54 protein-coding genes, 1 other RNA gene and 1 pseudogene (1 of these 56 running past the window's edge) are annotated in these 57,671 nt (G+C 45.9%); 31 read left to right on the top strand and 25 right to left on the bottom strand.

Features of this window, described 5'->3' with window-relative positions:
• From JGK22_RS16105 to JGK22_RS16060, 10 genes are all read right to left on the bottom strand, one after another.
• On the bottom strand, positions 1-756 hold the beginning of the coding sequence (locus JGK22_RS16105; RefSeq protein WP_293217915.1) for a ShlB/FhaC/HecB family hemolysin secretion/activation protein. Its footprint begins 1,251 nt before the window's first position; 756 of the gene's 2,007 nt are visible here — the first part of the coding sequence; it begins with the start codon at positions 754-756; its stop codon lies off the left edge, out of view.
• A gap of 633 nt (positions 757-1,389) precedes the next feature.
• Positions 1,390-2,394, bottom strand: a complete 1,005-nt coding sequence (locus JGK22_RS16100) for a protochlorophyllide reductase (protein WP_293179196.1) — start codon at positions 2,392-2,394, stop codon at positions 1,390-1,392.
• A gap of 502 nt (positions 2,395-2,896) precedes the next feature.
• A complete protein-coding gene (locus JGK22_RS16095; protein WP_293313189.1) occupies positions 2,897-4,567 on the bottom strand; it encodes an ATP-binding protein in 1,671 nt (556 codons plus the stop codon).
• A gap of 39 nt (positions 4,568-4,606) precedes the next feature.
• Positions 4,607-5,065, bottom strand: a complete 459-nt coding sequence (locus JGK22_RS16090) for a response regulator (protein WP_293179202.1) — start codon at positions 5,063-5,065, stop codon at positions 4,607-4,609.
• A gap of 23 nt (positions 5,066-5,088) precedes the next feature.
• Positions 5,089-7,365 carry an ATP-binding protein gene (locus JGK22_RS16085; RefSeq protein ID WP_293313188.1) on the bottom strand — a complete coding sequence of 759 codons (2,277 nt, stop codon included), beginning with the start codon at positions 7,363-7,365 and terminating at the stop codon, positions 5,089-5,091.
• A 163-nt stretch (positions 7,366-7,528) separates the two neighbouring features.
• A complete protein-coding gene (locus JGK22_RS16080; RefSeq protein ID WP_293217921.1) occupies positions 7,529-8,647 on the bottom strand; it encodes an alkene reductase in 1,119 nt (372 codons plus the stop codon).
• 231 nt (positions 8,648-8,878) lie between these two features.
• On the bottom strand, positions 8,879-9,442 hold the full coding sequence (locus JGK22_RS16075) for a Uma2 family endonuclease (RefSeq protein ID WP_293217924.1): 564 nt from the start codon (positions 9,440-9,442) through the stop codon (positions 8,879-8,881).
• A 76-nt stretch (positions 9,443-9,518) separates the two neighbouring features.
• Positions 9,519-11,639, bottom strand: a complete 2,121-nt coding sequence (locus JGK22_RS16070; RefSeq protein WP_293313186.1) for a pseudouridine synthase — start codon at positions 11,637-11,639, stop codon at positions 9,519-9,521.
• Positions 11,640-12,628: 989 nt separating this feature from the next.
• Positions 12,629-13,561: a hypothetical protein gene (locus tag JGK22_RS16065; protein WP_293313184.1), complete on the bottom strand. Its 933-nt coding sequence runs from the start codon at positions 13,559-13,561 to the stop codon at positions 12,629-12,631.
• Between the two features lie 79 nt (positions 13,562-13,640).
• Positions 13,641-14,528, bottom strand: coding sequence for a hypothetical protein (locus JGK22_RS16060; RefSeq protein ID WP_293313182.1), 888 nt, complete (start codon positions 14,526-14,528; stop codon positions 13,641-13,643).
• A gap of 624 nt (positions 14,529-15,152) precedes the next feature.
• Between JGK22_RS16060 and JGK22_RS16055 the strand changes: the two genes are divergently transcribed.
• From JGK22_RS16055 to JGK22_RS16030, 6 genes are all read left to right on the top strand, one after another.
• Positions 15,153-16,835 (top strand): tetratricopeptide repeat protein, encoded by a 1,683-nt coding sequence (locus JGK22_RS16055; RefSeq protein WP_293313180.1) that lies wholly within the window; start codon positions 15,153-15,155, stop codon positions 16,833-16,835.
• A 184-nt stretch (positions 16,836-17,019) separates the two neighbouring features.
• Positions 17,020-18,102: a transposase gene (locus JGK22_RS16050; RefSeq protein WP_293205975.1), complete on the top strand. Its 1,083-nt coding sequence runs from the start codon at positions 17,020-17,022 to the stop codon at positions 18,100-18,102.
• Positions 18,103-18,118: 16 nt separating this feature from the next.
• Entirely contained in the window at positions 18,119-18,271 is a 153-nt protein-coding gene (locus JGK22_RS16045; protein ID WP_293190639.1) for a hypothetical protein, read from the top strand.
• Between the two features lie 115 nt (positions 18,272-18,386).
• The gene (locus JGK22_RS16040; RefSeq protein WP_293179228.1) at positions 18,387-18,611 is read left to right on the top strand and encodes a hypothetical protein; all 225 of its coding nucleotides are present in this window, start codon (positions 18,387-18,389) and stop codon (positions 18,609-18,611) included.
• A gap of 457 nt (positions 18,612-19,068) precedes the next feature.
• Complete coding sequence (locus JGK22_RS16035; RefSeq protein WP_293179231.1) at positions 19,069-19,380, top strand: RNA-binding protein; 312 nt, start codon at positions 19,069-19,071, stop codon at positions 19,378-19,380.
• A 406-nt stretch (positions 19,381-19,786) separates the two neighbouring features.
• Entirely contained in the window at positions 19,787-20,398 is a 612-nt protein-coding gene (locus JGK22_RS16030) for a hypothetical protein (protein WP_293179234.1), read from the top strand.
• A gap of 303 nt (positions 20,399-20,701) precedes the next feature.
• On the opposite strand, the gene egtD is transcribed toward JGK22_RS16030, so the two are convergent.
• From egtD to JGK22_RS16010, 4 genes are all read right to left on the bottom strand, one after another.
• Positions 20,702-21,745 carry an L-histidine N(alpha)-methyltransferase gene (egtD, locus tag JGK22_RS16025; RefSeq protein WP_293179237.1) on the bottom strand — a complete coding sequence of 348 codons (1,044 nt, stop codon included), beginning with the start codon at positions 21,743-21,745 and terminating at the stop codon, positions 20,702-20,704.
• Between the two features lie 346 nt (positions 21,746-22,091).
• Complete coding sequence (locus tag JGK22_RS16020) at positions 22,092-23,483, bottom strand: SUMF1/EgtB/PvdO family nonheme iron enzyme (protein ID WP_293190641.1); 1,392 nt, start codon at positions 23,481-23,483, stop codon at positions 22,092-22,094.
• A complete protein-coding gene (gene egtC, locus JGK22_RS16015) occupies positions 23,455-24,243 on the bottom strand; it encodes an ergothioneine biosynthesis protein EgtC (RefSeq protein ID WP_293179243.1) in 789 nt (262 codons plus the stop codon). The genes JGK22_RS16020 and egtC overlap by 29 nt, the downstream gene beginning before the upstream one ends.
• A 34-nt stretch (positions 24,244-24,277) precedes the next feature.
• Positions 24,278-24,418 (bottom strand): hypothetical protein, encoded by a 141-nt coding sequence (locus tag JGK22_RS16010; protein WP_293150157.1) that lies wholly within the window; start codon positions 24,416-24,418, stop codon positions 24,278-24,280.
• A gap of 14 nt (positions 24,419-24,432) precedes the next feature.
• Here JGK22_RS16010 and JGK22_RS16005 point away from each other — a divergent pair, with 14 nt between their 5' ends.
• The 3 genes from JGK22_RS16005 to JGK22_RS15995 all read left to right on the top strand — a co-directional run bounded on the left by JGK22_RS16005 (position 24,433) and on the right by JGK22_RS15995 (position 25,234).
• Positions 24,433-24,651, top strand: coding sequence for a hypothetical protein (locus JGK22_RS16005; RefSeq protein ID WP_293150155.1), 219 nt, complete (start codon positions 24,433-24,435; stop codon positions 24,649-24,651).
• Positions 24,652-24,803: 152 nt separating this feature from the next.
• The gene (locus JGK22_RS16000) at positions 24,804-24,950 is read left to right on the top strand and encodes a hypothetical protein (RefSeq protein ID WP_293203114.1); all 147 of its coding nucleotides are present in this window, start codon (positions 24,804-24,806) and stop codon (positions 24,948-24,950) included.
• Complete coding sequence (locus JGK22_RS15995) at positions 24,947-25,234, top strand: RNA-binding protein (protein WP_293179249.1); 288 nt, start codon at positions 24,947-24,949, stop codon at positions 25,232-25,234. Before JGK22_RS16000 ends, JGK22_RS15995 begins: the two co-directional genes overlap by 4 nt.
• A 118-nt stretch (positions 25,235-25,352) precedes the next feature.
• Here the strand turns inward: JGK22_RS15995 and JGK22_RS15990 are convergent, their stop codons facing one another.
• Entirely contained in the window at positions 25,353-25,799 is a 447-nt protein-coding gene (locus JGK22_RS15990; protein WP_293190643.1) for a hypothetical protein, read from the bottom strand.
• 672 nt (positions 25,800-26,471) lie between these two features.
• Entirely contained in the window at positions 26,472-28,916 is a 2,445-nt protein-coding gene (locus JGK22_RS15985) for a putative PEP-binding protein (protein ID WP_293313177.1), read from the bottom strand.
• A 73-nt stretch (positions 28,917-28,989) separates the two neighbouring features.
• Between JGK22_RS15985 and JGK22_RS15980 the strand changes: the two genes are divergently transcribed.
• Positions 28,990-29,676, top strand: coding sequence for a ComF family protein (locus JGK22_RS15980; protein WP_293205979.1), 687 nt, complete (start codon positions 28,990-28,992; stop codon positions 29,674-29,676).
• A gap of 342 nt (positions 29,677-30,018) precedes the next feature.
• The gene (locus tag JGK22_RS15975; protein ID WP_293179259.1) at positions 30,019-30,948 is read left to right on the top strand and encodes a sterol desaturase family protein; all 930 of its coding nucleotides are present in this window, start codon (positions 30,019-30,021) and stop codon (positions 30,946-30,948) included.
• Positions 30,949-31,610: 662 nt separating this feature from the next.
• Here the strand turns inward: JGK22_RS15975 and JGK22_RS15970 are convergent.
• Positions 31,611-32,264: a 2'-5' RNA ligase family protein gene (locus JGK22_RS15970; RefSeq protein WP_325315694.1), complete on the bottom strand. Its 654-nt coding sequence runs from the start codon at positions 32,262-32,264 to the stop codon at positions 31,611-31,613.
• A gap of 29 nt (positions 32,265-32,293) precedes the next feature.
• Here JGK22_RS15970 and JGK22_RS15965 point away from each other — a divergent pair, with 29 nt between their 5' ends.
• From JGK22_RS15965 to JGK22_RS15935, 7 genes are all read left to right on the top strand, one after another.
• Positions 32,294-32,560, top strand: coding sequence for a YciI family protein (locus JGK22_RS15965; protein WP_293179261.1), 267 nt, complete (start codon positions 32,294-32,296; stop codon positions 32,558-32,560).
• 23 nt (positions 32,561-32,583) lie between these two features.
• An RNA gene (gene ffs, locus JGK22_RS15960) (signal recognition particle sRNA small type) lies at positions 32,584-32,680 on the top strand.
• A 23-nt stretch (positions 32,681-32,703) separates the two neighbouring features.
• A complete protein-coding gene (locus JGK22_RS15955) occupies positions 32,704-33,087 on the top strand; it encodes a hypothetical protein (RefSeq protein WP_293179263.1) in 384 nt (127 codons plus the stop codon).
• Positions 33,088-33,349: 262 nt separating this feature from the next.
• A complete protein-coding gene (locus JGK22_RS15950) occupies positions 33,350-34,495 on the top strand; it encodes a transposase (RefSeq protein WP_293190646.1) in 1,146 nt (381 codons plus the stop codon).
• A 79-nt stretch (positions 34,496-34,574) separates the two neighbouring features.
• Positions 34,575-35,018 carry a hypothetical protein gene (locus JGK22_RS15945; protein ID WP_293179265.1) on the top strand — a complete coding sequence of 148 codons (444 nt, stop codon included), beginning with the start codon at positions 34,575-34,577 and terminating at the stop codon, positions 35,016-35,018.
• Positions 35,019-35,042: 24 nt separating this feature from the next.
• Positions 35,043-35,612 (top strand): Uma2 family endonuclease, encoded by a 570-nt coding sequence (locus JGK22_RS15940; protein ID WP_293179267.1) that lies wholly within the window; start codon positions 35,043-35,045, stop codon positions 35,610-35,612.
• Positions 35,613-35,708: 96 nt separating this feature from the next.
• On the top strand, positions 35,709-37,076 hold the full coding sequence (locus JGK22_RS15935) for a DNA phosphorothioation system restriction enzyme (RefSeq protein ID WP_293270293.1): 1,368 nt from the start codon (positions 35,709-35,711) through the stop codon (positions 37,074-37,076).
• 23 nt (positions 37,077-37,099) lie between these two features.
• On the opposite strand, the gene JGK22_RS15930 is transcribed toward JGK22_RS15935, so the two are convergent.
• Positions 37,100-37,591: a hypothetical protein gene (locus tag JGK22_RS15930; RefSeq protein ID WP_293313175.1), complete on the bottom strand. Its 492-nt coding sequence runs from the start codon at positions 37,589-37,591 to the stop codon at positions 37,100-37,102.
• Between JGK22_RS15930 and JGK22_RS15925 the strand changes: the two genes are divergently transcribed.
• The 7 genes from JGK22_RS15925 to JGK22_RS15895 all read left to right on the top strand — a co-directional run bounded on the left by JGK22_RS15925 (position 37,542) and on the right by JGK22_RS15895 (position 42,688).
• Positions 37,542-37,787, top strand: coding sequence for a hypothetical protein (locus JGK22_RS15925; RefSeq protein ID WP_293179270.1), 246 nt, complete (start codon positions 37,542-37,544; stop codon positions 37,785-37,787). The two genes, JGK22_RS15930 and JGK22_RS15925, sit on opposite strands and share 50 nt — an antisense overlap.
• Positions 37,784-39,850: an AAA family ATPase gene (locus JGK22_RS15920; protein WP_293190647.1), complete on the top strand. Its 2,067-nt coding sequence runs from the start codon at positions 37,784-37,786 to the stop codon at positions 39,848-39,850. Before JGK22_RS15925 ends, JGK22_RS15920 begins: the two co-directional genes overlap by 4 nt.
• The gene (locus JGK22_RS15915) at positions 39,840-40,496 is read left to right on the top strand and encodes a Uma2 family endonuclease (RefSeq protein ID WP_293210154.1); all 657 of its coding nucleotides are present in this window, start codon (positions 39,840-39,842) and stop codon (positions 40,494-40,496) included. The genes JGK22_RS15920 and JGK22_RS15915 overlap by 11 nt, the downstream gene beginning before the upstream one ends.
• Positions 40,497-40,508: 12 nt before the next feature.
• Positions 40,509-40,829 carry a nucleoside triphosphate pyrophosphohydrolase gene (locus JGK22_RS15910; protein ID WP_293205986.1) on the top strand — a complete coding sequence of 107 codons (321 nt, stop codon included), beginning with the start codon at positions 40,509-40,511 and terminating at the stop codon, positions 40,827-40,829.
• A gap of 80 nt (positions 40,830-40,909) precedes the next feature.
• Positions 40,910-41,380, top strand: coding sequence for a DNA phosphorothioation-associated protein 4 (locus tag JGK22_RS15905; protein WP_293179324.1), 471 nt, complete (start codon positions 40,910-40,912; stop codon positions 41,378-41,380).
• Between the two features lie 14 nt (positions 41,381-41,394).
• Complete coding sequence (locus JGK22_RS15900) at positions 41,395-42,408, top strand: endonuclease/exonuclease/phosphatase family protein (RefSeq protein ID WP_293179282.1); 1,014 nt, start codon at positions 41,395-41,397, stop codon at positions 42,406-42,408.
• 139 nt (positions 42,409-42,547) lie between these two features.
• On the top strand, positions 42,548-42,688 hold the full coding sequence (locus tag JGK22_RS15895; RefSeq protein ID WP_293179285.1) for a hypothetical protein: 141 nt from the start codon (positions 42,548-42,550) through the stop codon (positions 42,686-42,688).
• Between the two features lie 102 nt (positions 42,689-42,790).
• On the opposite strand, the gene JGK22_RS15890 is transcribed toward JGK22_RS15895, so the two are convergent.
• The 3 genes from JGK22_RS15890 to JGK22_RS15880 all read right to left on the bottom strand — a co-directional run bounded on the left by JGK22_RS15890 (position 42,791) and on the right by JGK22_RS15880 (position 45,126).
• Positions 42,791-43,183, bottom strand: coding sequence for a type II toxin-antitoxin system VapC family toxin (locus JGK22_RS15890; RefSeq protein WP_293313173.1), 393 nt, complete (start codon positions 43,181-43,183; stop codon positions 42,791-42,793).
• A complete protein-coding gene (locus JGK22_RS15885) occupies positions 43,184-43,435 on the bottom strand; it encodes a DUF2281 domain-containing protein (RefSeq protein ID WP_293190650.1) in 252 nt (83 codons plus the stop codon).
• 98 nt (positions 43,436-43,533) lie between these two features.
• Entirely contained in the window at positions 43,534-45,126 is a 1,593-nt protein-coding gene (locus JGK22_RS15880; RefSeq protein ID WP_293190651.1) for a DGQHR domain-containing protein, read from the bottom strand.
• A 225-nt stretch (positions 45,127-45,351) separates the two neighbouring features.
• Here JGK22_RS15880 and dndB point away from each other — a divergent pair.
• Positions 45,352-46,440 (top strand): annotated as a pseudogene (gene dndB / locus JGK22_RS15875) (DNA sulfur modification protein DndB).
• A gap of 27 nt (positions 46,441-46,467) precedes the next feature.
• On the opposite strand, the gene JGK22_RS15870 reads toward dndB, so the two are convergent.
• On the bottom strand, positions 46,468-47,646 hold the full coding sequence (locus JGK22_RS15870) for a DNA sulfur modification protein DndB (protein ID WP_293179297.1): 1,179 nt from the start codon (positions 47,644-47,646) through the stop codon (positions 46,468-46,470).
• A 181-nt stretch (positions 47,647-47,827) separates the two neighbouring features.
• Between JGK22_RS15870 and dndC the strand changes: the two genes are divergently transcribed.
• The 4 genes from dndC to JGK22_RS15850 all read left to right on the top strand — a co-directional run bounded on the left by dndC (position 47,828) and on the right by JGK22_RS15850 (position 52,724).
• Entirely contained in the window at positions 47,828-49,495 is a 1,668-nt protein-coding gene (gene dndC / locus JGK22_RS15865) for a DNA phosphorothioation system sulfurtransferase DndC (RefSeq protein WP_293313171.1), read from the top strand.
• A 122-nt stretch (positions 49,496-49,617) separates the two neighbouring features.
• The gene (gene dndD / locus JGK22_RS15860; RefSeq protein WP_293313169.1) at positions 49,618-51,615 is read left to right on the top strand and encodes a DNA sulfur modification protein DndD; all 1,998 of its coding nucleotides are present in this window, start codon (positions 49,618-49,620) and stop codon (positions 51,613-51,615) included.
• 287 nt (positions 51,616-51,902) lie between these two features.
• Positions 51,903-52,304, top strand: coding sequence for a DNA sulfur modification protein DndE (gene dndE / locus JGK22_RS15855; RefSeq protein ID WP_293313167.1), 402 nt, complete (start codon positions 51,903-51,905; stop codon positions 52,302-52,304).
• 165 nt (positions 52,305-52,469) lie between these two features.
• The gene (locus JGK22_RS15850) at positions 52,470-52,724 is read left to right on the top strand and encodes a hypothetical protein (RefSeq protein ID WP_293313165.1); all 255 of its coding nucleotides are present in this window, start codon (positions 52,470-52,472) and stop codon (positions 52,722-52,724) included.
• Between the two features lie 206 nt (positions 52,725-52,930).
• On the opposite strand, the gene thiD is transcribed toward JGK22_RS15850, so the two are convergent.
• Complete coding sequence (gene thiD, locus JGK22_RS15845) at positions 52,931-53,755, bottom strand: bifunctional hydroxymethylpyrimidine kinase/phosphomethylpyrimidine kinase (RefSeq protein ID WP_293313191.1); 825 nt, start codon at positions 53,753-53,755, stop codon at positions 52,931-52,933.
• A 151-nt stretch (positions 53,756-53,906) separates the two neighbouring features.
• Here thiD and JGK22_RS15840 point away from each other — a divergent pair, with 151 nt between their 5' ends.
• Positions 53,907-54,686: an MBL fold metallo-hydrolase gene (locus tag JGK22_RS15840; protein WP_293313163.1), complete on the top strand. Its 780-nt coding sequence runs from the start codon at positions 53,907-53,909 to the stop codon at positions 54,684-54,686.
• A 128-nt stretch (positions 54,687-54,814) separates the two neighbouring features.
• On the opposite strand, the gene ftsZ is transcribed toward JGK22_RS15840, so the two are convergent.
• Positions 54,815-56,086 (bottom strand): cell division protein FtsZ, encoded by a 1,272-nt coding sequence (gene ftsZ / locus JGK22_RS15835; protein ID WP_293179312.1) that lies wholly within the window; start codon positions 56,084-56,086, stop codon positions 54,815-54,817.
• A 382-nt stretch (positions 56,087-56,468) separates the two neighbouring features.
• A complete protein-coding gene (locus JGK22_RS15830; RefSeq protein ID WP_293179315.1) occupies positions 56,469-57,368 on the bottom strand; it encodes an FtsQ-type POTRA domain-containing protein in 900 nt (299 codons plus the stop codon).
• Between the last annotated feature and the right edge of the window lie 303 nt (positions 57,369-57,671).

Below are 57,671 nucleotides of genomic sequence, written 5' to 3'. Positions count from 1 at the left end.
GCCTTCGACAATCCGAATTTTCACCACACCTCCTTCTCTGGGAAATGTTTGGTTGGCGGGAATTACAGCGCCGGAATTGATGTATCCTGCTGCTACGTATTTTTGAGTCACTGCCCCTTCTGCTGCGATCAGTTCGGCAAAGGTGATGTCGCGCCCCGCAAACTGTTGCGTAACTGCTGCGAGTTCGCGATCGCTAAAAGCTGTGTTTCCCTCAAATTCAAACCGCAAAACCCGAATTGTACCCGGAATCCCCGGTCTGGAATCGCCGGGAACTGGTGTTGGGGGAGTTGGTTGGAGGGGAGACGGCGGCGGCGGTTGCGGGGCTATTGGTGCAGGCAATTCCGGCTCTCTGGGTTGAATTGGGTTGGGCAGTTGGCTCAGTTGCGAATCTCGATCGATACCTATATTTTCTTTTAGCTTTTGATCTCGGTTAGAAAGCTGAGTTTCTCGATCGTTCGTGGCGAATGTGCGATCGACAGAATTGGCAGCTTCTGGCTGTAAATCGGGAGTTTCCGCAGGTAGAATTGGTGCCAAAGTCGATCGATCGGACTCAGTGGCCGGCAAGTCTTCCCGGGTGTCAAGATTCGTGTCGTTGGTTCGTAAAGGTCGATCGGCTCCGCTGCGGACTGTTGCCAAATCCTCAACATTTGAAGTCAAAATTTCAACGTTGCTCGCGGATGTTTTCGTCGGTTTTCCCAACCAAACTAAGCCAAAGATTCCAGCAATTAAAAATAATTTTTGCGATCTACAGTTCATATGATATAATTATTATTTCGCTAGATTGGGTGAAAATATTTTAAGGAACCAGCGCACCCTAAACTAACAATTAATCTTAACCGAAAAAAAGGCAACACCGGGCACTGCCAAGAATTTCCCAACGGCTAAAAACCAAAAGGTCGATCGACCTTTTGGTTCCTCCGCCAAAACTTACGCAGCAACCGGATGCAGATCCGCAAAAATATCTTTGACAGTTGACAGTTGACAGTTGACAGTTGACAGTTGACAGCATACAGGTTGACAGTTGACTTGACGAAAGGAGGGAGACCTCTACCGGAAAGGAAGAGGAGTCGAGCAATCAATCGTCTTTTTTTAATTTCTCCCTACAAGGCTTGGGGATTTAAACCAATTTTTCCTGGTAAGGAATGAGAATTAAATAACTTAGGAGCGCGAATTAAATAACTTAGAATTTTAATTATTGTGGGATGGGCGTCCCGCCCGTCCTTTAAAGACGGGCGGGACGCCCATCCCACAAACTACAGGTTTGTAGTGAGGACTTTAGTCCGCAAGAAGAAGGACTGAAGTTCTCACTACAAACCTGTGTGCGTCAAGGTTCGTAGTGAGGACTTTAGTCCGCAAGAAGAAGGACTAAAGTCCTCACTACAAACCTAATTATGCAGGGCGGCTCGCACTAGCAGCACCCATGGGAGCTCCGTCAGTCAATCCCACCAACTTAGCGCTCAACTCCCACATCCGCTCACCTTTCTCATCATCGCGCGCCTGCGGAGAAACCTTCTGCACAAAAGACTTACCATCTTTTTTCTGACGATTTCCCCAACTCCAATAAGCCCCAGATTGCTTGTATTCTGGATCTGCAACCACCATTGCCAGCCTTTCGCCCGCCAACTCCTGCGACACATAACCGCCGGTGATATTCTTCTGAAACAGCGGGAAAAGTTTCTGAAATAAAGGATAGTGATTGCGGAAAAGTGGCGTATCCGCCACGCATCCCGGATACAGCGAAGTGAAATTAATCCCCGTCGATTCGTGAAAGCGGCGGTGCAATTCCCGCATCGTCAGCACGTTGCAAACTTTGCTATCTTTGTAAGCCTTGACAGGTTCAAACTGCTTCCCATCTACCATCGAAACCGGATCTTGGAAACCCGCTTCAAAACCCTCAAACTTGCCCAAATCAGGACGCGGCGGAATCTTTCCACCCAACTCGTCTGGATTGTGAGTCACAGTTCCCAAAATCACGATTCTCGCATCTTGATAATAGGAAGGTTTCATGCTATCCATCATCAGATTGCACAGCAGGAAATGACCGAGGTGATTGGTAGTCATCGTCAACTCGTAACCTTCAGGGCTCCGCAGCGGTTCCTTAATCAAAGGCAGATAGATAGCTGCGTTGCACACCAAAGCGTCTAGAGGCCTGCCGCTTGATTTGAATTCCCGAGCAAATCGGCGCACGCTTTCCAAATCGCCCAAGTCAATGTGCATAATCGTGAAACTACCTTGAGGTATGCCCAACTCTTGAGCGGCGTCTCCGGCTTTTCGCACGTCGCGACAGGCCATGACTACGTGCCATCCTTTGTCTGCAAGGGCTTTGGCGCCGTACAAGCCGACGCCGGAGGATGCGCCGGTGATGATAACCGTTGACTTGTGATTTTGTGCCATTTTCTTAAAAATGCTTGGCTATTGATTATTTTGGGGCATCTCAAAAGCTGAGCTAGCAGCTCGGATGTTTTCAGATGCCCTCAGGTTAATAGGATAGGCCCAAACGTTGTGAATCTCAACTTTCTAGGTTGCCGATCGATACTTCGCACATTTTCGGAGATTCGGGAGATAAGTTCGTAGTGCCGACTTCAGTCGGGAGATAAGTTCGTAGTGCCGACTTCAGTCGGGAGATAAGTTCGTAGTGCCGACTTCAGTCGGGAGATAAGTTCGTAGTACCGACTTCAGTCGGAATCGGAGTGCATTTTGCGGACTTAAGTCCGCACTACGAACCGTTTTTGCGGACTTAAGTCCGCACTGCGAACATGATATATATGAGGGAAGAACTTGAACGCATTGAAAGGTAAAGGTAGTCGGAAATGGTCTTGTTAAAAGTATTAGGTATGGCTATGTTTGAGAAATAAGTTATCAAGATATGCTCAATTTATGGCTGATGTTTCCATAGCTATTTCCTCAGTAAATCCGCGATCGCCCCAACCAATAGATTTGGCTCGACTGGCTTGGAAATGTGCCTCTGAAAGCCTGCTGCCAGAGCTTGTTGGTGGTTGATTTCTCCAGCATAGGCAGTCAATGCGATCGCCGGGATCAGCCCCCCCCGCTCCGGTGATAGAGAACGCACATATCCGATCAAACTGTAGCCATCGACTTCTGGCATTCCAATATCGCTCACCAAAACATCCGGCACAAACGACTCTAGGGCTACCATAAATTCAGCCGCAGATGCAACTGTCATCACCTCCGCTCCAGCCATAACCAGGAATGCGCCGATTACTTCCCGGCTGTCTGCCTCGTCATCAATTGCCAACACTCGGATGCCTCTGAGATCCTGTTCTGCTTCTAATAACTTGTCCGGATTTTCCCCTGTTTTGACGTTCAGCAGCGGCAGGCTGACTCTAAAAGTGGCTCCTTTTCCTTCCCCAAAACTGTCAGCTTTGATTGTTCCGCCGTGGGCTTCTACCAGTTGATAAACGATCGCCAGTCCCAACCCTAGCCCCCCGTGTTTGCGAGTAACAGAAGCATCTTCTTGACGGAAAGACTCAAAGATGTAGGGCAAAAAGTCTCGATTGATGCCTTTACCCGTATCTGTTACCACAATCTGCGCTTGGTTGTCTGCTAACTCTAATCGAACGTCTATTCGTCCACCCTTGGGAGTGAACTTGACAGCGTTGGAAAGCAAATTCCAGACAATTTGCTGGAGGCGAACCGCATCCCCAGACACTTGCCCGATATTGGATAGCACGTGATGAATCAGAATTGACTTGGCGGTGGCGGCAGTCTGCACTGTTTCGATCGCAGATTCAATGGTAGACAACAAATTGACAGCAGTCACATTCAAACTCAGTTTGCCGCGCAGCACGCGAGCCATATCGAGCAAGTCGTCAATTAATTGAGCCTGTGCCAGGGCATTCCGTTCGATCGTCGCTAACGCTGCTACAGTTTTGGTTTCATTCAGCCTGCCAGTTTGCAGCAACTTCGTCCAGCCTAAGATCGGGTTGAGGGGCGATCGCAACTCGTGAGAAAGCACCGCCAGAAACTCGTCTTTGATGCGGTTAACTCTTTCCGATTCGGCCAGGGCAGCTTGTTTTAATTGCAGAATGCGATCGCGTTCGATTTCCGCTTGTTTGCGATCGGTGATATCCCGCGAAGTCGATAAGATTTGTACAACTTGGCCTGCCACATCCCGGATCGGTGCTAACACGACATCCCACCATTTTGGCGTGCCTTTGGCGGTGGCACAAAAGCCCTGAAATCTAGCCACTTCTCCTGCCTTCGCCGCCGCGATCGCAGCTTCCACCTCTTCCCGAGCTTCATCTTGCCAAAAACAGAGCCATTCCGCGTTCAAATAGGGGGTGAGATCGTCGATCTCCAACAGGCACATCCCTCCTGTATTTATGTATAAAAGTCGTGCATCCAGATCCAGCACTTTGATGCAGTCGCTGCTGCTGTCTAACACCCGTTTTCTAAACTCTTCACTGTGACGCAGTGCTTCCTCGGTGTGCTTGCGATCGGTGATATCCAAATCTACGCCCGACATCCGCATCGCTTGCCCGATCGCATTATAAAACACTTTCCCCAGGCTCAGCGCCCACCTGATTCTGCCGTTGGGATAGATCACGGTTATCCTCCACAATCAAAACAGTGCGCTCAACTTGACTCATAATTGGTCTTCCTCCGGAGACTGAACAGGGAGCATCGTGATTTCAAACCAGTAGCTCAACAACGTCTGAATACTTCGCTTCAACAGCTTAAAATCCATAGGTTTGATGATATAGCTGTTCGCTCCTTGTTCGTAGCAGGCTGCGATGTCTTTGGGATTGTTAGATGTGGTGAAAACAACCACCGGAATCTTTTTCAAATTACGATCCTGTTTTATTTTATATAGTACCTCTCGCCCATCCGTTCCCGGTAAGTTGAGGTCTAGCACAATCAGTCCCGGACGCGGAGCAGTGTTAGGATTGGTGTAGGGTTCGGTGCGGTAGAGAAACGCCAGGGCCCGATCGCCATTAGTGCAGCGATAGACGGGGATTTGCGAAAAAGATGGGTGTAGGTAACGTTGGAACGCTTCAAAGTCTTCGTCGCTGTCTTCAACGATCAGCAAGGGAGGGAGTTGCATAGCACGCATCGCTGAATATCCGGTCATGGTTTGACCGCCGCTGATAATGTGAAGTAAAACGTGCTGCCCTCACCGGGCGTCGATTCTACCCAAATTTTTCCCCCGTGTCGATCGACAATTTTTTGGACGATCGTCAAACCTGCCCCTGTACCGCCACCATATTCGTCTTGTGCGTGGAGTCGCTTGAATATCTGAAAAACTCGCTCCAAATGCTTTTGGGGGATGCCAATGCCGTTATCTCGCACATAAAAGGTATATAAACTCGGGTCTTTACTGCTCGCGGATTCTGATTCGATCAAACCAATTTCCACCCATTTCTCGGTTTTATTATTATATTTAATCGCGTTACTAATCAGGTTGGTGAATAACTCGCTGATTTGAGTGCGATCGCAGGCAACTGTCGGCAACGATTGAGTGCGAAACTCGATCGCTTGCGGAGGCCCGCCGATCTTTAAAATGTCGATCGACTGTCGCACTAAATCGTTGAGATTTGTCGGTTGGCGCGAAAGTTCGCTGCGTCCCAGCCTGGAATAGTGTAGCAGAGAGTTAATCAGATCTTCCATGCGTTGGGTTAGGCGCACCAGCGTTTGCAATTTAGCGATGCCATCCTCGTGCAACACCTCCCCGTAATCTTCTATCAAGAAATTGGAATAGTTATGAATGCCGCGCAGCGGTTCTTTGAGATCGTGGGATGCGACGTAAGCGAAGGCATCTAGTTCAGTGTTACTGCGTTCCAATTCTAGATTAATCTTTGCCATTTCATCTGCCTGACTGAGGATAATCCCGACGATCAGGCTGCACAGTTCGGTGGCGACTTCGATCTCGCAGGACTTCCAAGGTAACGAGCAGCCCTGCACCGTTTGTTGCCAGAGTTCAAAGGATTTGCGAGGAGACAACCGCATCTCGCGATCGATTGTGACTTCGACAGGTTTGTTCGGGTTGCCGCCCCAGTTGACTGTTTGAATCACTTCTGGACGGAACCAGAGTATATAATTTTTGTTGACTTTGGAAATTTCTAATGCTAACAGTCCACTCGCAACGCTCTTAAATGACTCTGCGGTTGGATAAATTTCAGATAGCGATCGGGTTTGAAACAGGTTGTGTTGAATTTGGCTTTTAATCCATTCCCGCAGGGCAGGAATTTCAGCTTCTGGCGGCGTTTCACCAATACAAATAACTTGTTCTCCCGCGCAAACCGCCACTCCCGTCGCACCCACCAGATCTAGCAGGTTCGAGTTGAGTTGAACTAATCCATCCCAGAAGCTTTTTGACTGAGATAGCGATTCTACAAACTTGCTTTGGAGCGACTTCAATGTCATTTTGTAGTCTAAGTCTTCACGATCTTGTTTGTTTGCAAGTTCGATCGACATTACCTGCCCCACAAACTCGCACATGGTTCGCACGCTATAGGGCACATAGTTCGGCGTCGAATGATGGCAAGCAATCAGCCCCCATAGTTTTTGGTCTTGGATCAGTGAAATAGACATGGAGGCTGATACACCCATATTCTTGAGGTATTCCAAGTGTACGGGAGACACGCTCCGCAGCACCGATAAACTCAAATCCGTCGGGCGCGAGTCTAAGGGATTGTGCGCTGGCACTAACGCCACAGGCTCATAGGAGGAGTCGGGAATTAACCGCAGCCAGTTGAGGGTATAAAGCTGTCTCGCTTGCTGGGGAATGTCGCTGGGCGGATAGTGCAAGCCCAGATAAGGCGTTAGCGTTTCTACCCGATCTTCTGCAATCACCCGTCCGGATCCTGCGGCATCAAATTGATATACCATAACGCGATCGAATCCAGTGATTTTTCGCACTTCTTTAACTACAACCTCGCACATCTCCAGCAAGGTTGGAGCCTTTTGAATTTTAGTAATCGTTCCTTTTAATCGCTGGTAAAAATGGAAAAAGTCTGTTTTTTGTCTTTTCTTTTTTGGTTCCAATTCTAAAAAGATTATGGTATTGCAGCGATGAACAATGCCATCAAAATGAAGTAATTTTGTTTTAGATTTCAGAGAAATATCTAACGGATTCACATACTCAAAGTCTTCGCTTAAGCACTGCCGAATTGCATTAATCTGCTGGGGAGCGAGTAAGTTTAATAGCGGTTTGCCCAACAGATCTTGGGGCTGTTGACCTAGCAAAGCCAACGCGTTATTGCTGACCTGGACAATCTTCAAGTCAGGTTCCTGCAAAACCAACAGCACCCCGTGGGGCTGAATCAGCCCTGGAATTTGAATCGGTTCGCGATCGCAGTTGGTTAAATCGACAGTTTGGGTGAAATCAACAACTTCATCTATCATAAATCGTGCGGAGAACTCCGGCTAGAAATGATTTCTATTTCTCTTTATTAAAACACTTTTCTCGCAGCCGGAAACGACGCACATTACACATTGGGTGGAGGAAACAGCCCGGACGTTCACTCCGCCCAAAAATTCTCTTACAGTCAGCTTTTTGCTCAACAGTCTAAGAAATAGCTGCTGATTCCTGATAAGTAGGAAAGTCAATATAACCTTCAGGCCCAAAAGAATACCAGACGCCGACGACCGCAGGCGGATTGAGCGGCCAACCGCCAGCAAAACGCTCTACTAAATCCGGATTGCTGATAAAATCCCGACCAAAAGCAATTAAATCCGCAACTTTGTTGCTCAAAGCTGTTTGGGCTAGTTCTTGATTGTATCCGCAGTTACCAATCAGCGGCTGGGAAAATACATCGCGAAACTCTCCTATCATCATCGGCGTTCCCAATTCGTGAAAGCCAAAAGCTAAACCATCCACAAGGTGAAGGTAAGCTAAACCGTAGACATTTAACTGACCTGCAATATACAGAAAAGTTTCGCGATAATCGGGAGAACCCATATCATTGTAAACACCGTTGGGAGAAAGTCGAACTCCAACTCGGTTGGCAGGGAATACTGTCAGAATTGCCTCCACAATTTCCTTGAGAAAACGGTAGCGATTTTCAACTGTACCGCCATAGGAATCTGTGCGTTGATTAGTTTTGGATTGAAGGAAAGTGTCAATTAAATATCCGTTAGCACCGTGAATTTCTACACCGTCAAAACCCGCCATTTTTGCCCGTTCTGCGGCCTGGCGATAATCTTCCACAACGATCGAGATTTCATCTGTTTCTAGAGCGCGGGGAGTTTCGTAGGGTTGTTTGCCCGCAGGGGTATGAATGCCTTCTCCATTGATTTTGATGGCAGATGGTGCAACTGGCAATTGATTGTTTTCCTGAAAACTGCTGTGAGAAGCCCGCCCGCAGTGCCAAAGCTGCATGAAAATTGGTGTTTCGCGGGCATGAACCCCATTTACAACTTGTTTCCAAGCTTCGGCTTGCTCGTCTGAATAAATACCGGGCGTATTCAGCCAACCGTTAGCTTGAGAAGAAATCACCGTAGCTTCTGTCAGGATCAAACCAGCACTGGCCCGCTGAGCGTAATACTCGGCCATCCAAGCGTTGGGCATCCGCGTTTCACCGGCTCTCGATCGCGTCATGGGTGCCATGACTACCCGGTTTTTTAAGGATAAATCTCCCAATTTGAAGGGACTCAGGAGGATTGAAGATGTTGTTTGAGTTGTCATAATCTCGATCTGTCCTTTACTGAATAATGTGAGCAATCGGAGTTCGATCGCTTTTCAAGATAACTTAAACAGGACTTGCCAACAAATATCAATGGGCGTATTTATTGCTAAGGTACGCAGTGATACACCCTACGGATATAGCCTGCGTGTATCACTGCGTACTATCAACCGCCGGCGGCAGACGAGGGCTTTAATATCAAATATCTTGGTGAACTATTGCGAAACTTTTAGTTAATCCAGCAGCCAGCTAAATAAACCTTTAACTGTCAGATTGAATTCTCTGACAAATTCTGGCACTGGTAACAGTAGATCCGGTTCGTCAAAAAATGCTGTTGGTCGATCGCGCAAATAAACAAATACACATTGCTCGGAGGGGTCAATCAGCCAGCCCATTTGCGTTCCGCGAGCCAAGCAATGTAGAATATTTTTAGTTACCTTTGTTTGGCTTTGGTCGGGCGAAAGAATTTCTATCGCCCAATCTGGAGCAATTGAGAAAACATTAGCCACTGCACCATTTTCCTGACGAGGAATCCTGTTCCACAAGAATATCGAAACATCGGGTATAATCGATCGCCCACCAAAAGTGCAACGGAGTTCACAGAAAGCTCGTGCAATCTTTTTTGACCTCACAACCGAGTTAATTGCGGGGGACAATTCAGTCTGAAGTGCACTGTGTTCTCCTTGCGGCATTGGTTTTTGGACGATCCGTCCATTAATGTATTCGCTGGCGGGTTCCGTCTCCGGCCGCTTCAGAAACTCTTCTAGGGTAAGGATTTTAGTGGGAGTCTGTACCATTTTAAGGTTTCCTGAACAGAGGCTTTGTTGAGATTCCTACACTTGATTATCCTACAGATATCGATCGCCCGCGCGATCAAAATGGCGTCGCCACCTGTAAGCTGAGCCTTGAACCCAACTGCGGATGCTCAAAGGAGAGTTCCCGCGCGTGCAAGTGCAGTCGGTTCGCAGGGGCGCGACATCCGTAAAGTCGATCGCCCAAAATCGGTATTCCCAACCCTCGAACATCCGCTGCATGAACCCTCAATTGATGCGTGCGCCCCGTCAGCGGCAAAAACTCGACGCGAGTACAATTTCCCTCCTTCGCCATTACCTGAAACCTAGTAATGCTGGGTTTTCCGCACTCCAAATTAACTTGCTGAACCAGGGAATTTTTCGGGTCTTTTTTTACCGGGAGTGCGATCGTCCCCGCCTCTATGTTGACAGTCCCCGAAAGCACTGCTTCATAAACTTTGTGAACCCGCCGTTTCTCAAATTGCAGGCTTAGTTGACTGCTGGTTTCTTTGTCCCGCGCCAGCAACAAAATCCCAGATGTTGCTAAATCTAACCGATGCACCGCCGTCAGTTCTAACCCGTCCTGTAACAAGTTTTGCAAGCGACTCAAAACGCTATCTTGATTTTCCAGATAACGACCTGGAACTGACAGCAAGCCTGAGGGTTTGTTGACTGCAATTAACCATTTGTCTTCATAAACAATTGGCAGCATTTCCTGGGGATTGGTGACTGGCAAGATGCTCGTTCCAGCAAATTTTTTGAGATTTGTGGGATGGGCATCTTGCGCGCCCCAAGAGCGATCGGTAACGGGCAAGATGCCCGTTCCACCATGATTGTTTTGATGAGTTGTGGGGAGTAGGGGTTGGGCATCTGGCGCGCCCCAAGAGCGATCGGTAACGGGCAAGATGCCCGTTCCACCATGATTGTTTTGATGAGTTGTGGGGAGTAGGGGTTGGGCATCTAGCCCGCCCCAAGAGCGATCGGTAACGGGCAAGATGCCCGTTCCACCATGATTGTTTTGATGAGTTGTGGGGTGGGCTTCTAGCCCGCCCCTAAAAGTCTGGCTTGTCGGGCGGGCTTCGATGCCACCATTAAAAGACTGATTTACACTTTTTTTTAATGGAGCTTTTGAGAGACTTTTGCTATTAGCTGGCTCTGAAAAAGCTGGGTAAGCTTTCGGCCCCGAAACAATTGGATTTTGTGGCAATCCTGACAGCAAAAAACCCATCAACGGCTGACACCGATCGCTACAAGCACCATAAAACTCTCCCGGAACTTTGTCACCCGATGGCGGCCCCCACCAAAACTCAGCCATTGCTAGCGGTTTCAGATTGTTTGCTGCCGCGCAGTGCAGCAATTTTGGCGCGCAGCAGTCGCCGGTGCCAGTCGGAATAGAATTAGTTGGCATCAATTCCTGGATCGATCGCGATTTTCCCAAAAAATTCACCAGAGTGTAAGCTGCGTGCATCTCGGCCTGAAGTTGGCGGGAAAGTTCTTTTCGCCCTTGTTTGAGCACCCGCATCCGCTCATTGGCAGCTTCAACGATCTTTTTTAGAGGCTGCAATATTGCATCCCGCTGCCGTTTTAATTGCCTGCATTCAATTCCCTCCAAACGGCTTTCTTGATTTAGTTTTTCCAGGGCTATTAAGAGTGTGTCTCCTGCGAGAGTTTGACTGCTTAGCTGACGTTGTTCGTCTCGCTGCTGCTTGCAATTGCGGTGCCGCGCATTCAAAACTTGCAATTGCAATTCAAATTCGCTCAATAAGGCTGCATATTCCTGTCGCTGCGGGAGTTGATTCAGTGCAATCAGTTCCTGTTTCATCGCCTCCAATTGGGCCAGCGTGCGCGCTTCTGTCAAAGCAACTCGCGATCGCCCCGGAATCGGTGGCACCCACCCGTCAACAACGCTAGAACCGTTCAGCAACCCAGAAAATGCTTTGAGAATTCGCTGTTCCCCCCAAGGCATTTCCACCAGCAAGATGCCGTACATCTTCCCCTCGCGATCGTAGGAATCGTCAGCAGCAAGGTACTGCATCAAACCCCTGGCGATTTCTTCAGACATTCGAGTACGTGGCAATCTCAGCAGATCCGCACTTTTAGGGCAATGCCCTTCGTACCAATAACTGGGGCTAGAGTCGATCGACCCTCCCTCTTCGTCGATCGACCTTTCCGTGAAATCTAAAAGCGGGTGTAGAGTTAGCATATTAAATTTGATTTAAAATCTCGATCGCGACATATTGGTTTGTATCCTAACCCTAGGCTGGGAAATACAGTTATACCATTTTTTTAAAGTTATGACAGACTTTGGCAAACAGGGAAATTTTATGATAAATAGTAATGTCTTGTCGTCCTCGATCTCTGTCGAATCTTTAGATAATTGATATTATCCTGAATTAGATTTGCTGGGAGGGACAGACTTTCTAACATCGATTGCGAAGCTAGATTGTTAAGGCTGATACCTAGAATGAGGAAGATAATTGAAGCTAGATTGTTGAGGTTAAATAATCTTCCGCCGAAGTAGGGGCAATTCATGAATTGCCCCTACTCTAAATTTCAGGAATTGCTATCGCGAGTGAATCATACCTAAATTAAGCAACAGCAAACATTTATACTAACAGTGATGTTCTGGTTCGTTGTGATATTATCATTTACCGCTGTGGAGGAGTATTCATAGACCCAGGCGGTAAATTCATGATTTTGAGCAAGATGTTCGCCCACTCCTCATCCGTCGAGACCCTAAAGAAGTCACCTCCGGTGGTGTTTGCTATGCCCTCAAGGTCAGACGTATCAACACCACTAGGGCCAGTGAATATTATAAATATTTGCACTTGTGCACCAGTCGTCGGGTCAGGAGTGATGGGGTCGTTGGATGGCACAAATGGGAAAGGGGGATTAGCGTTGGGATCACCTGGGTTACTTCGTTGTTGTGTACTGCCGCCGAACAAAAAGTCATTACCGTCACTAGACTGAAGAAGCTTGGGGGATGACTCTCCGATCGGGATGTCGTTCAACGTACCGTAGGTGCTTTTAATCGCGAGTACGTTGATCGCTAACGAGGCGATAAATATTATGGCGATCGTCTTGTACGATCGAATTCTTAAATTGAGTGGCATCATGAAACTGCCTCTTGGGCGGTACTAAAACCCGTGAACATCGTCTTTTGAGAAAAAGTCCAAGCCATAATTTTTTTCCTTAACGAAGAAGGTTGTTAACCCGGTATCGATCGAGGGTGAATATGTCTTTGAGATCGAGCACGCTTTCGTAGCGGATCTCAGTCGTTTCTGACGTGAAAAATTGGTCAACGAGGGTCTTGGTAAGATCGATATATCCGATCCCTCCCTGCGTAACGGCGGAGTTAAGAGCGCCGGCCACCATCCCGGAAAAAGGACCGCGTGTGCTTTGCCACGCATTGCGAAACAGCCAAAAGATTTCTGGTGGCAAGCGTTTTGAAATACTGGCTAAGCCAACAGACTCGGCTTCTGGAGACGGTACAAGCAGCACAGAGTCCGTGTAATCTTCTATAAATTGCTTGAAGATTGGCTCATCAATCGGAAGCAGAGGATTGGTGGGCGAAGCGCGTATGCCCGACATCAGTGCCTGATCGAACAGAAACTGTCGTTCGTTCCATAGGAACACCGCACGCACAACGAGCCTGGGCGAACGGCCAAACGTGAGTTTTACCCAAGGACTATCCAAATGCCTGGTACCATTAGATTGCGTGCCCTCTAAGTTGAACGGTACTACGATTGGCGCAGTCGTGAATGTGATCCGCCGAGGGTATTTGACCAGCGGACGGTTAACGAAAAAAAGCTTGACTTCTGGAGAACTTTTCAAATCCCCGTGGCACTGGGATATTTCGTCAATCTTGGCAGAGACGTGTTTGGAAAGGGTAGTTACATAGTTCTTGAAATATGACTCCTGCAAAGTGTCAACGGACGTGCCAAAAATCTTCCTCCCTGTTTTGTTGATAATCTGAGTTTCGTCGATAATCTGAATTGAAGTTTGCACTTTTGGGCAGCTCTGCTGAGAGTACGTGCTTTCGATCGCGAGTACGTTGATTAGTAACGATGCAATAAATATTATGGCGATCGTCTTATGAGATCGAATTTTTAAATTGAGTGGCATAATGAAACTGCCTCTTCGGCGGTACTAAAACCCGTGAACGTCGTCTTTTGAGAAAAAGTCCAAACCATAATTTTTTTCCTTAACGAAGAAGGTCGTTAACCCGGTATTGATCGAGGGTGAATATGTCTTTGAGATCGAGAACGCTTTCGTAGCGGATCTCAGTCGTTTCTGACGCGAAAAATTGGTCAATCAGAGCCTTGTTAAGATCGGTATATCCGATCGCTCCCCGCGAAACGGCGGATTTCAGAGCGGGGTCCAGCCACGTGTAGAAAGGACCGCGTTGTCCCGACGCATAGCGAAACAGCCAAAGGATGTCTGGTGGCAAACGCTTTGAAATACTGGCTTCGGCGGCAGGCAGGGCTTCTGGAGACGGTGCAAGCAGCACAGAGTCCTTGTAATCTTGTATAAATTGCCTGAAGATGCCGTTATCAATCGGAAGCAGAGAATTGGTGGGCGAGGCACGTATGCCCGACATCAGTGCTTGATCGAACAGAAACTGTCGTTCGTTCCACAGGAACACCGCACGCACAATGAGCGTGGGCGAACGGCTGAACGTGAGTTTTACCCAAGGACTATCCAAATGCCTGGCATCATTAGATTCTGTACGCTCTAAATTGAACGGTGCTAAGGGCGCAGTCTTGACGAGCCGACGGTAAACGAAAAAAAGCTTGACTTCTGGAGAACTTTTCAAATCTCCGTGGCACTGCGATATTTCGTCAATCTTGGCAGAGATATGTTTGGAAATGGTCGTTACATAGTTCTTGAAATGTGACTCCTGCAAAGTGTCAACGGAGGAGGTGCCAGAAATCTGTCTCCCGCCCGTTTCGTCGATAATCTGAATTGAAGTTTGCACTTTTGGGCAGATCTGCTGAGAGTACGTGCTTTCGATCGCGAGTACGTTGATTAGTAACGATGCAATAAATATTATGGCGATCTTGTGAGATCGAATTTTTAAATTGAGTGGCATAATGAAACCCTTCCCTCAACTTTCTTGTCCAAATCAACGTCTGATACAAATTAATTTTGATGTTTGCCAAACCAACTCCTTTTAGCTCTTTGGAAAAAAAGTGTTGCAATGAAATGAATTGATTGATTTTTATTGCCTAATATTTAGCAGCTACTATTTATTGCCATCCTGAGCAACTCGATATAAAGAACAACATACCTCTTAATTAAACGATGTATGGCCGTTACAATAAAAGTTAACACACTGCCTTTTTGAGGACAGACTCTATTAACTCAGATCTCGCACCGCAGAGATTTGAAGGATTCTGGGAAAATTAATATCGTTTACGAATACACGTTTCCGACACTCGTAGTGGAGAGATCAAAATTTTAGACTCTGGTTCAAGCTCCCAGATTCATCTGTGGAGTCAATCGAACATCGAAAATCGACTGACCGTATTTTACAGCGGTATACGCAAAGTGGGAGCGGTGCATAATTTTATACATTACAGTTAAGTAAATATAATTTGTGGTAATAGACCTGATATGCTAAATTTGTCTCAAAATAGCAGCGAGTTAAGAAAAGCATAAGTTAATATATAAGACCGCAATCTTGTCAACCCACTAAATTTTATATGTAAGGCGTATGCCAGATATCTCGACTTCTACCACAGAAAACTCCTCAAATCCCGAGTCCGGCCTCCTGCCCCCGATTTTAAGAATTTTTGCAGCATTTCCAGATTACGATCGGGGCAACAGACACTACGCATCGGGAAGGTACGAAGCGGCAATCATTTGCTACGGAAAAGCGGTGCAAATTAAGCCGGATTGGGCCCGCGCGTGGCTGAATCTGGGCAAAGCTTACAAGCAACTGCACTCCTGGGCTGAAACGGTGGCCTGTTGCGATCGAGCGATCGCCATTAATCCCGAAGAATATTGGGCCTGGATGCTGCGCGGGACAGCACTGTTAAGTTTGCAAAATCACCCCGAGGCGATCGCGACTTTTGACAAAGCAATTGAAATCAATCCCGAAAAGCACGAAGCTTGGTATCAGCAGGGCAGAGTTTTAGAAGAATTGCAGGAGTGGGACAAAGCAGCAACCTGTTACAAAAAAGCAACCCAACTTCATCCAAATTTGCCCGCGATGTGGTGCAGGCAAGGCAGCGTGTTGCTGCAAGCCTCGCGCTACGCTGAGGCTGTGGCGGCCTACGAGCGCGCTCTCAAACTCGTCCCGACTAATTGGGAAGCTTGGCTGAACCGAGGTTTGGCTCTGATGAAGGCGGAACGCTACGCTGAAGCTGTAACTTCTTACGATCGCGCCATTCAACTGCAACCACAAAACACTTTGGCTTGGTTCAATCGGGGCATTGCTTCGGCAAAATTGCACAAATATGGAGAAGCAGTCACAGCTTACGATCGCGTCTTGCAACTCCAACCCAACGACTCCGAAGCTTGGCTGTACAAAGGCATGGCCCTGAGACACCAGTGGCGGGATGGCGCAATTGCTTGTTTCGATCGGGCAATTCAAATGAATCCCGCTTATCCCGAAGCATGGATCGGGCGCGGTCAAACACTGTCAGAATCAAGAGATTATGAAGGTGCGATCGATGCTTTCGATCGAGCGATTCAAATTAATCCGAATTTCCCCGAAGCTTGGCTGGGCAGAGGTATGGCCCTAGCAGAATTGGAACGCTACAAAGATGCGATTATCGCTTACAGCAATGCCCTCCAAATTGAAGGAAATTTTCTAGAAGCTTGGAATTTGCGAGGCGAAGCCCTAGAAAAATTGGAGCAATACGAAGAAGCGATCGCCTGTTTTGACAAAGTAATCTCTCTGAGTTCAGAAACAGACATTACATCAAAAGTAGGATTGCAGCAAGGCGCAGCGCTAGAAAAATTGCAGCGTTACGAAGAAGCCGTCGCAGCTTACAACCGCGTTATTCAAAACGTGCCAGACAATTTTGAAGCTTGGTTGAAACGTGGCAACGCCCTGTCAAATTTGGAACAGTACGAACAAAGTCTAGCATCATACGATCGAGCAATTACTATCTGGCCCGACAGCTATCAAGGCTGGGTGCAGCGAGGCCTGGTGCTGGGGAAAATGCAGCGCTATTCCGAATCACTTGTCGCTTTCGATCGAGTGATTCAACTCAAGCCCCACAACTGGGAAGCTTGGGCGCAGCGCGGCGACGTTTTGCAAAAATTGCAGCGGACTCAAGATGCAATTAGTTCTTACGGAGTCGCCCTAGAAATCAAACCAGATTACTACGAAGCTCTAGTCAGCCGAGAAGAATTGAGACTCAAAGATGCAATGTCAGGAAAATGGTAAAACAGTTGATAGTTGATAGTTGACTGTTGACTGTTGACAGTTCACCGAAAGACGAGCGAGAAGCCCCTGGCTGTCTTACATGGTCCGGAACGCGACTGCGACTTTAGTCGCCTACATTTTCCTCTTTAATTAATATCCTTTGATAGCAGGTGAGAAGGTATAATATAAAAAGGAGGTAACAAAAATGTTTGGATGCCAACAAAATTTAATTAGCCCGGATAAAAACCTAAAAGCAATTCTCGAATTCCTGTGCAGTGAGTCATCAAAACTGACTAATTGCGGTATTTATTATGCTCGTCAAATGTATTTTAAAACAGGTAAAATACCGGGGAGAGCAGATTTGCATAAAGTGCTAGGTACGGAGAACCGAAATTTGCACTATAAAGCATTCTATTCGGATACCGCACAGCAGATTTTAACTACTGTTGCCGAATCTTTCAAATCCTATATTGGACTATTAAAAGGCATAAAAGAAGGGACAGTAACTCAAAGACCGAGACTACCTAATTACCGACAGGGTGGTCTAGCTTTAGTAACGTATACAGCTCGCTCTGTGAAGCTTAAAGACGGGTTATTAAGATTTCCACTCGGCACCAAAGTTAAAGCTTGGTTCGGACTGGATGCTTTCTATCTACCTAGGCCCACAAACTTAGACCACAAAGCAATCAGAGAATATCGAATCCTGCCTAGAAACGGCTGCTTTTACTTGGAATTAATCTACAAGACTGAGCAGGTTCAAGCAGATGTAGATCCATCTAAAGCTTTGATGATCGACCACGGAATGAACAATTGGCTAACCTGTGTAAGCAATACTGGGACTAGCTTTATCGTTGATGGGTTGCACCTAAAGTCGCTCAATCAAGGATATAATAAGCGCGTTGCGTTTTTGATGTCCGGGAAAGCGAATGGTTATTGGTCAAAACGACTGGAGAGATTGACAGAAAATCGCAATCGCACAATGCGAGATGCTGTTAACAAAGCTGCTCGGAAGGTGATTGCTCATTGTTTAGCTAACAATCTAGGTACTGTGATATTCGGTTGGAATGTGGGGATGAAAAATGGTCTCAATCTGGGTTCTCAAACTAACCAAAAGTTTGTTCAAATTCCAACTTGTAGACTCAAGGATAGAATCGCTCAATTGTGCGAAAAATACGGGATTCGGTTTGTCGTGACCGAAGAATCATATACTTCTAAAGCTTCATTTGTCGATCGGGACGTGCTACCTAAATTCTGCGAAAAACTTTCGTGGGTGGCAGTCAAGCGGTAAACGAGTTAAGCGCGGATTGTATCGCACCCTTGAAGGTTTGTTAATCAATGCCGACTGCAACGGTGCAGCTAATATCGGTAGAAAAGTAGCGGCAACTTTGGGGCTTTGTCTCAAAGAAGTCAGTAGAGGTGCTTTGTTAACGCCTTTGAAAGTCCCTTTGTGGTCTTAATCAAGAATCCCCCCGATTCATCGGTGGGGAGTATCAATACGCTTATTTCAGTGGCGATATTCCAGCGCTGCGGGCCGCCGATGAGGCGCTCAAAGCTGGGGGATTTGCTTTTGCTTTGATTACCGCTGAGGGAATGCTGCAAAACAAACCGCCGCTGATCCCTTATCCGAGTCACTGGGTGGCGCTGTTGGGAAATGTCGCAATTGATGAGGGAAGCGATCGAAAGGGCGATCGATCTCGCGTTAGTTTTGATGTTTATACTTGGGGTAGAAAAATGCGCGTAGATATTCCTAAGAACTCTTTTGAGAATTATTTTTGGGTCGCCATTACAGGGCGCTAAATTTAATGCGATCGGAGACGGGATATCAGAGATTAGAAATTCAGTCAACACATGAATCCGAGGCTAAAAAGATTGATCTCTGGTGTTACAGGCAGGATATCTATGCAACCCGAAAAGTGCCCGATCTCAATATAACGATCGAGAGCAATATTTTCAATAAAACCCCATCCACCTGCTAACAGGAACGAAAAAAATTAGCCCTCAGCTCGATCGCACAGCAAAAAACCAAGGTGATGAGGCTAACAGTGCAATATGTCAGTTATCAAGAATACTTTCCGCGGGAGATTGCCCGACGGCACCCTAATTTGAAAATTAGGACAGGCAATTGCTGATTCTGCTGGCTTCATGTTATAGTAGTTTTTCAAGAATTAAATTCGGTTGCGTAGTTTGTTGGTGTTTATTTACAAGCGTCTCTCCGAATCTAAGTCTCTGCACCCTAATAGATTCTGGAGATTTTATGTCGATTTACGTGGGTAATCTTTCTTATGAGGTCACATCAGACGACCTCAACGAAGTATTTGCCGAGTACGGAACTGTAAGCCGCGTCCAAGTGCCAGTGGACCGGGAAACAGGCAGAATGCGGGGTTTTGCTTTTGTCGAAATGGCCAGCGAAGCAGAAGAAGCAGCAGCCATTGCAGCCCTCGACGGTGCTGAGTGGATGGGCCGTGACTTGAAAGTCAACAAAGCCAAACCTCGCGAAAACAACAACAAACGCTCCTCGGGTGGCGGTGGCTGGGGCGACAACAATCGCTCTTCACGACGATACTAAGCTTTGAGACTGAAAATTTGAATTTTGGTAGTTGACAGCAAGTGCGAATGCTGCTTTTTTTTCGGGCTGTTGGACTCGCTAAATACAACTGCCAAACCTTTAACTCAGTTTAGCCCCCTCCTTCGAGTGAGGGGGCTTTGTTGTTGGCGAAAAATTCCACGAGGTACGCCCGCCGCGCAGCGGACAGCCTAACTCGCAATTCTGTATCGCGATCAACTGCTTTTTTCAAGAAGCTTTCGGGATTTATGGGCGCAACTCCTGTAAACTATCAAAACTAGAATTAACTCCAAAGAAAAGTTACAATAACGCAAAAGTGATATTGCTCAAAAAAACAAATAATCTTTACTGAAAATTAGCAGATCAAACCAGCCAGACCCGCAAATCAATAGATTTTGCCTGAATAAAGATGCCCAAGATCTACAGCACGGCGGAACTCATTAACATCCTCGCAGAAGAGCGCCAAGCCTGCTTGCACGGGCGACGCCTCAATTTGACTGAAACTCCTGCTACAGGAAACCCCGTGATCGATCGCTTTCTCAAATCTGAGGGCGTTCAAAAGTTCACTGCTTATCAAAATTTTAAGGCAGCCGTGCATGAATACCAGCGGGAACATCAAGTTTCTGGGATTGTCTGGCGGGAAATGACGGTTAAAGGCAATAGTCTGCGCTACCCGGCAGTGGATGACGAATTAATCGCTCTACCGATCGATTTGATGACGCTGAAGGCTGCTAAGACTGCGATGTTGGAATTCTGGGAGCGGGTAACTGCGGGGATGGATTTGTATTTGAGTATTAATAGTGGGAAGGATTTTCGAGCGATCGAGCCGATCGACGTAGAAGCTCTAGCCCAGCGTACAGAATGGGCGAGTCTCTCGAAGTGGGAAAAGTTGGATTTTCTCGAAATTTTGTTGCAGTTGGGCTGGGGGAAGCCCGAGGAAGCCTATTACAAGCGGGGATGGCCGACATCCGGCAGCGAGTACATTCACGCCGTAAAACCCGGACAGCGGCCGATTTGTTAATTAGTCAGTAGTCATTAGTCAGTAGTCAGCAGTCAGTAGTCAGCAGTCATTATATCAAATCCGGCAGCATCGTAATTATAAGAGTGCGAGCGTCTCGCGAGCGATCTATGCCGCGAGCGAGACGCTCGCACTGATATCATCCAAATATATTATTCCGATGCAGCCGGAAATGATATTAGTCATTAGTCAGCAGTCATTAGTCATTATTAGTCAGTAGTCAGTAGTTACTGATTATTGGGAGATATTCAAAAATAACAAATAACAATTGCCAACTGCCAACTGTCAACTGCCAACTGCCAACTGTCAACTGTCAACTGTCAACTGACAAAGCATCAAGCCAAACCACTGATTTGGGTCTGTCCAAACTTGCACCGGCTTTAAACCGCGCTGCGAAAGATCTGCCTTTACAGTATTGAGATTAAACTTGCGCGAAATTTCGCTGCGGATAGTTTCTCCGGCGGCAAATTCAACCGTTAAATCGAGCGCGCGCAAGTTGACTGTTTGCGCTTTCTTACTTTTCAAGTGCATTTCAATTTGACATTGTTCTTGATTGTAAAAAGCCCAATGCTCGAACTGCGCTAAATCAAAATTTCCCTGATACTTCCGATTTAAATGTCGCAGCATATTCAAGTTAAAGGCTGCGGTCACTCCTTGACTGTCATCGTAGGCCGGCTCTAAAATATCCTTAGATTTGTCTAAGTCAATTCCCAGCAAAAAATACTCTCCCGGCTGCAATGCACCGACAACTTGCGAGAAGAATACATCGCATTCTTGATGGTTGAGATTGCCGAGGGTGCTGCCTAGAAAGCAAATCATTCGGGTTGGCAATGGCGACGGGGCAATTTTAGCTAAGGCTAATTCGTAAGTGCTGACAAGTCCGTGAATTTGGAGCGATGGATAATCTGCTAACAGTTGACAAGCGCTGCTTTCTAGGATAGTGGGGCTGATGTCGATCGGCAAATAGTGCAGCGGATATTCCAATTTGCTGTAAGCATCGAGGAGAATCCGGGTTTTGGTGGAACTGCCGCTGCCAAGTTCGACGATTTCGCACGGGCCCGTCAAATGCGCGATCGCCCCTGCACACTCTTGCAAAATTGCCGTCTCAGTGCGCGTTAAGTAGTATTCCGGCAACTGACAAATCAACTCGAAGAGGTTCGAGCCGCGATCGTCGTAGAAATACTTGGGAGGCAGGGTTTTGGGGTTTTGAGTCAACCCGGTAATTGCATCGCTGCCAGCATTGATTTCTGCGGGTGTCGGTGCCACAGCGCTCACCAGCCGCTCTAAGTGCAGCCGGTTTTCTTTGGTTGACGCTGGGTTTGTCTTGTCGGAAAGTCTTGGAGATTTCATAGAGTAAAATTAAGATGCACAAATTGATATAGCACACAGTTGCGTTGCTGAAGATCGCACTCAAGCTAGATTTTTGAGGCCGCTCTCCGTTCTGTATGTTCTCACCCGATGGCGAGTCGCGTCCACAAATTAAAATTCAACAAATATCAACCTAAATTATTAAATCATTTACAAACCTTTTTTAACCTAGTATTTTTAAGTGGAAAAAAGTTTTGGTGTTTGACAAACAAATATTGTCTAAAATTAACTGGAAATAAATTTTATTTTTTAAATTTAAATCTTACAGGTTCGTAGTGAGGACTTTAGTCCGCATAAAATTAGAGGACTCGCATTCCTCACTACAAACCTATGTGATTGTAGTTGTGGCGCAGCGAAAACCCGCGATAATTTGCCGCACGCCCGGATAGTACCAATTCCGAAAAGTCGATCGCAGTGCCTGAGGAAAAGTTGCCCAACTCCCGCCTTTCAAAACCCGATGTTCTCCATCAAAATAGAGTTCAGAGTATCCCCGATAAGGATAACTTTCAAATCCTGGATAGGCGTCAAAGGTTGAAGCTGTCCACTCCCAGACATTGCCCAACATATCACAACAGCCTGCTGGACTTGCTCCCGTTGGAAAAGCATCAACGGGGGAAGTATTGGCAAGATGATTGCCGTGATTGCACAGGCTGGCATTTGGCCGTGCTTCTCCCCAAGGATAGGTAAGTTTTGTCCCAGTTGTGGGATCCCAACTGGCTGCTTTTTCCCATTCGGCTTCCGATGGTAAGCGCTTCCCGACGAAGTTGCAGTAAGCTTCGGCTTCGTACCAACTGACGCCGCAAACTGGATGGTTGTTGAAAGCAGGGTTTTCTGACCAGTAAAGCGGGCGATCGACTAAATGAACTTTTTGCCATTCCCAGCCCTCAGCAGACCACCAATCGCGGTTCTGATAGCCGCCGGATGTCATAAAATCTCGGTATTGACCGCAAGTGACCGGATAGCGATCGATCGCGTATGCTTCTAGATCGCACAGATGGCGCGATCGCTCGTTATCCAAAGTTTCAGCAGCATCGCTTCCCATATAAAATTCCCCGCCGGGAATCTCAATCTCTGGGGAATCGGTAATGGGTAATGGGTAATTGGTAATGGGTAATTGGGAATTGGTAATCGGGAATTGGGAATTGGGAATTAATCTTCCTTCTTCCTCCTTACTTCTATCCGTTAAATCCGTTACATCTTGTACACTGCTCGTTGCCGAACTTCCCTCTTCCTTCTTCCCTCTTCCTTCTTCCCTCTTCCTTCTTCCTTCTTCCTTCCTTAGCATTTGCAGCACGAAAGCAACTGTTTCGCAGTGCTGACTTTCGTGCTGAATAATAAACCGCCAGAGACGTTCCTGTTGTGCGATCGGCGCAACGTCCAAATAATCTAACACCTTTTTTCGCACCGCATCCAGATACAATTCAACTTCTGGTAGCGCAGGCAAAAAAACTCGTTGTTTTTTCGGCAAAATATCCGCAGCAAACAGTTGGTGATACTCAGGAAAAACTGGCTTGAACCCACCACATTTCTGCAACAGCCACAAATCCTCAGTATAAGCAATGTGACCTAAATGCCAACCAACCGGACTAAAATCTGGATGGGCTTGACGGCAGAAAGTATTGTAATCGATGTCTGCAAATAGTTGAAAAGTGCCGCGGCGACACTGCTGCAAATCCTGATAAATTGCCTCTTTACAAGATTGGATTGATTTCGATCTCACCGTCTACTCCCGTACTGATCGTGCTCTGGACTGGACACTCGTGCCAATTGCCACCAAATAAAGGCTCAGAAGCAATGATGACAGAATTGGGGAAATTTAAATCGTCCCGCAGCCAATACAGGGAAGGAGGGACTTTTGGGAAAGCAAAACGAGATGCAACGAGCTGCTGTCCGTCGCTGATAATAATATTTGCTGAAAATTCAACTTGGTGAGCGTTTGCTAGTTCAGCCAAAGTTTTCAGGCAGTTTTGCAAAGCAGCTTTTAGGCTCAGATTGCTGGCTGTTAATTCATTGACAAATAAGCCGAAGATGTGCTCTGAATCTGTAGTACCGTTAATTGATTGATAAAGGGTATCGTTGAGCCGATCGCGAATTGGTCTGTAAAGACTTTTGCGAAAATTCTGCACAAAGCCGTTGTGTACGAACAACAGGCGATCGTGTTGAAACGGCTGACAGTTGCTCAAATCTAGAGCTTGTCCTGAAGTTGCACTGCGAACATAGGCGATCGCACAGCCGGATTCAACATATCGGCTGATACTCGGCAGATTGATGTCGTTCCAAATTGGCTGTACATTTTTATAAGTAAACGGATCGGTATCGAGGTGCGGGTGATACCAACCGATACCAAAACCGTCAGCATTGAGCAAGCCCGAAGTCATTTCGCGGGGCTGGTAACTCTGCACAATTAGCGAATGTTCCGGCTTGTACAGAATAGAATCGAGTAAAATCGGCTCGCCGAGGTAGCCAAGCAAACGGCACATAAAATTTTGTAAACAAACAGATTAGCATTGTAAATCATTTGCCGACAATTTTCCGGCAAGCGTTTTTTGCAGCATGAGCTTGCCCATCTTTAACAGGCTCGATCGCCCTTTTTTTGCAGTCTGCTGCCAGCATCTCCGTACAAACGGTACAGTAAAGATAGAACCCCAGCAGCACAAGGAGACTCTTGAATGTTCCTCGACGAACTCATCCCAGTGGTCAAAGAATTGATCCAACAGCCGATCGCCTTTGCGGGCGGATTTTTTTCTGGCCTGCTTCGACTCAACCTTCACGAAGATCCCGTTAGAAGCTGGATCGATGAGCAAGCCGGTTCAACTTCCTACACTCCTCCCGCAGCCGAAGCCACCAATGCTAAAAGCACGGGGCCTCAGTCGATCTCGATCGACTAAGCAAAAGGACTAACTATTGCAGTCAGTAGAAAGGGTTTGTCGGTGCGGCAAACCCTTTTAGTTCAAAGGCGATCCTTCAACAGTTGACAGTTGACAGTTGACAGTTGACAGAAGGAGAGCGACCTCTACCCTTAAGTCCGAGTATTGGAGTAATGAATAGTCTGATTTTAATTTCTCCCGATCGGGCGGGCGGGCTTTCAACCAATTCTTTCTGGTCAGTTTTAAGCGAGATGGCACTTGAGAGTCAAATGAACCGGTTATTATATGTAGCAACAACAAGTTTAGTTCGATCGACATGACTATCTATATTGGAAATTTGTCCTACCGCGCCACCGAAGAAGACCTGAAATCAGTATTTGCAGAGTACGGCACAGTCAAGCGAGTTGTCTTACCTACCGACAGGGAAACCGGTCGGATGCGCGGCTTTGCATTTGTCGAGATGATGGAAGATGCCCAAGAAGACGCTGCAATTACCGAATTAGACGGTGCAGAGTGGATGGGGCGTCCCTTGCGAGTGAACAAAGCTAAACCGAAAGAAGAGGGCAATCGAGGCCCAGGCATGAATAGGAACAGCGGATATTAGGAATGAAAATTAAATAACTTCCACAAGTTTGTGGGATGGGCGTCCCGCCCGTCCAGAAAGAACGGGCTCTTCTGCCCCATCCCACTTTCAAGAGTGTAAGTTATTAAATTTTCGTTCTTTAAAAAGAGTAAATTCGCCCTTTTTCATCAATATAAACTGACCGATCTTGCCTAGTGCGGCCGTCTGATGTGGTGATGCGAACCGTCACAATGTTTTCCTTGGCATCAACGTTATAGTCGTATTTCAAAGTTGTGGTTCCTCCTTTGACATTAATCGGAATATTGGCAATGTCTCCGGTGCGGTTGCTGACGCGAACCATGATATTTTTGCTAGCTCCAACTGGCAAGGATGACAAGCCGACACCTGATTGACCGTATTCTAGGTTTAATCCGGTTTCATTTAACAGTCTCAGGGTAATGTTGCGAGTATAGTCAACCTGTGCTTGAGGTTGCCAAAATCCTGGTTTTGTACCGCCGTCAGTTGCAGGTTGAGATAATGCTGGATGGGGATGCAGACAGCCGAGGGCAGCAAGTATTGCTGCGGTTGCAATAATTTTTGATTTCACAAAAAAGCTCGGTAAGTGGGAAGCTCAGCGTATGAAAGACCTGAGAGGAAAACAACACGGGCGGTTTCAACCGCCTTGAATCTTTCTCTATCCATTTATGCATTACCGCCTTGGAGTTGCTTGATTTGGTGTACTTTTGTAATGTACTTAAGGGCAGGACAGTTACCGCCTCAAACCTTGCAACTCGCGATCGCATAATTTTTGCTCTTGTCGAGCCTCCCTTTCGGGGTAATGTTAGCTTGTCGGTCAATGTTATAAGAGCTTGTTAGGCTGAAAGCACTGCCTCAGTGACCCTAAGACTGTTTAACCTTCAGCGACAGAGCAGGGGACTAGCTTCGTATCCACAGGGTGTCGTGACTCAAATAACGTAGTCAGTTAAGACTTAGGCTAGTCAGCATAGCTTACTCGATCGCTCTTGCAAGCTCAGTCCCTTTAGGGCTGGGTTACTGACTGTTTCTACCTCCGGTTAAAGTGTCGGTGATATTTCTATGCTAGCTTGAAAATCTGATGTTTTTAATTGAGGATTTAGGTTTCCAAATGCGGTATCACTGAACCACTCAAGGATGGAAGGCAATATATCTATGCAGAAACCGGGTTTTTGTAATCATGGTTAAATATTGTTGCTGTTTGCATCGCAATAATAATTTTTGTGCTGGGCTGGCGGGATGCTGGTTAATTTTTAACGATCGCGCGCGCGGCATCTAGCAACAGGCGCTGTTCGGCGCGGGCGATCGCCCTGTAAGTCTGTTCTGTAGTATCGACATTCACCGAAATAGACGAAATCCCCCACCGCACCAAGGATTCAACTATCTCGGGATACAAAGCTGGAGCATCGCCACAGATAGAACAAGGAATCCCCGCAGCCCTGGCTTGTCGGATTAATTGCTCGATCGCCCTCATTACTGCTCGATCGCGTCCGTTGAAACCACCTGCTACCTGTTGGGAGTTGCGGTGAATGCCTAACAGAAACTGAGTTAAATCGTTGGTGCCGATGGAAATTCCTTGAACTCCTGCTTTTACGTAATCTGGCAATAAAAATAATACCGAAGGAACTTCCGCCATAATCCATATTTGAAACTGGTCGGGTCGATTTTTCCAAATAGTTTCTAAGCGCTGGCGGCAGTAGACAAATTCGTCTACGGAGCGCATGAAAGGCAAAATTAAATTGACATTTGTATGACCAGACTCGCAGACTTTTTGAAGTACGGACAACTCCCAATCAAATAACTCCGGTTCAAAGGTATCGCTGAAACTGCCATGAGATCCTGAGTCGCGCAAGTCGAGAGAGCGATAAAATATTGGTCGCGGTGCTACCGCTGCGGCAAATAAACTGAGACAATCTGCCATGCGATCGACAAATTCCGATTGGCGACCATCTTGCAGCCAAATTTTGGGGTTTTGACAGTCCAAAGCTTCCAATGCCATCAATTCCGATCGCAATAATCCGATGCCGTCGATGGGCAGATTTCTGAGGCGATCGATCGAACTTGTTTGGCTGACATTAACCAGCAGTTGAGTTGCCGTTGGCGCGCCCCAAACTGATTCGGGAGATTCTGCCCGTCGAGGTAAGGATGCGGGATTGGACGATCGCTCTGATATTGAAAATTGGTGGTTGGCTATTGACATTTTTGCTGCTGTACTGTATGTATCCGCATTGTTTGGCGTTTCCTGAAGCGGGTTGCTGTCTGCTGTGTCGATCGCCGGATGTGGAGCGAGGGCAAAAACTTCTCCGCTATCGCCATCTACCAATACCGAATCCCCCGAGGCGATCGCGCGAGTCGCCCCGACAACTCCCACAACCGCAGGAATTCCCAATTCTCTCGCTAAAATGGCGCCGTGGCCTGTCATCCCTCCTTGTTCGGCAACTATCCCAGCAGCAACTTTCAACCAAGGCAGCCAATTCGGATCGATTGTGCGGGCTACCAAAATTCCTCCGGCTAAGAAGTCCGCGTTTTCTGGGTGGGAATTAGTCATAACTTGGGCAATTGCTTCGGCTTTTCCTGAGGCGGCGCCCAAACCCTTGAGGATAGCAGGAGTTCGCGTTTGGGCGATCGCTTTTTCCCGGGAGGGCGCCACTTGTTCCCGTTTAAAAAGACGCATTTGAGTAAAATAAAACTGCGGATCGCTACTGTTTGCTGTATGGTTTAGCGTCCACTCCAAGATTACATTACAGTCAAATTCGGCGATTACTTTTTGGCTCAATTCAATGAGTTTTTGCAATTGCGATTCCTCTAAAACGTATTCACTTTGCCATTTCTCTCCCAGCGTCAAAAGTTCTACGCAACTGCCAGCAAAATCGGGAATTAACAATGTAGAATTGGTGATTTTTCGGCTTTCCCAATTCCCGAGCAGCGGTTTTTTTTTCGGCTTCCCCTCCCCGGTTTTGAGATTGTATGCTAATGTTTTGTAACCGAGCCGCTGGAAGTTAACCGCCCCTGTTTCGGGCTGCACTTGATAGTAATCGGGGATGGTTTCTCCCCGAGCGAGGGACAGTCCCAAACCGCTGGTGGCTTGGATTTCCCAGGCTGCACCGCAGTTAGTTTTTACCTCGCCCGCGGCGATAGTTGGGAAGATTGGCTGCACCAAAACTACGGGATTTATTTGCTGTATCTTCATGCCGCACCGCTGCCAGTAAAATAGACTTCTGGCTCTGAACAATTCTGCCCAAGCGCGTTTGAGTCCGGCTTCAATGGCTTCTGGTTCGGCACTTACTGCGTGAGATTCCAGGATTCCGGTTGTTTTCGGGTTCCAGGAAGTCAGGGAAGGGCGAAAAATTAAGGCTTGGGAGTTGAGCTGACAAACAGCAGACTCTAGGGTGGAGAGTAGTGCATCTGGCAGTTTGGCGGTGAGGATTTGGTGGCGGATGCTGCGAGCGATCGATTGCAGTTGTCTGGGTTCATCGACATTCAAGTGTAGCGAAGAGTGGGGCCAGTCAGCCAACAGCGGTTCTAGCCAGTCGATCGACTCTAAAAACTGCGAAAATGTTGTAGTCGGCACGACAAAACCCGGTACAGCGGGATGATTTTGGGCGAGTAAACAGCTTAAGTAAAATGCTTTTTCTCCCACTGCATCTCGGTCTGAAGGTTGAATTTTGTCTAGCCAGTAGAGATTTGTCACGCTGGGAGCCTGTCCTTGGAAACTGATTTAATTTTGATAGTTTTTCCCATTAATCACATACCACAATTTTACGATGAACGAGCGAAATTGGACGGGATTAGTCAAATCTTTTCTCAATCTATTTCTTAAGTCTAACTGTCCTCTTTGTCAGCGATCGGCCGCCGAGGAGTTTTGCGGGTACTGCCACAAGCAACTTCAGCGCTGTCAGTTAGCCGATCCGGGTCGATTTTGGGCCTCCCAACAGCGTGTTTTTGTCTGGGGGGAGTACGGCGGGACTCTCAAACGGGCGATCGCAGCTTTAAAATATGAAGGAAATCCACAATTAGCAAAACCTCTCGGTGGCTGGCTGGCAGAATCTTGGCTGAGTTTTCCCGAATTAGCTATTGACAATTTAACAGTTGTACCGATTCCCATGCACAAATCAAAGGTCAAGGAACGGGGTTTCAATCAGGCGGAACTTTTGGCGGAAAGTTTTTGCGAGCTGACTGGTTTGCCTTTGCAGCGGCACGGTTTGGAGCGGGTGAAAAATACTCAGGCTTTATTCGCTCTGACAGCACAGCAGCGGCAAGCGGAAATGAAAGATGCTTTAATTTTGGGGAAAGATTTTCGGCGCCGTCTCCCGCGCAATCCAGTTTTGTTGGTTGATGATATTTACACTAGCGGTACTACTGTCAAGTCGGCAATTAAAACATTGAAAGAGTCGGGAATTGCGGTTTATGGAACTGTGGCACTTGCCAGTCCCCCTCGGCGCGATCGCTAATCTATTTTACTTTCAATTTTAAATATAGCCTTTCGAGCTTCCATAGGAGGTACTCATGGCCTCCGCGGTCTCTGCGGGCATACCTCACCACGCTTGAGAACCGCTATAATCTTATGCTGAAATGCTGTAGTGATTGACTGAGTTAACCTTTTATTATACCCTAATCAAGGGTAAAACAGCTTACTCCCTTCGGAAGAGCAAAGTTGCGCTGCTGCATTTCTTACCAGGTGAGGCACACTGAATCATTTGACTGTCAAGCTTTTTAGCTTTCACCACCTACCTTGCCAAACCGATAGCCACTGTATTTCCTTGTACCCAGATAACTAAACGTGAAAAAAAACAATGCTTAGTCCCGGATCTCAGCCCCCGAACCCACTCAATGATTGCCCTGAAAAAACTGTACTTTTCAAGGATAAAGTAATAGTAAAACTATTTAATTTGTTTTTTGAAATAGAGTTTTTCATCAAAGTTGCTATTGCTTGTACCCTGCTCCAGCAGTTAATTTATTGGCTCTCGAACAAAATCCATCTCGACTTTACCGCCGAGGTTTTACTGTACTGGTTGGTTGGGTCGGTTTCATTCTACAGCATCGGTATTGTTATTGAAAAAGTTCTTAAAACCAACGAGACTTGGTGGCAAAGATTCAATGTCAGAGTCAAGAAAGTGAAAGAACAACCGTTCCCTGCATTTACTGTTCGAGGAATCCTGGCCGGAGAAATTAAAAGTTTAGCAGCAGCAGCGATTATCCTGTACCTAGCTCCCGAAGTTCATCGAGGAAATAGCTGGCTCTTAAATCTTGAATGGTTCTTGATGAGAATAATTGCGGCGGATTTCTGCTTTTACGTTACCCATTGGCTCTTTCACAAAAAGTTCTTTCAGGAAATACATCTCAAACATCACGACTTCCTGGATTCATCGAGTTTTGTTGCCGGTCATAAAAGCCTGCTTGAATATGCTATCGTCACCGTTGCAGACGTTTTGCCTGTTTTTGTATTCGGATACGATATTGCTCAATTGTGCGCCTGGACTATTATCGGGAATGCTTACAACCTAGAAGGTCACAGTTCTCTGTCAATATTTTTCATTTCCTCGGATTTTCACGATCTCCACCACTCTCGGTTTAAGGGAAACTACGGCATTCAAGGATTTTGGGACAGGGTATTCAATACGCTAAACCATCCCACAAAAAAGCCCGGAATTATGTTCCCGGTGGCTTCTCTGGAAAAGAGCCTCCTCAAGCCGTCCTATAAGGGCATTGATGGTGGGAATTGAACCTCGACTCGTTCTGGTAGGGCGATCGCCGATCCAAAGCTTTCCTTAAGCTTTGATCGGTTCGGGATCTCGAAGACAAAGAGATGATTGCGCTAGCGATCGGGAAGTTTTTGAAGAATTCTGATACATCAACTACCTCATGATTGAGAACCCACACCTTCAAATATACTTCTAATACGTACTGCCGTTCGCAATTGATAGCGCGATTGAAACGGGATTGGCAGAATTTGATATAGCGGTTCTCAAGCATGGTGAGATATGCACTATGCCCACGGAGGCCACGCAGGCCACGCAGGCCATGAGTACCTCCTATGGGAACTCGAAATATAGGTCAATACCGTTTACTTAAGACCGCCCTGGGGGTAAATCGCTATGAAAAATATATACTGCGATTGCTTCGTTCCTCGCAATGACCATCTTAAGTCAACCGTATTGGGCTATAGGTTTGTAGTGGATGCACTTGCAACCTCAGAAACCGGGTTTCTATGAATATTTCTCGTCACTAAATCCAAAAACTCGTAGAAACCCGGTTTCTCGCCCCCCGCGAGTCGCCTCTGAAAGTGTCCGAAGTGTTGATTGATGATGATTTGCTAGCAAGATTTTTTTGGGGAAACGAACCGCGAAGACGCGAAGTCCGCGAAGGAAGAGAAAGAAGAGAGAGTTTAGGCGCCAAGCGGAAATTGCTGGCTGATGTTCCAGCGGCTGCCGTCGTGAAGCAGTAAGGTTAAGGCAGCGGCGGTAAACTGAAAGTGGAGTTCGCGCGCTGCGAATTCCAGCCAAGCCGTTTGAAAATTCTCCTCAGTTAAATCGCGAAACGCTACAGTCATGTGCGGTACAAATGAGCGAGTCTGAGAAATGCGATCGACAATTCCTAAATTTGCCGCGACATAACTCATCAAATCTGTTTGAATCTCCAGCAATTGGGGCGATTTGACAACATCCGCATAAATGACGCGGGGTGCGAAAGCGGCAAAACCGGATAGCGTAACGGGAATTGGGAGCCGATTTGCAGTAAAGGCCCTGAGACTTTCCTCTAATTGCGCCACATCCGCCGCAGGCCGTTCAAAGGGAGGTTGCAGTGTGATGTGGGGTGGCGAATTCAAAGCACCACGGCTGTTGTAGCGATCGGCAAAATACAGTTTAATCTCGGTAATCTGCTCTTGAATATCGTCTGGCGCCACTAAAGCTATAAAAAATCTTTGTTTTGACAGGTGCATGGGATAGCATCGAATTAAGGAAGGAATGGCCGAGTACGGGCGATCGAGTATTTCCTCAATGCCCCGCACCAAAACACCCATTCCCAATCTACAATCCAAAATCCCAAATCTAAAATCTAAAATTTAAAATGCCTTGGTTTGTCAAAATTGAGCAAGGAATTGTCGAAAAGCCTGTGTTTGACCAGCACGTGCCAGCTCACAGAGCTTATGTCCGAGATTTGATTTCTAAAGGACACCGAGCGAAAACTGGCTACTGGGCGAGGCGGGGCGGCGGTATGTTGATGTTTGAGGCGGCTTCGATGGATGAGGCAAAGGCGATCGTCGCTGAAGACCCGCTGGTGAAGAACGGTTGCGTTATTTATGAAATTTATCACTGGTGTGTGGTTGAAGAATAAATAACTGTGTTATACTCGTAAATGAACTGGATCCACGCGATTCCAACGCCCAAATCTTGTCAGGACCGGAAGGTAGCAGCAACACGGGATGCTTGTAATAGGCGTGGTCTCCGGTTCACCCAGTTTTATGAGGTGTAGTTCCTATGCCTGGTTTCGGAGATATTTTACAAAAAGCAGTTTACCTTGGTGTCGGGCTAGCTTCCTACGCTGGTGAAAAAGCTGGCAGCAAGTTAACTGAATTACGCACTGAAGCCCAAAAGCTGGCAGATGAATTGGTGAAGCGCGGTGAGATGTCAACAGAAGAAGCTCGTCGCTTTGTTGATGATATGGTGCAACAAGCTCAGCAGCAGCAACCACCTGTAGAAGCTGCTGGGGACAAAAAACCCGCTGAACCTCGGCGGATTGAAATTGTTTCTGAGGAAGAAGAAGTTTCTACAAAAGAAACTAAAGAAACCGGCGGCGTAGACAAGCTCCGCGAACAGGTACAGAATTTACAAGACGAATTGCGGCGGCTCAAGCGCGATTAAGCGAAAAAAGCTCGCGCAGCAAAGCAGGAAGGGAACTCAGGATAATAATCTTGAGTTCCCTTTTTGAATATCTTCTCTGTCAGATGTGGGTGGATATACCGCAATAGGTAATAGAATTGAGAGTAGGTGCGATAGCTTCGCTGGAGGCAGGCTGTACTTATCAAAAAATTGGGTTTAAAACCCCGTCCTTAAGGACGGCTTTAATTTTTTGGTAAATTTTACTGAGCCTGTTAGAATGGAATAGTAAAACAAACGACAAACAATGAAAGCAAGATTCCAATACAGATTCTATCCTACCACTCAACAACGCCAAAGTTTAGCGCAGTTGTTTGGTTGTGTGAGAGTTGTTTGGAATGATGCCTTAACTCAAAGCAAGTCAGGAAAATATCCCGGCTATAACACTCTATCCAAGTCTCTAGCTCTATCTAAAAAGACAGAAGAGAGAGCATGGTTAAAAGATGTGTCATCCGTGCCATTGCAGCAATCCCTCAAACAATTAGATGTTGCTTACAAAAACTATTTTGACTCCCTAAAAGGGAAGAGAAAAGGTAAAAAACTCGGTCAACCCAGGTTTAAAAAAAAGACTAACAGTCAATCTGCAACTTTTGTCAAATCGGGTTTCTCTATCAAAAGTGAGTCCGTGTATCTGGCAAAAATCGGAAATGTTAGTCCTATTTGGTCGAGACAACTGCCGTCAGACCCTAGCTCTGTCACAGTAATCAAAGATTGTGCCAACCGTTATTTCCTGAGCTTTGTTGTAGAGATTAATTCCGATATTGTCGAAGCTAAAAACCACAGCATCGGCATCGATCTGGGTATTAAAACCTTTGCAGTGATGAGCGACGGAACATCAGCTAAAAGTCCAAGCTACAAACAGTTAGACCGAAAAATTCGCAGACTGCAACGCAAGTTGGCAAGGCAGCCCAAAGACTCAAAGCGCCGAAACAAAACTCGCATTCAGATTGCGAAACAGTACAATCAAATTGGGGATACCCGTAAAGACTTTCTGCACAAACTATCGACCAAAGTTGTTAGTGAGAATCAAACTATTATTTTGGAAGATTTGAATGTGTCGGGCATGGTCAAAAATCGGAAACTGGCGAGAGCAATTAGCCAACAGGGATGGTACGAGTTTAGGGCTTTGTGCGAGGCTAAGTCTGAAAAGTTTGGCAGAGAGTTTAGGGTAATTAGTCGCTGGGAACCAACAAGTCAAATCTGTTCAAATTGCGGTTTTAGATGGGGGAAATTGGATTTAAAAATCCGCTCGGTTCAATGCTTGAATTGCGGTATCGAACACGATCGCGATGAGAATGCAGCCAAGAATATAAACAAAGTCGGGATAGGGCATTGCCACGACTCTAAACGGACACAGAGAGAAGGTAAGACCACTTGTGGCACATCTCCGTGAAGTGTCAAGAATCCCCGCGCGTTCACGCCGGGGAGTATGTCAACTGTTAAAGATTTTGCCATAGTAAGCCGTCAAATTTATGGAAGATTGGTCTAAAGATTTTTTTGAAGTCATGGAAAATGCTGTTTCTGAAGTAGAGCATTTTTTCACCGACATCGGCGAAGAGTTTGTCGAAATGCTGGACGTTTTGGCAAAAATTTCGGAAGAGTTTACAGAACAAGTACAAAATAACCTGATTGTTGAAGTTGATGGTTATTTAAATGAATTTGATGGTTATTTAAATGAATTTCTCGAACCAATAATCGAAATTTGCCGGGACTTTGAGCCTGATTTTGATGAGATAGATTCGTCGTTTGTGACTTATGTAGACCCTTCGCCAACGCAGCATCCGGTTTGTCGCGGTTGTATGAACTATCACGGTCAAGTTTACGGCGGAAATTTGTTGGTTTGTGCGATGCACCCTACTGGTGTGGAATCGGATAGTTGTCCTGATTGGGAAACTGACGGCGATGTTAATTTTTAAGAGTTTTTGAGGGTTTAATCGCTTATGCTAACGTCAATTCAGTCTCCGTCCAAGATTTCTCTGGAAGAGTTTTTGGTGCTTCCAGAAACGAAGCCGGCTAGCGAGTATGTTGATGGTCAAATTTATCAAAAAGCTATGCCACAAGGAAAACACAGCACACTGCAAACCCGTTTTGGGAATAGAATTAATCAGGTGGGAGAACCGCAAAAGTTAGCTTTTGCTTTTCCTGAACTGCGCTGCACTTTTGATGGACGTTCTATTGTTCCAGATATAGCAGTATTCGAGTGGTCTCGGATTCCTCTGAATGCTAATGGAAAAATTGAAAATATCTTTCAAATTGCACCGGATTGGATAATTGAGATTTTATCGCCGGATCAAAGTTCCAGTCGCGTAATTAACAAAATTTTGTTTTGTCTCAAAAATCAGACTAAACTGGGGTGGCTGATTGACCCGGAAGAACAATTAGTAATTGTTTTTCAACCGCAGCAGGAACCTGAAATTAAAGAGAATGAAGATGTTTTACCTGTACTCCATGTGCTGTCGGATTTGCAACTGTCCGCGGCAAATTTGTTCGATCTGTTAAGTTTTAATTAGAAATGAGTTACAGTTGAATCAGGATAAAGTTGCATCTAACGGCATTTAAAGGTGAATCACTTAACAGCCAATAATTCGGAATTTGGGTTCCCGAGGATGCCGCCATCGCTGCAATTGCGACAGTATCAGCAACAGGCGGTGGATAATTGGTTTGCAAATCAGGGACGCGGTACGCTGAAGATGGCGACGGGTAGCGGCAAGACGATTACTGCACTGGCGATCGCCACTGAATTATACAATAAAATTAACCTTCAAGTCCTGCTCGTAATTTGCCCGTACTGCCATCTGGTGAATCAGTGGGCGCGCGAATCGGAGAAATTTGGTTTAAAACCTATTTTAGCTTTTGATAGCGCCCGCAGTTGGCAAAAAAAGCTGGCTGCTGGTTTGTATGAAGTGCGATCCTCTTCGAGGGCTTCGCTAACGGGCGATCGCGCATTTCTCACAATTATCACAACTAACGCTACATTAATGTTGGATAGTTTGCGATCGCAAATCCGGTATTTCCCCGAAAAAGCCCTAATTATTGGAGACGAAGTACACAACCTAGGCGCGCCTCGTTTAGGAGAAAGTTTACCGCGCAACATTGGGCTCCGCCTCGCCCTTTCTGCCACCCCAGAAAGACACTTCGACGAACAGGGAACTGAAGCTATCTTAGATTATTTCGGCCCTGTTTTGCAGCCCGAACTCACCTTAGCCGACGCCATCCGCCAAAAAGCATTAGTACATTATTTATACTATCCGATTTTAGTCGAATTGACCGAATCCGAAACCCGCAAATATTCCTACTTAACTAAAAAAATTGGTTGGGCGCTGTCGGGCGAGGAAAAAATAGAACCAAATGATGCTTTAACAACCTTATTAATGCAGCGGGCTAGGTTGATTGGGGCGGCGGCTAATAAATTAACAGCGTTGCGAGAACTAATGATGCACCGTCTCGACACATCGCATACATTATTTTACTGCGGCGACGGTGCGATCGAAGCAGGTGCGCGCCGCAGCAATCACCGCCAACTCACAGAAACCACAAAATTATTGGGTTCAGAATTAGGCTATCGAGTTAACACTTATACCGCGGCGACTCCCTTAGCAGAAAGAGAAAGATTGCGCCAACAATTTGAGAGTGGAGAATTGCAAGGTTTAGTCGCGATTCGCTGTTTAGATGAAGGCGTTGATATTCCAGCAATTCGCCATGCTGTAATTTTAGCAAGTAGCAGCAATCCGCGCCAGTTTGTTCAGCGCCGAGGACGAATCTTGCGGCCGCATCCGGGGAAAGAAAGGGCAACTTTATTTGATATGATAGTTTTGCCTCCAGATTTGGGTCGAGAAAGTTTAGAAGTCGAGCGTAACTTGCTGCGAAAAGAGTTAAAGCGCTTCCTGGAATTTGCCGATTTAGCTGACAATGCTGGGGAAGCTAGGGTCAAATTGGTGCAAATTCAAAAACGTTACGGATTGTTGGATATTTGACATTTATTCAGGTTCGGTTTATCTTAAAAAGATATAATTATTCGATCGCGGTTTGAGTTGCTAATTTGATTCGCGGACGCACCCAGACTCCAGAGACCCGGTTTCTTCGTAGATTTTCCGTGAGGGGAGAGCAAAACTCGTAGAAACCGGGTTTCTCGCCATGCAGAACCCCTATATTTTTTAATATTTGCAATAAAATAAGTAAATCCACCTAATTCAACGTCAAATACAGATAACTCAAAAGCAAACTCTATAAGCATTCTTCCTTCTTCCTTCTTCCTTCTTCCTTCTTCCTTCTTCTCTTCCTTCTTCCTTCTTCCTTCTTCCTTCTTCCTTCTTCCTTCTTCCTTCTTCCTTCTTCCTTCTTCCTTCTTCCTTCTTCCTTCTTCTTCCTTCTTCTTCCTTCTTCTTCCTTCTTCCTTCTTCCTTCTTCTTATGACTGAAAATATGAATGAAAATCTGGTTATGGCTTTTAGATATGGAGATAGTGCGATCGCACCCGTACCGATCGCCATTTTAGCAGAAAAGCGTTCCAGCTATCATACTGACAAAGACTTGAGCGACGTACAGCAACCAATTACCAGCGCACCGCCGGAAGTCAGACAAATTATCGAGCGCGTATTGGAACTGGAAAAAGATAAACTATATATGAGAGTTCCCCGCTATATTAGCGATGACATTTTGAAAATAATTAAGGAAGCGGTTCTATGAAATTAATGTCAATTGTTCTGTGCAATTTTCGGCAATTTTACGGCCAAACTCCCGAAATTAAGCTAGCTTGGGGCGAACAAAACATCACAGTAATTCATGGCAATAACGGCGCCGGAAAAACAGCTTTAATGAACGGCTTTACTTGGGTGCTGTATGAAAAATTCAGCGCAGCTTTTGCGGTGGGAGAACAATTAGTCAATAAACGCGCCCTTGCGGAAGCCAAATCTGGCAAAAAAGTAGATTGTTGGGTAGAGATTATTTTTGAACATGACACAAGTCGCTATAAAGTAAGACGTGCTTGCCGCGTTTATAAAGGTGAAAATAATGTAGAACATGGCAAGAACGAATTATTCTTGCAAATATCAAAAGATGACGGGCGCTGGATGCCGTCGGCGCAGCATCCAGACGATATTATCGGGCGGATTTTGCCGGAAAGTCTGCATCAATATTTCTTTTTTGATGGAGAACGAATCGAGCAAATTGTCCGTCACGACAAGAAAGAAGAAATTGCTGAAGCTACAAAGGAATTGCTGGGAGTAGAGGTATTGAGTCGATCTATCCGACATTTGGGAGAAGCCAAAAAGTCTCTAGAAAATGATTTAAAAACGATTGGCGGTTCCGAAATCAAGAAACTTTTAAAAGAAAAGCAAAAGCTTCAAGAAGAAAAAGATAAACTTTTACAAAAGCAAGTAGAAGTTGAGAAAGAATTGACCAACCAAGGTGAATTAAAAAAAGTAGTAAATGCTAGTTTGCTGGAACTCAGTGGTTCTGCTGAGTTGCAAAAATTGCGGAATGAATTAGAAATGCAGCAAACTTTGCTTAAACAACAAAATGCTACCCATTTAGATGCTATAAAAAGAGAAATTTCTGTGCGCGGTTATACGATATTTATGTCGGATGTGGCGGCTGAATTTGAAACGCTCATCGCTGATTTGCGGGAAAAAGGCGAGTTGCTTTCGGGGATTCAACGGCCATTTTTGGAACAGTTATTAGTACAGCAGCGGTGTATCTGCGGTGCCCAATTGGTGGAGGGTTCAGAAGCTTGCAAAAATGTCACGGGTTGGATGAATAAAGCCGGTGCTGGGGATGTGGAAGAAACTACGATCCGAATTAGCGATCGCATAAATGAGATCGATCGCCAAATAGCTGATTTTTGGGACGAAATCGATCGCCAACAAAGCAACATCAGTCGCGGTAGATCCGAACTTTCTCGCGTGGAAAGCCAGTTAGACGACATTCATACCAAGCTAAAAAACTTCCCTAACGGCGATGTCAGTCGCTTGCAAAAGCGTTTGGATGAGATTGAGGCAAAAATTGGCGATTTGCACCGAGAAACAGGCTCTAACCAGCAGCAGATTGAGAGTTTGACTGCCCAGATAGTCGCTTTGGACAAGCAAATCGACAAGCAGCAACTGAATGAGGAAAAGCAAGTGTTGGCCCAGCGCCGGATTGCTGCGTCTCAGGATGCGATCGATCGCCTGACAGAAGTGCGATCGCGTTTAGAAAAACAGTTTTGTTCTCATTTAGAAAAGCGAGTGCAAGATATTTTTAGTCAAATTTCTTTTACTCCTTACATCCCCAAATTGAGCGATAAATACGAACTAACCCTAGTAGAAAATACCTCAGGCAAAGAATCTCTAGTCGCCGCTTCGACGGGAGAAAATCAAATCCTCAGTTTGTCATTTATCGGTGGGATTATTGAGGGCGTGCGCGAGTGGAGTCAAAAAAATACTTTGATGGGCCCGGATAGCAGTACCTTTCCCATTGTCATGGATTCTCCCTTTGGCAGTTTAGACGAGATTTATCGCAAACAAATTGCGAATAAACTGCCAAAGCTAGCGAATCAACTCATAGTTTTGGTAACGAAAACTCAGTGGCGCGGAGAAGTAGCCCAAGAGATGGAAAGTGCGATCGGTAAGGAATACGTACTGGAGTACAATTCTCCTAAAGCTGATTGCCAAGAAGATTCAATCTACCTAGGCGGGATGCGCTATGCTTTAGTTAAGCGCAGTCCCGATGAATTTGAATATACAAAAATTGTAGAGGTGGATTATGGCTTTTAGTTCGGCAATTACGCAGGTTTTGGAAACAGATATTTGGGTGAAAGCGACATGGGAAGAGTTTCTAGCCTTCACTGAGGATTCAGCTTGGGAAAAAGGCAAGTTTTATTACGATCGAGAACAAATGAGGGTAGAAATGTCACCAGTAGGGCCATTGCACGCGCGTCATAATTCAATTATCCCGTATGTAGTTATTCTGTTTGCTGCATTGAGAAATATCCGAGTAGTTCAATTTGCTAATGCCAGTTTCCGCAAAACAGGTATTCGTGAGTTTCAACCCGATCTAGCTTACTACATCGGTTCGGATTTGAGGGTTCCTCCTAATGACAGTAATTCACCTGTTAATTTGAATGAATACGATCCGCCTAATTTGGTAATAGAAATTGGCGCATCTTCTTTTAGTGATGATTTGGGTAACAAGCGGTTGCTTTATGAAGACGCAGGAATTAGCGAATATTGGGTTGAACGTGCAAACACGCGGGAGGTTTTTGCCTTTGCAATTAATGGCGGAGGTAGTGGCAGAATTCAACAGTCGCGGGTTTTACCTGGGCTAGAAATCGCGTTAGTTGAGGAAGCTTTGAATCAAAGTCAAACTCAAGATGATGGAGAAATTAATCGCTGGTTGATTCAAAATTTTAGTCAAGGTTGAAGGAAGTTTGATATGGAAAAAAAGTATTATAAGTTGGTGCGCGATCGCATTCCTGACATTATTCGCGAAAGCGGGAATGAATGCGAAACTGCTGTTTTGTCAGATGAAGAATATCGTCAAGCTTTGCGGCAGAAATTGATTGAGGAAGCTGCGGAAGTGGCGGCGGCTGACGGGGAGAATTTGATAAGGGAATTGGCTGATTTGTATGAGGTGATAGATGCGCTGATGGCGAGTTATGGTATTTCGGGCGATCGCATTTTAAACGCACAAGCCAAGCGCCGGGAAAACAGGGGCGGTTTTGCACAAAAAATTATGCTGTTACGAACATTCTAAACAGTTGACAGTTGACAGTTGACAGTTGACAGTTGACAGTTGACAATTGATAGTTGACAGTTACCAATTCCAATTACCAAATGGCTGCTAACAGAATTAGAATTGCTAAAGACAAAGCCGAATTAGTTAAATCCTTAACTTTATCCGACAACAAAACCGGGCCTTTCCAGACTTACGCCGATGTCATCGCCTTCGCCGCCTCCTTGGGAAATAAGCGGAAAAAACGATCGCCCTTAGGGGAAATTTCCAAACGCGAACCCGGTTCAATCGATGTTGATATTTTTGTATCCAGGGGCTACGATATGGCAATCAAGCTAATTGCGATCGCCGAAACCAAAAATCCGCAAATTCTCTCCCATCTCGACGAAAAATCAGAAGCAGAACGCTTGCAAATTTTTGAAGAATATGCTAATGGTGGCCTGGAAATTTTGCGAGAAGAATTTCGGGGTGCAGCCGATTATACCGATCGCCTTTTATTGTTCTTAATTTCTGAAAGGGACAATAAACATCGGTCAAATGAAGAATTTGATTTAAGCAAGTTCTTATTCTGAATTAACTATAAATTATGATTCATAGATACTTCAAACAAGCTGTAAGTTTTTTCGCTTACACCTACTCAGCCTTCATTATCTGTTATTTCATTCTCAGACTAATCTTTTGGGATCGGCTGTGGATTGTTGCTTTTATTGGCACTTTCACTCCCTTAATTTTATTGCCAATTTTATTTTTACCCGTACTAGCATTTTCAATTATCAAAAACCGCTGGTTCTCTATTATTTCATCAATTGCCTGCATTCTACTCCTAAGCTGGCTGCACCTCAAATACTTTTCCCCCGAATCAACAACAAGCATCGCCAATTCCCAGCCCAGCCTGAAAATATTATCGCATAACGTCGGTTGGCACGCAACTCAGCCACAAACTTTAGTTAAACTGATAAACCAACAACAACCGAACTTAATATTTTTACAAGAAACCGTTCGCAAACATAGCGCAGCTTTCACTTCGTTAAAAACAGAATATCCCTATCAAATAGACACTCCACCTGTAGCAATTCTCAGTAAATATCCAATTGTATCCAGCGAAATCTTGCACTTAGCCAACCATCCAGAAACGCAGCAGCGGGCAATAATTAAATTTGCAGGGGAAGAGATAGTCATTTACAATATGCAAGCAACCGGGCCGTGGGTTAAAATGTATCAAATATTGCCATCTATCAAAATCCCAGTTTACAAATACAAACAACGTTTTCCCGAAATTCAAGATTTAGTAGAGCGAATTGGGCAAGAAACTTTGCCAGTAATTGTCGCCGGCGATTTTAACATGACAGACGAATCTCAAGACTATGACAGCGTGCAGAAAGTTTTGCAAGATGCTTTCCTCAAATCAGGGTTTGGGTTTGGTTTTACCTGGCCTCACGGTTTCTTTGCGAAAAGAATTAACTTGAACTTAACTTATCCGGTTTGCCGCATTGATTATATTTGGCATTCAAAGCATTGGGGCGCTCAATCGAGTTCCGTTTTACCAGCAACGGAGTCCGATCATTTACCTGTAGCAGCAGAATTAATTTTGTTAAAGTAAGCAAGATTGTGACAAATGTTTTATACTATTAAAATCGAGAGGCACACCCAATGCAAATTACCCTCACCATCCCGATCGCCTAGAACAGCAGCTTCTTGAGAAAGCTAGCCAACTCAACTTACCGATCGAAACTCTGATTTTGCAATCCCTAGGTCAACTGTTTGAAGAAGATGAAGAGGATCTATCTAAAGAAGATATCCTCAACAGCCTCCTGATTGCGATCGCAGGAAGTAGAAGAGGGCAAAGTTCATCCGATCGCAGAACTTTAGGATGGTATTGATGTCTGAACTATCATTATTCAGGTTCTATTGTCAGATCAATTGAGCAACTAGCACATACTTTTAAAAGTATCAATTTAACAAGATTTTACTTTTGAAGCTAATCAATACCAGTCTGCAATCGCGAGTCCCGAAATTCTAGAAAATTCCTTGACATTGTGGGTAACGAGAGTCCCTTGAAGGGCTACGGCTGTCCCTGCAATCAAAACATCGATGGGGCCGATGGGAGTACCTTGTTGCTCCAACTGGGCGCGAATTATAGCAGCCGCAAGAGCAGCATCGCGATCGAAAGCAATAACGCTAACTCGGCTCAAAAGTTGCTGAAGTTGTTGAGTGCGTTTGGCTGGGGAATTGGATTTAGCAATGCCGACTTGCAACTCAAAAATAACGATCGCAGAAATGACTATTTCCTGAGGAGAAACATTAGCAATGTTTTGAGCAACTTGTCCCTGACCTTTGAAATAGTAGATCAAGGTGTTTGTATCCAAAACGTACATTTACAAACTCTCCCGCAAAATGTCTTGTCCAGATTCAGCACGAATATCCTCGATGGATGGAAAATCTTTTCCCCAAGTTCCAGCCAGGGAAAAAACAAATTCAGCCCAAGGAATCGGAGAGTCTACGGTGTCTGTTTGTTGATTCGCGCTCAAATGCTTAGCACAGACAAATTCAGCGAAAGTGAGGATTTCACTAGCTTGGTCTTTGGGAAGGATTTTGGCGATCGCATAAATCTGTTCAGCGATGGTCATAATCTGGTTCTAGGTAAGGTGCAGATTCAATTATACAAAATCTATTTGCTTCCTGCTTTATCAGTATTCCCTGCTGTGGACTTTTTGGCCAATAAAAATTAGGTAAGTACCTGCGGCAATCCCACCTCTTTTGGATGCACAAACCTGCTATTAAAACTAACAGCTTTATCCTCAAAAGTCCTCGCTTGGGCCACCGCTTGCCGCAAATGAGCCCGATCCATATCGTCCTCAATTCCCGCAACCAAATATACAATTAACTTCGTGGCTAAATCCCTTCCAGAAACTAGCATTCGCTTTTTATTCGGATCGTACAAAATCCCGTACCACGCAGACTCAGGATTCTCCATATAGCTAAATCCTTCATCCACATCATACCTGCGGAGTTTGTCGAAAACAGATGTTAGCGACAATTTCTTTCTAAATACTAGAATTCCCAAAGCATTAGCTAAGGCAATTTGACCGACTGGACGAAACAAAATATTGCCCTCGCCACCAGGCTTCTCAAAACTAAATCGGCGCAATTCTGCTGTTTCTTCGCTGCTTTCAATTCTTTGATAGCTGGGCAAAGTTGCTAAATGATCGAACAATTTATGAAACTCTTCTATTCCCTCTTTCAGTTCCTCATCTTCCGGACGCATGGGAATTAAACCTTTTCTTTCCGGCTTCCAATGGGGGAATTTATGTTCTAAATACCGCCCGGCCATATCTTGCAGCGCTTGCAATGTTGTTAACACTGTTGATTTTGCTGCGACTGTGGCGCTGTCCCAATTAACGCGGGGATTTCTATCATCTTGCTCTTTTAATAAGGGATGGGTGACGGCAATTTTGCGGGCGCAGATGGCAAATCCATTATCTTCGTTCAATAATGCTAGCTGTCCCTGACTCAGAGTTACCGCCATCAGGTTAACGTGCACAAAGATCGATCGCACGCGCCGTTGTGCTTGTTGCCGCGTTTCCCCCGCCACCGCCGCCGGGATAAACTCAATCCCGATTTTTTCGTGCGCTAATTTATACACTGTTTCGGGGTCAATTTGATACTCTTGGGCTAAATCTTCGAGAGTAATTGCATCGCCCACAGGTTTTTTATTTTTGTTGTATCTTTGCAGAATTCCGGTTTTAATTAAACTCATTAAACCTTGAACTCCCATCAGCCGATGCTGTCCGTCTAAGGCAAAAATTGAGACTTTTGGAGATACATCCAACAGCCCTAAATTACCGTTTTTATCAAAGGATATGAATTCAGCGGCGGATTTAGTCGCGACGCCGTTTTCATCCCATTCTTGGGCGTGAGGATTGTCTACCCACGGGGGACAGACTACGACTAAAACTGCGGGGAATTTGTGGGATTTTCGGGCTGCTAAATATTGAGTGAGGGCTGCTTGGCGCGACCAATCTAAGGGGCGCTGAATAATTTCGTCAATGGTTTCGTCGTCGCGGACGATGTTGTTGGTTTGGAGGTCGAATTTTTGCCGGAAAAGCGGCATTTGCGAGGCGAAACGGACGCGGGAGTCTAACCATTCTAGGGTGACTGAACCGATGTAGGCTTCGCTGCTTCCCATCTGGGTTTTTTGTACGAAAATGCGATCGTCTTTTCCTAAATAATTGTCTAATAACAGTGCGATTTCCTGTCTTTCGCGATTTTCTTTTTCCAAAAATTGTTTAGCGAGGTCAGCCGCTGGATTGGTAGTCATAGGGAGTTTTTATATAATTTACGCTGTGTTTCCAAAAATATCATAGGTTAAAATTTATGTCAACTCTTGTTTTTTAAAAAGCATTGTGAAATACTGGAGTTGTTAAGTTATGAGATTCAAGCCGCATATCATAATTTGTGCAAAATGTCAAGACTTTATCTAAGTCGCAGATGAAGAATTGCGATCGCCCAGGGTTGAGATTTATCTCCGGCTTCACAAAAAAATATGTCTACTCCTTCCTTTGAATACATTTTGCCGGCGATCCGGGGAATTCAAGCGGGCCGCGAATATTACGTATCGATGTGTCCGGTGCGTTTTTTGCCGAAATTGTTCCCCTTTGAATCAGAAGATTTGCCACCGGAATTGCGGGCTATTCGCACTCTGAATAAAACTCGGATTCCTGAAATTGCTGACTATTTGGTCAAGAATTATACAAGTTATACTTGTGGGGCAATTGCCGCTTCTATTGATGCGGATATTACTTTTGAAGCTGTCGGAAATGAAGCGGAAGAACGCAAAATCGGTCGCTTGCGAGTGCCGATGGATGCTAAGTTTACTATTAATGACGGACAGCATCGGCGCGCCGCTTTTGAGATGGCTTTGAGGGAAAATCCGCAGTTGGGATATGAGACTGTGGCGCTGATTTTGTATCTTGATATTGGCTTGGAAAATTCGCAGCAAAAGTTTGCCGATTTGAACAATTTTCAAGTTCCTTTGGAGTCGTCGCTAAGTCTACTTTACAACCACCGGGGCGATTCGGCTGTGGTGCTGAAGGCGGTTGTTAAGCAGGTTGAGGTGTTCCGCTGTTTGACGGAGATGGAGAGGGGGAGTTTGAATGGGCGATCGCCCAAATTGTTTGCGCTAAGTGCGATCGATCGTGCTACGATAGCTTTGCTGTCCAACATCCATCGCAGCAAGCAGGCGAAACCCCCTCGTTACCGCGCCACAAAACAGGAAAAACAGGAAGAACTTACTCAGCAAATACAACAGGCGGTTAGTTACTGGAATGCAGTCAGCAGTTTTATTCCAGATTGGTAATTAGTGCTGCACAAGCAAGTTGCAGCCGGAGAAATTCGCCGGGATTCCGTACACTGTCACAGTGTTGTGCTAGAGAGTTTAGGGGAAGTTGGGGCTGTTTTGCGATCGGTTTTTCCCAATAATTGGGAGGAACATTTGAGCCTTTTGCAGCAGGTTGATTGGTCGATTTCTAATCCTGATTGGGAGGGAGGAATTTTGGTAAAAGGGGGGATTTCTAAGTCGAGGGCGAGTGTTAATTGGATGACTAATTATTTAAAGGTGAAGCTGGGCTTGTAAACCGCAGATTCAGGAAGATAATATTTGTTAAAGCCATCCTAGCTCGGCTTTTGCTGCCTCGACTGCCATTTTTACAGCACTAGCACTTGCTGTTATTTTATAGGATGCTCTTGGATTACTAGAGCTGGAGTTAGATAAAACAACATTTCCCTCCCAAATATGGCTTGGTCTAGACCAATCCAGTTGTGCCAATTCCGATACTTTTTCATGAGCAAAATCTTGGCTGCTATCTGTGTCATAGGTACAGTATAGCAACCTACCTAAAACTTCTAGCCCTACACTTCTACCTAAAATGCAATATTCCTTAAACTGATTAACATCTTCAACACTCAAATCTTCAACGCTGGTTTCAAAAATATGTTTAGTCTGACTACATTCTGAAAAAAAATTGTTAAGACATATAGCCAAAATATTTGATGATTCGGCAACGTCATAATCTTTGAGTTCATCAATTGGGCCGTCAGTAAACGCGCAACTCACCAATTTAGCTATAAAATTAGTTGTGTATATAAGTTTCCTTTTACTGTCGGGATTAGTTTTAATTTTATCGGCTTTTCCATGAAACATTGGCACTTTTTCAAGTAAGCTTTTGGTGATACCAACCCGACCTTCAAACTCACCGAATGACAAAAGCAATGATTTATCCAGTTGTTTGGTCTGCGCCATATCTCGGAAATCCGCCTGACACTGGTTAAAATCTTTTTCTAAAACCAGCGTAATAGGGAAATCATTATCACCTATTAACTCGCCGTCACCACTTTCAATTAACTCGTGAATAGCGCGCTTGCGATGCTGTCCATCAGTAATATCTAACTTAACACCACGATGAATAACTACTAGACAAATCCCTCGACCTAGTTCTATAATGTCAATCTTTTCAGGATCGATATTTGCTGTCAGTGTACCCAAAATCCAGGGTTGATCGTTTCTAGCGCGCTTAAGAATATATTGTTTTACTTCCTCAGCATGACCCTTTATCTCTGGGCGATTTTTGCCCGAATCAGGATCGTTGCCAGTTGATGGTCTTGCCTGGAGGAGAGTAGGCAAGTCATCAGCCGGGATATTGATTTGCACCATCTTCCGCTTCCCCTGCTGAAAAGTTAGCCCAGGATAGCACTTCTGACGGTGGTACTTGGCAAAGTAAGGCTCTAGAACTTCGTCAAGTTTCTGGATCGAATCTGTCTCTGGGTAGTTGTTTTCTGGCATAATGCGGGTAAAAAATTATTTAATTATTATAACTTTTTGACTGTACGTGAACCAGGGATGCTATTGTGCAAAAGGGCAAATAACAAGATACACATGGATCAGTATGCTAGCAAGCAGATTGTATCATAAAAATCCAAAATTAGCAAGATAGGAGTTTTATAACGTGATAGAAGTTCAACAGATGTTATTATTTGAACCGCGAACTGTTCCGGAGTTACTCGAAGAGATAAAAGAGCTAACTAAAGAAATTCAAGAATTATACTGCTTAGACGCTATACCTTGGTTAATCGGTTGGAGTGGCGGGAAAGATAGCACCGCAGTATTGCAGCTTATCTGGAACGCGATAGCAGCACTTCCGATCGAAAAACGCACAAAAAATATCCATGTAATCACAACTGATACTTTCGCTGAAAATCCGATTATTTCGGCTTGGGTACGTAAATCTTTAGCTAAACTCAAGATACTTGCTCAAGAGCAAAAAATGCCTGTTTCCCCGCATCTCCTTCATCCAGAGGTGAAAGAAACATTCTGGGTATGCTTAATTGGTAAAGGCTATCCAGCGCCTCGCAATGGATTTCGGTGGTGTACAGATAGGATGAAAATTCAGCCAGTAAATCAATTTATCCGAGACTTAGTTCGAGTACATGGTGAAACTATTGTTGTTTTGGGTACTCGCAAGGCTGAAAGCAGCAAACGTGCAGCAACAATGAAAAAGTATGAAGCTGGTAGATTGCGCGAGCGTCTCAGTCCTAATGCTCGCTTACCTAACTCTTTAATTTATACCCCTATTGAGGATTGGCGTGATGATGAAGTTTGGCTGTACCTAATGCAGTGGGACAATCCTTGGGGAAATAACAATAAAGATTTATTTGCCATGTATCGAGGTGCAACAGCAGACAATGAGTGTCCTTTAGTTGTTGATACTTCTACTCCTAGCTGTGGCGATTCTCGCTTTGGGTGCTGGGTGTGTACAATGGTTGACAAAGATAAATCTATGGAGGCAATGATTCAAAATGATGAGGAAAAAGAATGGATGCAGCCTCTTCTCGATATTCGCAACGAATTAGACATTAAAGACGATCGCCCAAAAAGAGACTTTCGCCGCATCTACGGTAGAGTAGAATTGTTTGAACGCAACATGGGCGACGACACAACCTCCGTCGAACCCATCCCAGGCCCATACACCAAATTCTGGCGAGAACACTGGCTGAGACGAGTCCTGGAAGCACAAACCCACATCCGCAAAACCGCACCCCTAGAAATGCGCGACATCACCTTAATTACCCCGGAAGAACTTAGCGAAATCCGCCGCATTTGGCTGGAACAAAAGCACGAATTTGACGACAGTTTACCCCGCATTTATCAAGAAGTCACGGGCGAACCTTTTGCAGATTCCCGCCCAGCCGCCGAAAGGAAACTCCTAGGTAGCGACGAATGGACTGCGATCGCAGAAATTTGCAGCGAGGACGAAATGCACCTCGAATTGATGGCAAAACTCCTCGACACAGAACGCCAATACTACACAAAACCCCGCCGTACAGGCATTTACGCAGATTTGGACAAGTGTTTTGAAACCAGTTCGCGATCGAAGGAGGAAGCGATTGGTAACGCCCACTATCAACGCAACTTAAAAACTGCGGTGGAATCTGTTATAGCAAATCCGACTGAAAACATTCAGCAGGTCAAAAGTGCGATCGCCCAAACCAACATTTCTGCACAATCCGATACCGTCGATATTGCCAAACTCAAACAAGAACTTGAAAGCAGCAGCAATCAAGCGAAGCAGCTATCTTGGGCAGATATCAAATTTTCAACTCCCGATGTAGGAGATAAAAATAGCAAAGATTAAATCTGTCTAATCAAAACTTCCTCTGCGTAGGATGCGTCAGCTAGCATTATTCTGTATCTAATTGATAGCCCAATGGCTGACGCACCTTCTAAACAAATCAGCAACCACCGACAACATCTACAATGCAATTCCTCGAACTCGTCCTCAAAAACTTCGGGCCCTATGCAGGCACCCAAACCATCAATCTCCGCCCCGAAAAAGACGGAAATCCCTGCCCGGTTATCCTATTTGGTGGCATGAACGGCGGCGGAAAAACCACCCTCATGGACGCCATTCGCCTCGCCCTCTACGGCGGTCGCGCCCAATGTTCCACCCGAGGCAATTTAAGCTACAGCGACTTTATTAATCAATGCGTCAACCGCCACACTCCCCCACTAGAAGAAACCCGCGTAGAACTAACATTTGAACAAGTCCAAGATGACCAATTAACTCAATTTAAAATTGTTAGATACTGGAAAAAACCAGATATCAAAGACACCTTAAGCATTCTCATATACAGCGAAATAGTCAAGGATTGGTGGTCGGACAAAGCCATTACCAACACTTGGGACGAATATATCGAAACCCTTTTACCAGTCGGCATATCCAACCTGTTTCTGTTTGACGGCGAACAAGTCAAAGAACTCGCCGAACTCGAAACTCCGCCCGAGTTTGTCGTCGGGGCGATTAAATCTTTGTTGGGTTTAGAATTAGCAGAACGCCTCGCTGTCGATTTAGAAATATTAGCAGGCCGCAAGCGCAAAGAAATTGCTGGCAAAAAAGACTTGGCAGCTTTAGAAAAAATTGAAGCAACTTTTCAGGAAATTAGTAACAAAAAACAATTTGCAACTGAAGAACAAGCCAGCCTGAAAAATAAATTAGAAAAAGCTCAAACAAATCAGCAAAAAGCATCAGACAAATTTATTTATCAAGGCGGAAAAATTGCAGGCGATCGCAGTCAACTAGACAGACAGCTAAACGACTACAGAAATCAAGCAGACAAAACCCGTCTAGCCATGATGGAATTGGCATCAAATATGCTACCGCTAGCGCTTATTTCACCCTTGCTAACCGCTGCAAAAACCCAAGCAGAAACCGAAGCCAGCCAGCAGCAAGCAAAGATTGCCCAAAATGTTATCAAACAAAGAAGCGATCGCCTTCTCAACTATATCGCCGAAATCTCCTTAAATCCCCAACAGCTAGATAAAATTCAAGACTTCATCCGCGAAGAAGATCGAGAACTCGAACAGCAAGCGGCAACCGACGCCCCGCCCTGGATGAACGCCGACAACAGCAACATCCAGCAATTAGAAAACCTCCTCGGCTACCAAATCAAAGCCGAAGAAACTCTCGTGGCCCAACAAATAGCAGAAATCACCCACATCGAAACAGAAATTGACTTCACCGACAGACAACTCGCCGCCGCAGCTTCCCCCGAAGCCTACGAGAAATTAGAAGAAGAAGTCAGAAATGCTCAAAAAGCAGTTGTAATCGCAGCCGCAGCCTTGGAATCCGCAAACAGTCGCATCGCAGAATTAGATAAAGAATTAGCCAAGACCCAGAAACAACTAGAAAGCTACAGTAGCGAATATATTACCATCAGAAACAGCCAACACGTCATCGCTTCGATCGCGAAAGCGCAAAATACCCTCAAACTCTTTAAAGAAAAACTCACCCTCAAAAAACTCAACAAACTCGAAATAGAGATTACCGACTGTTTTCGCTACCTGTTGCACAAAAGCGACCTGGTGCACAGAGTTGCGATCGACACTGACACATTTAGCCTGTCAATTTACGATCCAGAAGGCAAACCGGTACCCAAACACCGACTTTCGGCTGGTGAAAAACAACTGCTGGCGATCGCCTTTTTGTGGGGATTGGCCAGAGTATCCGGGAGACAGTTACCAGTTGCGATCGACACTCCCCTGGGCCGCCTCGACTCATCCCACAGAAACAACCTAGTCGAAAGGTATTTTCCCTCAGCCAGCCACCAAGTCATCCTGCTTTCTACCGACACGGAGATTAGCCAAACAGAATATGATAAGTTGCAAGAATTAGAGGCGATCGCCCACAGCTACCTCCTCAACTATGATTCGACCAAACGGCAAACTACCGTCGAAACTGGTTATTTCTGGGCATAAAAAACCGCGCCAAAATTTTTAGCAACCCCCTTGACTTTTCCGGGGAGTTGCGGTAGTATATATAGGATAATGGGATGGTTGCAAAAATTTTATTTTTGCAACCATCCCATTATGTTAGGATTCATCCTACTAAAAATATAATACCAAAAACCGCTGTATTTATCAAGCCCGCGCCCTGTAAAAATTTGTTAATTTTAGTTTTTTAACTCGGTCAAAAAACGTAAATTTAGAGGCTGAGCTTCCCAAATATTAACACTCTTTACCAGATATCAAACAATTCTCAACTCATGGAACCACCAGTCGATCGCATCTGCCTCTCTCAAACAGCCAAAGACCAACTATCTAAACTCAAACGATCGACTAAAATCGATCGGTGGAACGTCCTGTGCCGGTGGGGATTTTGCCGATCGCTCGCCGAACCCAGCATCCCATCGCCGGTACCGATTCCCAGCGACAGCAATGTCGAACTAAGCTGGGATGTCTTTGGCGGCGACATGGCGGACATCCTGATAATTGCTCTCAAGCAGCGGTGTCATCAAGACAATTTGGGCACGGAAAAGGAAACTCTCGCGAAACAGTTTCGCCTGCACTTGCATCGAGGTATTGGCTATTTAGCTGGCGATCCGAATATTAAGAAGATTGAAGATTTGGTGGCGATCGCGCTTTCTCCTGAGAAATTGAGAAATTAAACGAACCGCGAAGGCGCAAAGAACGCGAAGGAAGAAAGAGAAGGGAAGAGTTTACAATTTATTTGGGAGTGCTATCAGTGCCAATGTTTGGCTGTCGCGGCGGAGGATTTTATGGCAAATTACAAATTTGACCTGATAGAATAAGGGTTGGAAGGAAGTAGATGTTTGAAAGTAGTAGTTGAGGAGTTCCATGGGGCTATTGTTAAATTCGATGATTTCACAATAGGGAATTCCGGGCGATCGCAGTTACAGCAAACTGTCACTTCCTGCGCTGACTCGCTTGCCCTCAACGCCCAAAACCCCCAAACCCTCACCAAATCAAACATTCTTGCGATCGCCCTCCTTGTATTCCCAAGCTTAAAAGCAGACAATTTAACAACTGTACCACTAATAAAAACGGTTCGATCGTTCGGACTTTAGTCCGCATAAAGAAGGACTAAAGTCCGAACGATCGAACCTATTTGATTGCGATCTTTCGGGAGCATCTCAGTTTTGCATTTATAGTGCGAGCACGCAAGAGCTCGCGTATGCTACAAATCGCGATCGGGGACGCTCGCACTATAATAAAAAAAATGCTTTTTGCAAAATTGAGATGCTCCCGATCTTTCTTTTGGGCGATGAGATGACTAATGACTAAGGACTTTTGAGACCAAAAGCGGGAAAAAATGCCCTACTGGGCCTTGACCTTCCCCAATATCTAAAGCATATTTCAGAGCAGTAGTAACATAATTCTTAGCTAATGTCACCGCTGTAAACAAATCTTTATCTAATGCTAGATTAGCAGCGATCGCAGCACTCAACGTGCAACCAGTCCCGTGAGTATTCCCAGTATCAACCGTCTCAGTTTTCAACACATCCAGCCGCGTACCGTCAAACCAAACATCAATTCCCCGCAAATCTCCCGCCATCCCGCCACCTTTGACTAAAACAGCTTTCGCGCCCGATCGATAAATCTCCTGCGCTGCCGATCGCATATCATCTAAAGAAACAATCTCTCTTCCGCTCAAAATCTCAGCCTCAAAGCGATTAGGAGTTACAACAACCGCCAAAGGAATCAAATTATCGCGCAAAAATGCGATCGCCCCGTCGTCAATCAGTCGATCGCCCGATCGGGATACCATCACCGGATCGACAACCAAATTTCCTATATTCCAAGCTTCAACCTGGGAAGCAACTACCGCCATAATTTCCCGGTTTAGCAGCATCCCAGTCTTCGCAGCCTGCACCCCAATATCCCCAACCACCGCCTGGATTTGAGCGGCCACAGCCTCCGCAGACAAAGCATCCACCCGCGTCACACCCAAAGTATTTTGAGCTGTCACGCAAGTCAGAGCACTCGTACCATGCACGCAGTGAAAAGCAAAAGTCCGCAAATCCGCCTGAATCCCGGCCCCGCCACCGCTATCAGATCCAGCCACAGTCAAAGCCACAGGAATCTTAGATTTAATCATCTTTTGTGCAACCGCAGATAAACGCAAACAAACGCAGATAAATTCCATATTATCCGCGTTCATCCGTGTTCATCTGCCATCATCTGCGGTTCAAAATCCCCAACCAAATTAGCTATGATTAAAATCAAGTAAAGAATTATTGCAAATAAATATGAAACTCACCCGCATCGACCTCAACTCCTGGATCTTCCACATCGCAGGCCAAACCATCTTAGTCGATCCCTGGCTGGTCGATCCCCTCGTATTTTACGGTCAACCTTGGCTGTTCACCGCCTACCACAACACGCCCGTCGCCTTTACTCCCAGTACCTTACCGCCGATCGATCTTATCCTAATTTCCCAAGGCTTAGACGACCACTGTCACAGACCAACACTCGAAAAGCTCGATCGCACAATTCCCGCGATCGCCTCACCCACCGCCGCCAAAGTCCTCAGCAGTTTAGGCTACACCAATATCACATCTTTAGCAAATTGGCAAGAGTCTACATTTAAAGAAATATTACAAATAACCGCCGTACCCGGAGCCGAAATCCAGCCCGGACAAGAAGAAAACGGCTATTTACTCAAAGATTTAAACAGCGGCGAAACTCTTTATTACGAACCACACCTGCCGCCCTTAGAAAAAGTCAAACAGAAAATAGACACCGTAGACGTAGCAATCGCCCCCGTCATCGGTCAAATCTTCCCCTTCCTCGGACAAATCATCATCGGCCCTGCTGAGGCCCTGAAACTTGCACAAACCCTGAAACCTCGGTTTTTCCTGCCTACAACCACAGGAGATATCCGAGCCACGGGTATTTTACCAATGTTAGTGAAGTCGATCGGCAGCATCCCCGAATTTCGCGATTTACTCGCCAATTCGGGACTATCCACCCAGCTACTCGAACCCGAACCCGGACAAACCCTAGAAATTTTAGATTTTAGATTTTAGATTTGGGATTTTTTAGATTTTAGATTGATCTAAAATGCCAAATCCCAAATCTCAATAGATTTTAGATTTTTCAGATTGGAGATTTATCCAAAATCCAAAATCTAAAATCCAAAATCCAAAATCTAAAATCATTTGGGTGGGCGACGGTTGCGCAAAAACTCAGGAATATCCAATCCGAAATCCTGCGGTTTCGCTTTCGCATCCTGCGGCTGTTGAGCCGGAGTCACCGGCACAGTTGCAGCCCGCCAAGGAGCATTAACATTTTGCGCGCGCGAAGCCTGAGACGATGAGATCATTTCCCCCGAAAAACCAGTAGCGATCACAGTAATCTTAATTTCGCCCTGAAGCCGCTCATCAATCACCGCTCCAAAAATAATATTGGCATTCGGATCGACAACTTCATAAATCGTCTCAGCCGCCGCATTAACTTCATGCAGCGTCATATCTGTACCGCCAGTGATGTTAAACACTACACCTCTAGCGCCCTCGATCGAGGAAGCTTCCAGCAAAGGCGAAGAAATCGCCTGCATTGCAGCTTCCCTAGCCCGCGACTTGCCAGATCCCACGCCGATACCCATCAAAGCCGAACCCGCATCCGCCATTACAGCGCGCACGTCAGCAAAGTCAACATTCACCAAACCGGGAATTGTAATGATGTCAGAAATACCCTGAACCCCTTGGCGCAGGATATCGTCAGCAACTCGGAAAGCCTCTTGTACGGGCATTTGTTCCGAAATCACAGACAGCAGCTTGTCGTTAGGAATCACGATCAGCGTATCCACCCGGCTTTGCAAAGCCGCAATTCCTTCCTCAGCTTGGCTGGTGCGCCGCCGTCCCTCAAACGTGAAAGGCCGGGTTACGATGCCCACAGTCAAAGCGCCCATTTCTTTAGCCACTTCCGCGACAATCGGAGCCGCGCCCGTGCCCGTACCGCCACCCATGCCGGCCGTGATAAACACCAAATCGGCGTGATTCAAAGCATTAGCAACTTCGTCGCGAGACTCTTCAGCAGCCTTTTGTCCGATCGCCGGATTGCCGCCCGCGCCCAAACCGCGCGTCAACTTTTGTCCGACTTGCAAGCGTTTCGGAGCATTAGAGAGCACCAGAGCTTGGGAATCCGTATTCACGCACCAAAACTCGACACCAGAAACCTCGCTAGCAATCATCCGGTTAACGGCATTGCCGCCACCACCGCCAACGCCAATTACTTTGATTTTGGCGGCACTGCTGGGCATTATGTCTTTGGGATTGACCATAGGATCGATATCAATACTATCTACATTTACATAACCAGACTTGCGTCTAAACGGATTGGCGGAATCTAAGGCCACCGGAAAATTTTTTACTTCTTCCGAAGGGGGACTGTCTTGGTCAGACCCCTGACTATTATTAAGGTTCATGAGAGTCTGGGATAGTAGATTACAGCTTTTTAACTAAACTAAACGCCAATTCACCATCAACTATATGCTAATGTTGCGCGAAAAACTAACACTGGTCGAGGCTCAATGTTAGCAATCTCGGATTTGGCCGCTGTTGCTCGCCCATAGCTTGCATACCCCATCTAGGTGCTTGTGCACAAGGCACTTCTGGGCAAGGCAAAATGAAAAAAATGGATACCAGCCCTTAACGCATCGGATCGAACCCAAAGTTATGAATTTTTTTTCTGATGCGGATCGGTATCAAAAAAGTGTCCTTATTTCCAGTCTTGCGTATTGATGCCCAGATGTAAAAATTCTGATTGTCGATCGACTATACCTTCTCCCGCCTTTCCAAGACACAGGCTCAATTCTGAGCCGGAGTTGGTGCGGGAGTTGAACTCTCCAAACTAGGAGGGGGTTCTGGCAAGTGGACGATCGGGGCAGCAGGATTTTTCAAGTCAATGTAGGCTATTTTGCTTGAATCTAGCTGTTTTGGCAATTGTCGCATTCGGTCTAAAACTTTAAGCTGCTCGATAGTCTTGGAACTGTACGGCCCTAAGTGTACCGTACCGATCTCTGTTTTCAAGATCAAGTTATTTGGGTTTTGCCAATCTATCTCAAACACTTTCACAGTCAAGCCGCTGAGTCCTTGGTAAAACTTCGGCCACGAGGCTCGATACTGTTCCAAAGGCCCGATGACTTTTAAAGTTGGCAAAGAATGCTGGGGCCCGGTTCCCTGAGGGCTGACCGGTGCGATCGAACTATTGTCCGATCGCACAGCAGTATAGCTCTCTGACGGCATCCAGCCTCCGCGAGCATCCAGCCACCCCACCTTGTCCTTGTCGCTAGATTTCAACACCGCAGTCGGCTGTGCCACCGCCACCGGCAGCCTTTCTGACACTTCTATCGTCAAAGAAGGCGGAAACAAGTTGCGAGTCACCTTCGCTTTGGCGATCGGCCCCGTTGACTCCAGCTTTTGGGCCAGGGCCTGCGGTTGAATTCCCCACAGCGACTGCGGGTAAGACAGCGGCACCAAAGAGCGCACCGCCTTGTCCGACAGCCACTGATTGCCCTCCACCTTCACTTGTTCCGATCGAGCAATCAACCAAGCCGGCTGTGCAATCCACCACAGCAAACCCCCGGCGATCGCGCTCGCTGCCAACATTTGCCACATCAGGGCTGCCGATCGAGCGCGACGCTGCCGCCGCAACTCTTCGCGCCTGCGCCCTAACTCTTTTTGAGAAACCACTCCAAAACTAGCCATCTACCTCTTGACAATTTAACTAGACAGACGGGAATTCCCCCACTATACCGTAGTCGGTTAATAGGGGTTGACACTCGAGCGGGCTAAAGCCACGCTCGATTCTGCGGACAAAGCAGGCTTGGGCAATGCCCAAACTCTAACTCTCGCTGGGAGTCGTCAAGCACCGTCTATTCAGTCGGTCAAGGTTTACACCTAACTTACTGACTACTTTGATAGAGTCGAGGGAATAATTACTCATTCCCCCTCTCCTTCAAAACCGTACTTGTGACTTTCACCACATACGGCTCCTCAATGACCTGGCTC

This window comes from Microcoleus sp. PH2017_08_TRC_O_A, from assembly GCF_020738665.1.
GTDB lineage: Bacteria > Cyanobacteriota > Cyanobacteriia > Cyanobacteriales > Microcoleaceae > Microcoleus.
This window is presented reverse-complemented; position numbering and strand designations above follow the sequence as displayed.

Coding starts and splice junctions, on each gene's coding strand:
- JGK22_RS16080 (WP_293217921.1), bottom strand. CDS start 8,647: ATGACAACTCAAACAACATCTTCAATCCTCCTGAGTCCCTTCAAATTG.
- JGK22_RS15940 (WP_293179267.1), top strand. CDS start 35,043: ATGCTAACGTCAATTCAGTCTCCGTCCAAGATTTCTCTGGAAGAGTTT.
- JGK22_RS16070 (WP_293313186.1), bottom strand. CDS start 11,639: ATGCTAACTCTACACCCGCTTTTAGATTTCACGGAAAGGTCGATCGAC.
- JGK22_RS15870 (WP_293179297.1), bottom strand. CDS start 47,646: ATGCCAGAAAACAACTACCCAGAGACAGATTCGATCCAGAAACTTGAC.
- dndD (WP_293313169.1), top strand. CDS start 49,618: ATGCAATTCCTCGAACTCGTCCTCAAAAACTTCGGGCCCTATGCAGGC.
- thiD (WP_293313191.1), bottom strand. CDS start 53,755: ATGATTAAATCTAAGATTCCTGTGGCTTTGACTGTGGCTGGATCTGAT.
- JGK22_RS15965 (WP_293179261.1), top strand. CDS start 32,294: ATGCCTTGGTTTGTCAAAATTGAGCAAGGAATTGTCGAAAAGCCTGTG.
- JGK22_RS15915 (WP_293210154.1), top strand. CDS start 39,840: ATGGCTTTTAGTTCGGCAATTACGCAGGTTTTGGAAACAGATATTTGG.
- JGK22_RS15930 (WP_293313175.1), bottom strand. CDS start 37,591: ATGGCGATCGGTACGGGTGCGATCGCACTATCTCCATATCTAAAAGCC.
- dndC (WP_293313171.1), top strand. CDS start 47,828: ATGTTATTATTTGAACCGCGAACTGTTCCGGAGTTACTCGAAGAGATA.
- JGK22_RS15980 (WP_293205979.1), top strand. CDS start 28,990: ATGAACGAGCGAAATTGGACGGGATTAGTCAAATCTTTTCTCAATCTA.
- JGK22_RS16005 (WP_293150155.1), top strand. CDS start 24,433: ATGTTCCTCGACGAACTCATCCCAGTGGTCAAAGAATTGATCCAACAG.
- JGK22_RS16100 (WP_293179196.1), bottom strand. CDS start 2,394: ATGGCACAAAATCACAAGTCAACGGTTATCATCACCGGCGCATCCTCC.
- JGK22_RS15920 (WP_293190647.1), top strand. CDS start 37,784: ATGAAATTAATGTCAATTGTTCTGTGCAATTTTCGGCAATTTTACGGC.
- JGK22_RS16075 (WP_293217924.1), bottom strand. CDS start 9,442: ATGGTACAGACTCCCACTAAAATCCTTACCCTAGAAGAGTTTCTGAAG.
- JGK22_RS16060 (WP_293313182.1), bottom strand. CDS start 14,528: ATGCCACTCAATTTAAAAATTCGATCTCACAAGATCGCCATAATATTT.
- JGK22_RS15905 (WP_293179324.1), top strand. CDS start 40,910: ATGGCTGCTAACAGAATTAGAATTGCTAAAGACAAAGCCGAATTAGTT.
- JGK22_RS15840 (WP_293313163.1), top strand. CDS start 53,907: ATGAAACTCACCCGCATCGACCTCAACTCCTGGATCTTCCACATCGCA.
- JGK22_RS16035 (WP_293179231.1), top strand. CDS start 19,069: ATGTCGATTTACGTGGGTAATCTTTCTTATGAGGTCACATCAGACGAC.
- JGK22_RS15880 (WP_293190651.1), bottom strand. CDS start 45,126: ATGACTACCAATCCAGCGGCTGACCTCGCTAAACAATTTTTGGAAAAA.
- JGK22_RS16065 (WP_293313184.1), bottom strand. CDS start 13,561: ATGCCACTCAATTTAAAAATTCGATCTCATAAGACGATCGCCATAATA.
- JGK22_RS15910 (WP_293205986.1), top strand. CDS start 40,509: ATGGAAAAAAAGTATTATAAGTTGGTGCGCGATCGCATTCCTGACATT.
- JGK22_RS15885 (WP_293190650.1), bottom strand. CDS start 43,435: ATGACCATCGCTGAACAGATTTATGCGATCGCCAAAATCCTTCCCAAA.
- JGK22_RS15955 (WP_293179263.1), top strand. CDS start 32,704: ATGCCTGGTTTCGGAGATATTTTACAAAAAGCAGTTTACCTTGGTGTC.
- egtC (WP_293179243.1), bottom strand. CDS start 24,243: ATGTGCCGTTTGCTTGGCTACCTCGGCGAGCCGATTTTACTCGATTCT.
- JGK22_RS15925 (WP_293179270.1), top strand. CDS start 37,542: ATGGCTTTTAGATATGGAGATAGTGCGATCGCACCCGTACCGATCGCC.
- egtD (WP_293179237.1), bottom strand. CDS start 21,745: ATGAAATCTCCAAGACTTTCCGACAAGACAAACCCAGCGTCAACCAAA.
- JGK22_RS16050 (WP_293205975.1), top strand. CDS start 17,020: ATGTTTGGATGCCAACAAAATTTAATTAGCCCGGATAAAAACCTAAAA.
- JGK22_RS16055 (WP_293313180.1), top strand. CDS start 15,153: ATGCCAGATATCTCGACTTCTACCACAGAAAACTCCTCAAATCCCGAG.
- JGK22_RS15995 (WP_293179249.1), top strand. CDS start 24,947: ATGACTATCTATATTGGAAATTTGTCCTACCGCGCCACCGAAGAAGAC.
- JGK22_RS15890 (WP_293313173.1), bottom strand. CDS start 43,183: ATGTACGTTTTGGATACAAACACCTTGATCTACTATTTCAAAGGTCAG.
- JGK22_RS15830 (WP_293179315.1), bottom strand. CDS start 57,368: ATGGCTAGTTTTGGAGTGGTTTCTCAAAAAGAGTTAGGGCGCAGGCGC.
- dndE (WP_293313167.1), top strand. CDS start 51,903: ATGGAACCACCAGTCGATCGCATCTGCCTCTCTCAAACAGCCAAAGAC.
- JGK22_RS16085 (WP_293313188.1), bottom strand. CDS start 7,365: ATGATAGATGAAGTTGTTGATTTCACCCAAACTGTCGATTTAACCAAC.
- ftsZ (WP_293179312.1), bottom strand. CDS start 56,086: ATGAACCTTAATAATAGTCAGGGGTCTGACCAAGACAGTCCCCCTTCG.
- JGK22_RS15935 (WP_293270293.1), top strand. CDS start 35,709: ATGCCGCCATCGCTGCAATTGCGACAGTATCAGCAACAGGCGGTGGAT.
- JGK22_RS16030 (WP_293179234.1), top strand. CDS start 19,787: ATGCCCAAGATCTACAGCACGGCGGAACTCATTAACATCCTCGCAGAA.
- JGK22_RS15975 (WP_293179259.1), top strand. CDS start 30,019: ATGCTTAGTCCCGGATCTCAGCCCCCGAACCCACTCAATGATTGCCCT.
- JGK22_RS16000 (WP_293203114.1), top strand. CDS start 24,804: ATGAATAGTCTGATTTTAATTTCTCCCGATCGGGCGGGCGGGCTTTCA.
- JGK22_RS15945 (WP_293179265.1), top strand. CDS start 34,575: ATGGAAGATTGGTCTAAAGATTTTTTTGAAGTCATGGAAAATGCTGTT.
- JGK22_RS15950 (WP_293190646.1), top strand. CDS start 33,350: ATGAAAGCAAGATTCCAATACAGATTCTATCCTACCACTCAACAACGC.
- JGK22_RS16090 (WP_293179202.1), bottom strand. CDS start 5,065: ATGCAACTCCCTCCCTTGCTGATCGTTGAAGACAGCGACGAAGACTTT.
- JGK22_RS15900 (WP_293179282.1), top strand. CDS start 41,395: ATGATTCATAGATACTTCAAACAAGCTGTAAGTTTTTTCGCTTACACC.